At 72.4% G+C, this 57,530-nt stretch carries 49 protein-coding genes and 1 pseudogene (2 of these 50 running past the window's edge); 13 read left to right on the forward strand and 37 right to left on the reverse strand.

The window, feature by feature from the left end; translation table 11 throughout:
- The 3 genes from AB0G56_RS03470 to AB0G56_RS03480 all read right to left on the reverse strand — a co-directional run.
- Positions 1–346: the 5' end (the start) of an ABC transporter permease gene (locus AB0G56_RS03470; RefSeq protein ID WP_360962914.1), read on the reverse strand. 482 nt of this gene lie to the left of the window's left edge; the window shows 346 of its 828 coding nt (coding positions 1–346); the start codon lies at positions 344–346; its stop codon lies off the left edge, out of view.
- A gap of 64 nt (positions 347–410) precedes the next feature.
- Positions 411–1,385 carry an ABC transporter ATP-binding protein gene (locus AB0G56_RS03475; RefSeq protein WP_360963305.1) on the reverse strand — a complete coding sequence of 325 codons (975 nt, stop codon included), beginning with the start codon at positions 1,383–1,385 and terminating at the stop codon, positions 411–413.
- A 128-nt stretch (positions 1,386–1,513) separates the two neighbouring features.
- The gene (locus tag AB0G56_RS03480; RefSeq protein WP_360962917.1) at positions 1,514–2,737 is read right to left on the reverse strand and encodes an NYN domain-containing protein; all 1,224 of its coding nucleotides are present in this window, start codon (positions 2,735–2,737) and stop codon (positions 1,514–1,516) included.
- A gap of 235 nt (positions 2,738–2,972) precedes the next feature.
- Here AB0G56_RS03480 and AB0G56_RS03485 point away from each other — a divergent pair, with 235 nt between their 5' ends.
- Entirely contained in the window at positions 2,973–3,146 is a 174-nt protein-coding gene (locus tag AB0G56_RS03485; protein WP_360962920.1) for a hypothetical protein, read from the forward strand.
- Positions 3,147–3,230: 84 nt separating this feature from the next.
- Here AB0G56_RS03485 and dnaE read toward each other — a convergent pair whose 3' ends face one another.
- Positions 3,231–6,770: a DNA polymerase III subunit alpha gene (gene dnaE / locus AB0G56_RS03490; RefSeq protein ID WP_360962922.1), complete on the reverse strand. Its 3,540-nt coding sequence runs from the start codon at positions 6,768–6,770 to the stop codon at positions 3,231–3,233.
- A gap of 277 nt (positions 6,771–7,047) precedes the next feature.
- On the opposite strand from dnaE, the gene AB0G56_RS03495 reads away from it, so the two are divergent.
- From AB0G56_RS03495 to AB0G56_RS03510, 4 genes and pseudogenes are all read left to right on the forward strand, one after another.
- Complete coding sequence (locus AB0G56_RS03495) at positions 7,048–8,397, forward strand: DUF2252 domain-containing protein (protein ID WP_360962925.1); 1,350 nt, start codon at positions 7,048–7,050, stop codon at positions 8,395–8,397.
- Between the two features lie 69 nt (positions 8,398–8,466).
- Positions 8,467–9,189: a hypothetical protein gene (locus AB0G56_RS03500; RefSeq protein WP_360962928.1), complete on the forward strand. Its 723-nt coding sequence runs from the start codon at positions 8,467–8,469 to the stop codon at positions 9,187–9,189.
- Between the two features lie 90 nt (positions 9,190–9,279).
- Positions 9,280–10,098: a thioredoxin domain-containing protein gene (locus tag AB0G56_RS03505; RefSeq protein ID WP_360962931.1), complete on the forward strand. Its 819-nt coding sequence runs from the start codon at positions 9,280–9,282 to the stop codon at positions 10,096–10,098.
- Positions 10,099–10,457: 359 nt separating this feature from the next.
- Positions 10,458–10,904 (forward strand): annotated as a pseudogene (locus AB0G56_RS03510) (alkaline phosphatase D family protein); the annotation flags it as partial.
- Between the two features lie 25 nt (positions 10,905–10,929).
- Here the strand turns inward: AB0G56_RS03510 and AB0G56_RS03515 are convergent.
- A complete protein-coding gene (locus AB0G56_RS03515) occupies positions 10,930–11,502 on the reverse strand; it encodes a dienelactone hydrolase family protein (protein ID WP_360962934.1) in 573 nt (190 codons plus the stop codon).
- A 164-nt stretch (positions 11,503–11,666) separates the two neighbouring features.
- On the opposite strand from AB0G56_RS03515, the gene AB0G56_RS03520 reads away from it, so the two are divergent.
- Positions 11,667–12,746 carry a mechanosensitive ion channel domain-containing protein gene (locus AB0G56_RS03520; protein WP_360962937.1) on the forward strand — a complete coding sequence of 360 codons (1,080 nt, stop codon included), beginning with the start codon at positions 11,667–11,669 and terminating at the stop codon, positions 12,744–12,746.
- Here the strand turns inward: AB0G56_RS03520 and AB0G56_RS03525 are convergent.
- The 6 genes from AB0G56_RS03525 to AB0G56_RS03550 form a co-directional block, all read right to left on the reverse strand.
- Positions 12,718–13,458: an SDR family oxidoreductase gene (locus AB0G56_RS03525; protein ID WP_360962939.1), complete on the reverse strand. Its 741-nt coding sequence runs from the start codon at positions 13,456–13,458 to the stop codon at positions 12,718–12,720. The genes AB0G56_RS03520 and AB0G56_RS03525 overlap by 29 nt on opposite strands.
- A 37-nt stretch (positions 13,459–13,495) precedes the next feature.
- Positions 13,496–15,082, reverse strand: a complete 1,587-nt coding sequence (locus AB0G56_RS03530; RefSeq protein ID WP_360962942.1) for a Na+/H+ antiporter — start codon at positions 15,080–15,082, stop codon at positions 13,496–13,498.
- 85 nt (positions 15,083–15,167) lie between these two features.
- On the reverse strand, positions 15,168–15,638 hold the full coding sequence (locus AB0G56_RS03535) for a GNAT family N-acetyltransferase (protein WP_360962945.1): 471 nt from the start codon (positions 15,636–15,638) through the stop codon (positions 15,168–15,170).
- Complete coding sequence (locus tag AB0G56_RS03540; RefSeq protein WP_360962948.1) at positions 15,635–16,579, reverse strand: RluA family pseudouridine synthase; 945 nt, start codon at positions 16,577–16,579, stop codon at positions 15,635–15,637. Before AB0G56_RS03540 ends, AB0G56_RS03535 begins: the two co-directional genes overlap by 4 nt.
- Positions 16,580–16,688: 109 nt before the next feature.
- Complete coding sequence (gene lspA, locus AB0G56_RS03545; protein ID WP_360962951.1) at positions 16,689–17,357, reverse strand: signal peptidase II; 669 nt, start codon at positions 17,355–17,357, stop codon at positions 16,689–16,691.
- An 89-nt stretch (positions 17,358–17,446) separates the two neighbouring features.
- Complete coding sequence (locus AB0G56_RS03550) at positions 17,447–18,289, reverse strand: TraR/DksA C4-type zinc finger protein (RefSeq protein WP_360962954.1); 843 nt, start codon at positions 18,287–18,289, stop codon at positions 17,447–17,449.
- A gap of 539 nt (positions 18,290–18,828) precedes the next feature.
- Here AB0G56_RS03550 and ileS point away from each other — a divergent pair.
- Complete coding sequence (ileS, locus tag AB0G56_RS03555; RefSeq protein WP_360962958.1) at positions 18,829–22,026, forward strand: isoleucine--tRNA ligase; 3,198 nt, start codon at positions 18,829–18,831, stop codon at positions 22,024–22,026.
- 226 nt (positions 22,027–22,252) lie between these two features.
- Here the strand turns inward: ileS and AB0G56_RS03560 are convergent, their stop codons facing one another.
- The 16 genes from AB0G56_RS03560 to rsmH form a co-directional block, all read right to left on the reverse strand.
- On the reverse strand, positions 22,253–23,452 hold the full coding sequence (locus AB0G56_RS03560) for a DivIVA domain-containing protein (RefSeq protein ID WP_360962961.1): 1,200 nt from the start codon (positions 23,450–23,452) through the stop codon (positions 22,253–22,255).
- A gap of 52 nt (positions 23,453–23,504) precedes the next feature.
- Positions 23,505–23,795: a YggT family protein gene (locus AB0G56_RS03565; RefSeq protein ID WP_009188102.1), complete on the reverse strand. Its 291-nt coding sequence runs from the start codon at positions 23,793–23,795 to the stop codon at positions 23,505–23,507.
- Between the two features lie 51 nt (positions 23,796–23,846).
- Positions 23,847–24,488 carry a cell division protein SepF gene (gene sepF, locus AB0G56_RS03570; RefSeq protein ID WP_037863360.1) on the reverse strand — a complete coding sequence of 214 codons (642 nt, stop codon included), beginning with the start codon at positions 24,486–24,488 and terminating at the stop codon, positions 23,847–23,849.
- 127 nt (positions 24,489–24,615) lie between these two features.
- Complete coding sequence (locus AB0G56_RS03575) at positions 24,616–25,335, reverse strand: YggS family pyridoxal phosphate-dependent enzyme (RefSeq protein ID WP_360962964.1); 720 nt, start codon at positions 25,333–25,335, stop codon at positions 24,616–24,618.
- Positions 25,336–25,341: 6 nt separating this feature from the next.
- Positions 25,342–26,073, reverse strand: a complete 732-nt coding sequence (gene pgeF, locus AB0G56_RS03580) for a peptidoglycan editing factor PgeF (protein ID WP_360962967.1) — start codon at positions 26,071–26,073, stop codon at positions 25,342–25,344.
- Positions 26,070–27,290, reverse strand: a complete 1,221-nt coding sequence (gene ftsZ, locus AB0G56_RS03585; RefSeq protein WP_360962970.1) for a cell division protein FtsZ — start codon at positions 27,288–27,290, stop codon at positions 26,070–26,072. The genes pgeF and ftsZ overlap by 4 nt, the downstream gene beginning before the upstream one ends.
- Positions 27,291–27,568: 278 nt before the next feature.
- Positions 27,569–28,363 carry an FtsQ-type POTRA domain-containing protein gene (locus AB0G56_RS03590; protein WP_360962973.1) on the reverse strand — a complete coding sequence of 265 codons (795 nt, stop codon included), beginning with the start codon at positions 28,361–28,363 and terminating at the stop codon, positions 27,569–27,571.
- A gap of 28 nt (positions 28,364–28,391) precedes the next feature.
- The gene (gene murG / locus AB0G56_RS03595; protein WP_360962975.1) at positions 28,392–29,480 is read right to left on the reverse strand and encodes an undecaprenyldiphospho-muramoylpentapeptide beta-N-acetylglucosaminyltransferase; all 1,089 of its coding nucleotides are present in this window, start codon (positions 29,478–29,480) and stop codon (positions 28,392–28,394) included.
- Between the two features lie 6 nt (positions 29,481–29,486).
- Complete coding sequence (ftsW, locus tag AB0G56_RS03600; RefSeq protein WP_360962978.1) at positions 29,487–30,965, reverse strand: putative lipid II flippase FtsW; 1,479 nt, start codon at positions 30,963–30,965, stop codon at positions 29,487–29,489.
- Between the two features lie 312 nt (positions 30,966–31,277).
- Entirely contained in the window at positions 31,278–32,708 is a 1,431-nt protein-coding gene (murD, locus tag AB0G56_RS03605) for a UDP-N-acetylmuramoyl-L-alanine--D-glutamate ligase (RefSeq protein WP_360962981.1), read from the reverse strand.
- Positions 32,690–33,763 (reverse strand): phospho-N-acetylmuramoyl-pentapeptide-transferase, encoded by a 1,074-nt coding sequence (gene mraY / locus AB0G56_RS03610; RefSeq protein ID WP_360962984.1) that lies wholly within the window; start codon positions 33,761–33,763, stop codon positions 32,690–32,692. The genes murD and mraY overlap by 19 nt, the downstream gene beginning before the upstream one ends.
- The gene (gene murF / locus AB0G56_RS03615) at positions 33,760–35,175 is read right to left on the reverse strand and encodes a UDP-N-acetylmuramoyl-tripeptide--D-alanyl-D-alanine ligase (RefSeq protein WP_360962987.1); all 1,416 of its coding nucleotides are present in this window, start codon (positions 35,173–35,175) and stop codon (positions 33,760–33,762) included. The genes mraY and murF overlap by 4 nt, the downstream gene beginning before the upstream one ends.
- A 98-nt stretch (positions 35,176–35,273) precedes the next feature.
- Positions 35,274–36,794 carry a UDP-N-acetylmuramoyl-L-alanyl-D-glutamate--2,6-diaminopimelate ligase gene (locus AB0G56_RS03620; protein WP_360962990.1) on the reverse strand — a complete coding sequence of 507 codons (1,521 nt, stop codon included), beginning with the start codon at positions 36,792–36,794 and terminating at the stop codon, positions 35,274–35,276.
- A gap of 220 nt (positions 36,795–37,014) precedes the next feature.
- The gene (locus tag AB0G56_RS03625) at positions 37,015–38,973 is read right to left on the reverse strand and encodes a penicillin-binding protein 2 (protein WP_360962993.1); all 1,959 of its coding nucleotides are present in this window, start codon (positions 38,971–38,973) and stop codon (positions 37,015–37,017) included.
- A gap of 5 nt (positions 38,974–38,978) precedes the next feature.
- Complete coding sequence (locus AB0G56_RS03630) at positions 38,979–39,578, reverse strand: septum formation initiator family protein (protein WP_360962996.1); 600 nt, start codon at positions 39,576–39,578, stop codon at positions 38,979–38,981.
- Positions 39,579–39,591: 13 nt separating this feature from the next.
- Positions 39,592–40,548, reverse strand: coding sequence for a 16S rRNA (cytosine(1402)-N(4))-methyltransferase RsmH (rsmH, locus tag AB0G56_RS03635; RefSeq protein ID WP_360962998.1), 957 nt, complete (start codon positions 40,546–40,548; stop codon positions 39,592–39,594).
- Between the two features lie 421 nt (positions 40,549–40,969).
- Here rsmH and AB0G56_RS03640 point away from each other — a divergent pair, with 421 nt between their 5' ends.
- The 4 genes from AB0G56_RS03640 (at position 40,970) to AB0G56_RS03655 (ending at position 47,160) form a co-directional block, all read left to right on the forward strand.
- Positions 40,970–41,515 carry a carbonic anhydrase gene (locus AB0G56_RS03640; protein WP_360963001.1) on the forward strand — a complete coding sequence of 182 codons (546 nt, stop codon included), beginning with the start codon at positions 40,970–40,972 and terminating at the stop codon, positions 41,513–41,515.
- 386 nt (positions 41,516–41,901) lie between these two features.
- Positions 41,902–42,915: a MoxR family ATPase gene (locus AB0G56_RS03645; protein WP_360963004.1), complete on the forward strand. Its 1,014-nt coding sequence runs from the start codon at positions 41,902–41,904 to the stop codon at positions 42,913–42,915.
- Positions 42,915–44,396 (forward strand): DUF58 domain-containing protein, encoded by a 1,482-nt coding sequence (locus AB0G56_RS03650; protein ID WP_360963007.1) that lies wholly within the window; start codon positions 42,915–42,917, stop codon positions 44,394–44,396. Before AB0G56_RS03645 ends, AB0G56_RS03650 begins: the two co-directional genes overlap by 1 nt.
- Before the next feature lie 379 nt (positions 44,397–44,775).
- Positions 44,776–47,160, forward strand: a complete 2,385-nt coding sequence (locus tag AB0G56_RS03655) for a transglutaminaseTgpA domain-containing protein (RefSeq protein ID WP_360963010.1) — start codon at positions 44,776–44,778, stop codon at positions 47,158–47,160.
- A gap of 96 nt (positions 47,161–47,256) precedes the next feature.
- On the opposite strand, the gene AB0G56_RS03660 is transcribed toward AB0G56_RS03655, so the two are convergent.
- From AB0G56_RS03660 to AB0G56_RS03670, 3 genes are all read right to left on the reverse strand, one after another.
- Positions 47,257–47,646 (reverse strand): DUF3040 domain-containing protein, encoded by a 390-nt coding sequence (locus tag AB0G56_RS03660; RefSeq protein WP_360963012.1) that lies wholly within the window; start codon positions 47,644–47,646, stop codon positions 47,257–47,259.
- Between the two features lie 276 nt (positions 47,647–47,922).
- Complete coding sequence (locus AB0G56_RS03665) at positions 47,923–48,753, reverse strand: methyltransferase (RefSeq protein ID WP_360963015.1); 831 nt, start codon at positions 48,751–48,753, stop codon at positions 47,923–47,925.
- A gap of 206 nt (positions 48,754–48,959) precedes the next feature.
- Positions 48,960–49,640: an SAV_6107 family HEPN domain-containing protein gene (locus AB0G56_RS03670; protein WP_360963018.1), complete on the reverse strand. Its 681-nt coding sequence runs from the start codon at positions 49,638–49,640 to the stop codon at positions 48,960–48,962.
- A 192-nt stretch (positions 49,641–49,832) separates the two neighbouring features.
- Between AB0G56_RS03670 and AB0G56_RS03675 the strand changes: the two genes are divergently transcribed.
- Positions 49,833–50,462, forward strand: a complete 630-nt coding sequence (locus AB0G56_RS03675; protein WP_360963021.1) for a TetR/AcrR family transcriptional regulator — start codon at positions 49,833–49,835, stop codon at positions 50,460–50,462.
- 364 nt (positions 50,463–50,826) lie between these two features.
- Complete coding sequence (locus AB0G56_RS03680) at positions 50,827–52,353, forward strand: NAD(P)/FAD-dependent oxidoreductase (RefSeq protein WP_360963024.1); 1,527 nt, start codon at positions 50,827–50,829, stop codon at positions 52,351–52,353.
- Between the two features lie 47 nt (positions 52,354–52,400).
- Here AB0G56_RS03680 and AB0G56_RS03685 read toward each other — a convergent pair whose 3' ends face one another.
- The 7 genes from AB0G56_RS03685 to AB0G56_RS03715 all read right to left on the reverse strand — a co-directional run.
- On the reverse strand, positions 52,401–53,414 hold the full coding sequence (locus tag AB0G56_RS03685) for a hypothetical protein (protein WP_360963027.1): 1,014 nt from the start codon (positions 53,412–53,414) through the stop codon (positions 52,401–52,403).
- Between the two features lie 56 nt (positions 53,415–53,470).
- Entirely contained in the window at positions 53,471–54,394 is a 924-nt protein-coding gene (gene metF / locus AB0G56_RS03690) for a methylenetetrahydrofolate reductase [NAD(P)H] (protein WP_360963030.1), read from the reverse strand.
- Between the two features lie 187 nt (positions 54,395–54,581).
- Positions 54,582–55,241: a thiamine phosphate synthase gene (gene thiE / locus AB0G56_RS03695; protein ID WP_360963033.1), complete on the reverse strand. Its 660-nt coding sequence runs from the start codon at positions 55,239–55,241 to the stop codon at positions 54,582–54,584.
- Between the two features lie 201 nt (positions 55,242–55,442).
- Positions 55,443–55,808 (reverse strand): Rv2175c family DNA-binding protein, encoded by a 366-nt coding sequence (locus AB0G56_RS03700; RefSeq protein ID WP_360963036.1) that lies wholly within the window; start codon positions 55,806–55,808, stop codon positions 55,443–55,445.
- A gap of 79 nt (positions 55,809–55,887) precedes the next feature.
- Positions 55,888–57,117, reverse strand: a complete 1,230-nt coding sequence (locus AB0G56_RS03705; protein ID WP_360963039.1) for an FAD-dependent oxidoreductase — start codon at positions 57,115–57,117, stop codon at positions 55,888–55,890.
- Positions 57,118–57,149: 32 nt separating this feature from the next.
- On the reverse strand, positions 57,150–57,287 hold the full coding sequence (locus AB0G56_RS03710; protein ID WP_360963042.1) for a hypothetical protein: 138 nt from the start codon (positions 57,285–57,287) through the stop codon (positions 57,150–57,152).
- Positions 57,284–57,530, reverse strand: partial view of a hypothetical protein gene (locus AB0G56_RS03715; protein ID WP_360963045.1) — the 3' portion only. It continues 95 nt past the right edge of the window; the window shows 247 of its 342 coding nt (coding positions 96–342); the start codon falls outside the window, past its right edge; the stop codon is at positions 57,284–57,286. The genes AB0G56_RS03710 and AB0G56_RS03715 overlap by 4 nt, the downstream gene beginning before the upstream one ends.

A 57,530-nucleotide genomic window follows, 5' to 3' on the forward strand; every position in this document is an offset into this window, starting at 1 on the left:
GGTCGAGCCCGCCGCTGGAGCGCAGCTGCCCGAAGTACTGGGCGAGCAGGTTGAGGGCGACGTAGGCGACGACGACGATCGACGCGCCGGCCACCACGGACCGGGCCTCGCCGCCGCCGCTGACCACGCCCCGCATCATGATCATGATGCCGACGGACTGGAAGGTCGCCACGAACAGCAGCGGGATGCGCGCCACCCGCGCGCGGGACAGCTGGGCCCGGTACACGGCCGCGAGCGACGGCCACAGCCGCGCCCGCGGGCCGAGTTCGGCGACCGCCGCCCGGGCGGGACCGGTGTCCTGCGCGGCCGCCCGGCCGGCCAGCACGTCGGCGGGTACGACACTCACGTCGAACTGCTCCTCTGCTTCGCTGCCTGCCCCAGGCCCTGTCCACGACGTAGTCCGGCACCGCTCACGCCTTCACCAGCCCCTGCTGGGCGGCGCCGCCCAGCGCCAGGTACACGTCCTCCAGGCTGGGCGTGGTGAGGGTGAAGTCGTCCAGGGCGGCGAAGGCGGCGCCGCCGGTGACCGTGGCGACCACGGCGCGGGCCTCCTCGGGCGCGAGCCGCAGCGTCCAGCGGCGCCCGGACCGGTCGGCCCGCTCCTGGAGCGCGGCGACCTCCGGGACGTCCAGGGGCGCGCGCTCGCGCCACACCAGTTCGACCCGCACCTCGCCGGAGACCCGCTCCTTGAGGCCGGCCGGGGTGTCGCAGGCGATGACCCGTCCCCGGTCGAGGACGGCGACGCGGTCGAGGACGGTCTCGGCCTCGATGACGTTGTGGGTGACCAGCAGGACGGTGGTGCCGTGCTCGGCGCGGCGCCGGTCCACGGCGGACCACACGGCGCGCCGCGCCACCGGGTCCATGCCGGTGGTGGGCTCGTCGAGCACGAGCAGCGGGCGCTCGCCGACCAGGGCGGCGGCGAAGCAGGCGAGCCGGCGCTGGCCGCCGGAGAGCTTCTTCAGGGGGCGTGCGGCGATCGGCGCGAGGCCCAGTTCGCCGAGGACGGCGTCCCGCTCGGCGCGGGCCCGCCGCACGTCCAGTCCGCGCAGCCGGCCGGTCGTCTCGGCGGCGAGCGAGACGGTCAGCTCGTCCAGGGCGCTGGACTCCTGCCCGAGGTAGGCGAGGAGGCGGGCGGCCCGCTCGGGGTGGGCCACGATGTCGTGGCCGAGGATCTCGACGGTGCCGCGGTCGGGGCGCATCAGCCCGGTGAGCTGACGGACCAGGGTGGACTTCCCGGCGCCGTTCGGGCCGAGCAGTCCGAAGATCTCGCCGCGCCGCACGTCCAGCTCGATCTCGTCGGTGGCCCGTACCTCGGGGGTGCCCGGGGTGCCGCGCCGGCCACGGGCCGCGGGATAGGTCTTGGTCAGTCCGCGCACCGCGCACACGACGTCGCCTGTGTGCCGAAGTCCCGGTGCCGCGCGCGTACTCACAAGGGACGAGAGTACGGGGTCCGCGGGCTTTACTCGTCCTTGGGGCGACCTCTCCCGGTTCCTCCGGGTCCTCGAACCGGGGGTCAGTCGCCCGCCGGGGCGTGCTCGGCGGCCGTGCGGACGTCGATCTCCCGCCAGAACCCGGCCCGGATCGCGTACCGGTCGTGCTCGTCGATCTGGTCGTCCTTGTGCGCGAGCAGCCCGAACCGTGCGGCGTAGCGCAGCAGCTCGCCGTCGATGCGGTGTGGCACCCGCGGGTACATCGACGACAGTTTCTGCAGGTGGGCTTGGTCGCCGAGACGTCCCATCCAACGTCGGGCGAACACCTGTCCGACCTCGTACGGGTCGCCGCCGACGGTCGTGATGTCCTCCTCGCGGTCCGCCCACCGCTGCTCGGCCGTGGTGAGCTGGGCGAGGGTCGGCAGGGACGCGGCGTCGGGCGACTCGCCGGCCACGCCGGGCCGGTCCACCCAGCCCTTGTCGGAGGACCAGCGCAGGGTCGCGGTGGTGGGGTGCCGGTCGGCCTGCGGGGCGCCGGGGGCGCGCAGGGCGGCGAGGTCCTTGGGGGTGGGGACGCCCTTGGCGGTGGCCGGCAGCCGCTCCTCGGTGCCGCCCCGCGCGCCGGCGTCCACCGCGTGGCGCGGCTCCTCTGCGGGGCGCTCGCGGGTGGCGGTCAGGCCGGACTCGGGCAGCGGCGCGGAGAGGATCGCGGCGATCTCGGGGCGGGGGGCGGGCGGCGGTGCGCAGACGCCGCCCAGGTCCTTGGCGCGTACCGCCTTGGTGATCCACGTACGGTCCAGGACGCGGCGCTCGTCGGCCTCGGCGACCAGGTCCTCGGACTGGTTGTAGTCGCCGTCGGCGGCCTGCACGGCCCACAGGTGGACGGCGACGCCGTGCTCCTTGGCGGCCATCATGCCCGGCAGCAGGTCGCCGTCGCCCGTGACGAGGACGACGTCCGAACAGGCGCGGTTGCGCGCCAGTTCGGTCAGCTCGGCGTGCATGGCGGCGTCCACGCCCTTCTGCGCCCACCGCCCGTCGCTGCGGGTCAGCGCGCCGAGCCGGACGGTGACGCGGGGCATCACGCGCAGCCTGCGGTGCTCGGGCTGGGGAACGCGGTCGGGGGCGCCGTCGAACCAGTAGATGCGCAGCAGCGGCCGTTCCGTCTCGGACTCGGCCTGCTCGCGCAGTCCCTGGATGAGGGCGGTGTGGTCGACGGTGATCCGGGACCGCGACGGCTCCCCGGCGAGGAGGCTCGCGGCGGCCCCCAGCAGATACCCGGCGTCCACCAGGACGATGCAGCGGTCCACGCGGTCCACCCTCTTTCCGGGGAGGTTGCTCAGGTAGTGCTTCGGGCTTCTTTCGAGTCTGCCCGACGGCGCCGGGGTTAACGGCCCGAACTCGATCTTCGGCGTGGCGTTTCGGGAGCCCGTGGTCCGATGACCCTTGTTACGTACGGTAATTATCCGACATGCGTTCATTGTCGGCGTATGTGAATCTGGTCGCGGCCCTGGCCCCTAGATCCCCCGCAGGAGGCTGATCACCATGGCCAAGAACCGCAAGCAGGACCGCAGCCGGCAGAAGGCGTCCGTGGCCGCGAACGGCCCGCGCGAGACGGAGCACTCCGTGTCGGAACCGCAGCCCGAGCACCACGCTCCGCAGCTCAGTCCCACGGACGTGGCCCGCAAGGGCCGGCAGAAGCGCTTCGGCCACAACTGAGACCGGCTCGAGGGCCGTTGAGCGGGCCCTGGCATCCGCGAGGGGCGTACCCGATGCGCACGGGGACGCCCCTCGTCGGCGTCGTCAGCCCGCCAGGCAGGAAGGGCCGAGCAGCACCTTGAGATCGCCGAAGAGCGCGGGGTCGGGCTTGACCCGGTGCCGGTCGAGGCGCAGCACCGTCGTCTTCGACGGGCCCTGGAGCTTGATCCGGACCTCGCTGTCGCCCTTGTGGTGGGTGAGGATCTCGCCGAGGCGGCTGACCATGGGCGGGGTGATGCGGGTGGCCGGGATGGTGAGGACCACGGGCGCGTTGGTGCCCGCGTGGGACAGGTCCGGGACCTGGAGTTCCATGGCGACCAGGCGGGGCACGTCCTCGCGCTTGTCGAGGCGGCCCTTGACGAACACCACTGCGTCCTCGACGAGTTGGGTGGACACCAGCTGGTAGGTAGCCGGGAAGAACATGCACTCGATGGAGCCGGCCAGGTCCTCGACGGTGGCGATCGCCCAGGCGTTGCCCTGCTTGGTCATCTTGCGCTGGAGGCCGGAGATGATGCCGCCGATGGTGACGACCGCGCCGTCGGCGTGCTCGCCGCCGGTGAGCTGGGCGATGCCCGCGTCGGCCTTGTCGGAGAGCACGTGCTCCAGGCCGAAGAGGGGGTGGTCGGAGACGTAGAGACCGAGCATCTCGCGCTCCTGGGCGAGCAGGTAGGTCTTGTCCCACTCCTCGGTGGTGAACTCCACGTCCAGGCCGAAGCCGGGCTCGCTGCTGGTCTCCTCGCCCATCCCGCCGAAGAGGTCGAACTGGCCCTCGGCCTCCTTGCGCTTGACCGCGACCACGTTGTCGATCATCGGCTCGTACTGCGCGGTGAGGCCCTTGCGGGTGTGCCCCATCTCGTCGAAGGCGCCGGCCTTGATCAGCGACTCGGTGGTGCGCTTGTTGCAGACCACCGCCTCGACCTTGTCGAGGTAGTCGGGGAAGGAGGAGTACTTCCCCTTGGCCTTGCGGCTCCTGATGATCGACTCGACGACGTTGGTGCCGACGTTGCGGACGGCGGAGAGGCCGAAGAGGATCACGTCGTCGCCCTGGGCGGCGAAGTTCGACTCGGACTCGTTGACGTTGGGCGGGAGCACCTTGATGCCCATGCGGCGGCACTCGTTGAGGTAGACCGCCGACTTGTCCTTGTCGTCCTTGACGGAGGTCAGCAGGGCCGCCATGTACTCGGCGGGGTGGTTGGCCTTCAGGTAGGCCGTCCAGTACGACACCAGGCCGTACGCGGCGGAGTGCGCCTTGTTGAAGGCGTAGCCGGCGAACGGGACCAGGACGTCCCACAGGGCCTGGATGGCCTCGTCGCTGTAGCCGTTCTTCTTGGCGCCCGCCTGGAAGATGGTGAAGTTCTTGGCCAGTTCGTCGGGCTTCTTCTTGCCCATCACGCGGCGCAGGATGTCGGCCTCGCCGAGCGAGTAGCCGGCGATGATCTGGGCGGCCTTCTGCACCTGCTCCTGGTAGACGATCAGGCCGTAGGTGACCGCCAGGACCTCCTCGAGGGGCTCTTCCAGCTCCTTGTGGATCGGGGTGATCTCCTGGAGGCCGTTCTTGCGCAGCGCGTAGTTGGTGTGCGAGTCCATGCCCATGGGGCCCGGGCGGTACAGCGCGGAGACGGCGGAGATGTCCTCGAAGTTGTCGGGCTTCATCAGGCGCAGCAGCGAGCGCATGGGGCCGCCGTCGAACTGGAAGACGCCGAGGGTGTCGCCGCGCTGGAGCAGGTCGAACGTGGTCGGGTCGTCCAGCGGCAGGCTCAGGAGATCGATGTCGAGCCCCTTGTTGGACTTCACCATCTTGACGGCGTCGTCCATGATCGTCAGGTTGCGCAGGCCGAGGAAGTCCATCTTCAGCAGGCCGAGCGACTCGCAGCTCGGATAGTCCCACTGGGTGATGGTCACGCCGTCGGTGTGCCGGACCCAGACGGGGACGTGCTCGGTGATGGTCTCGCTGGACATGATCACGCCGGCGGCGTGCACGCCCATCTGCCGCACCAGGCCCTCGACGCCCTTGGCGGTGTCGATGACCTTCTTCACGTCCGGCTCGTTCTCGTACATCCCGCGGATCTCGCCGGCCTCGCTGTAGCGCGGGTGCGAGGGGTCGGTGATGCCGTTCAGGTCGATGCCCTTGCCGAGGACGTCGGCGGGCATGGCCTTCGTGAGGCGGTCACCCATGGCGTACGGGTAGCCCAGCACGCGCGCGGAGTCCTTGATCGCGTTCTTGGCCTTGATCTTGCCGTAGGTGCCGATCATGGCGACCTTGTCGGCGCCGTACTTCTCCGTGACGTACCGGATCACCTCGACGCGCCTGCGCTCGTCGAAGTCGATGTCGACGTCGGGCATGGAGACGCGCTCGGGGTTGAGGAACCGCTCGAAGATCAGGCCGTGCGGGATCGGGTCGAGGTCGGTGATGCCCATGGCGTAGGCGACGATCGAACCGGCCGCGGAGCCTCGGCCGGGGCCGACCGCGATGCCGTTGTTCTTGGCCCACATGATGAAGTCGGCGACGACGAGGAAGTAGCCCGGGAACCCCATCTGGATGATGACGTCCATCTCGTACTCGACCTGCTTCTGGCGGTCCTCGGGGATGCCGCCCGGGAAGCGGCGCTCCATGCCGCGCCGGACCTCCTCCTTGAACCAGGTGACCTCGGTGTAGCCCTCGGGGATGTCGAACTTGGGCATGAGGTCGCGCTTCTCGAACATGCCCGTGGTGTCGACCATCTCGGCGACCAGGAGCGTGTTGGCGCAGCCCTGCTGCCAGGCGTCCGAGGAGTCGATGGCGTACATCTCGTCCGTGGACTTCAGGTAGTAGCCGGTGCCGTCGAACTTGAAGCGGTCCGGGTCGGAGAGGTTCTTGCCGGTCTGGATGCACAGCAGGGCGTCGTGGGCGCCCGCCTCGTGCGCGTACGTGTAGTGCGAGTCGTTGGTGACCAGCGGGGGGATGCCGAGCTTCCGGCCGATCTCCAGCAGGCCCTCGCGGACCCGGTGCTCGATGTCGATGCCGTGGTCCATCAGCTCCAGGAAGTAGCGGTCCTTGCCGAAGATGTCCTGGTAGTCGGCGGCGGCCTTCAGGGCCTCCTCGTCCTGGCCCAGGCGCAGCCGGGTCTGCACCTCGCCCGAGGGGCAGCCGGTGGAGGCGACGATGCCCTTGGACCACTGGGCGATGGTCTCCTTGTCCATGCGGGGCCACTTCTGCAGCCAGCCCTCGGCATAGGCGTCGGAGGAGAGGCGGAAGAGGTTGTGCAGGCCCTCCCTGTCCACGGCCCACATCGTCTTGTGGGTGTAGCCGCCGGAGCCGGAGACGTCGTCCCGCTTCTGGTGCGGCTGGCCCCAGCGGACCTTGCGCTTGTTGCGCCGGGACTCGGGGGCGACGTACGCCTCGATGCCGATGATCGGGGTGACCCCGGCCTTCTTCGCGGAGTGGAAGAAGTCGTACGCCCCGTGCAGGTTGCCGTGGTCGGACATGGCGATGTGCGTCATGCCCATCTCGTTGCACGCGTCGAACATGTCCTTCAGCCGCGCGGCACCGTCCAGCATCGAGTACTGGGTGTGGACGTGCAGGTGCGTGAACGGCGGCTTCGACACGGTGCGGCCTCCTGGAATACGGATCGGCGACGGGCTGCGGACGGTCTGGGGGTCAGCGTCGAAGTCTATGCCCCGGCACCGACACCCGGCGGCCGGCCGGGCGTGCGTCCGCCGGGATTCCGCCGGGGCGGCCGGGCGCCCGCCCGCGACGCCGGAGGTGACATCGAACGTGACGTCGAACACCAGAACCGGGCACTCCTTCGTGACGTCGAACGTTGGTGGTGGAGGAGATCCGCCCGTCATGTCATGCACCACCCGTACCAGGAGGCACCCCGCGATGTCGGTCACCCAGCTCAGCGACGAGCAGCGCGGCGAGGAGATCCTCTCCGTCTTCGACACCGCCTTCGGCGAGCTGCTGGCCGCCGACCCGGCCGCGTTCCGCGTGAAGTTCCGGAAGATGGCGTCCTCCGCCTTCGCGTTCTACCGCGGCACGGCGTGCCTCTTCTACCACGACCTGGCCGCGGGGAACGCGGGTCCGGACGGCGCGCGCACGGCCGGCGGCCCCTACCTGGACGAGCGCACCTCGCGCGTGTGGATCCACGGCGACCTGCACGCGGAGAACTTCGGCACGTACATGGATTCGAACGGCCGTCTGGTCTTCAACGTCAACGACTTCGACGAGGCCTACGTCGGCCCCTTCACCTGGGACGTCAAGCGCTTCGCCGCCTCCATCGCCCTCGTGGGGTACGCCAAGGCGCTCAGCGACCGGCAGATCACGGAGCTGGTGACCGTCTACGCGAGCGCCTACCGCGAGCGGATCCACGCCCTGGCCACCGGCGCCAAGAGCGACGAGGTGCCGCCCTTCACCCTGGACACCGCCGAGGGCCCGCTCCTGGACGCATTGCGCGTCGCCCGCTCGCTGACCCGGTTCTCCCTGCTGGAGTCGATGACGGAGATCCGCGACTTCGAACGCCGCTTCGCACCCGGCGGCGGCTCCATCGAGCTGGACGCGGCCACCCGCTACAAGGTGCTCGCCGCCTTCGACGGCTACCTGGAGACCCTGCCGGAGTCGTCGCTGGCCCGCCCGGACTCCTACCGCGTCAAGGACGTCGTGGGACGCCGGGGCATCGGGATCGGGTCGGCCGGGCTGCCGTCGTACAACATCCTGCTGGAGGGCAACAGCGACGCCCTGGAGAACGACGTCGTGATCTACATCAAGCAGGCCCAGACCCCGGCCGTCTCCCGGCACGTCACGGACCGGGCGATCCGCGACTACTTCCAGCACGAGGGCCACCGCACGGTGATCTCCCAGCGCGCCCTGCAGGCGCACGCCGACCCGTGGCTGGGCTGGACCGAGCTGGACGGCGCCGGTCAGCTGGTGGCGGAGGTCTCGCCGTACGCCGTCGACCTGGACTGGGACGACATCGACGACCCGGAGGAGATCGCGCAGGTCGTCGCCGACCTGGGGCGGGCCACGGCCACCATGCACGCGGCGGCCGACGACCAGTCCGGCGAGTCCCTGGTGCCGTTCTCCACCGAGCGGGCCATCGACGCGGCGATCGCCGCCGACGAGGAGGGTTTCGCCCCGCTGCTCGTCGACTTCGCGCACGCGTACGGGGCACGCGCGCGCGGGGACCACCGGATCTTCGTCGACCTGTTCCGCAACGGCCGGATTCCAGGTCTGTGACGAGGCGGACGCTCACAGGGACCCTTTAGGGGCCTCTTACCGGCGGACGTGCCACACTCTCCTTCTGCTATGGACATATCCGGGACCCGACTCAGAGCCGTGCGCGCGGCGCTGTTCACGGCAGTGGTCGTGACACTCAGCACCGCGTCGCACGTCCTGCTGTCCCGGGTCCCGCTGCCGCTGAACACGGTGGCCTCGGTCGCGGGCGCCGTGTTCCTGCTCGCCTACGCCCTGGCCGGGCGCGAGCGCGGCTTCGGGCGGATCGCCGCCCTGCTGGTCCCGCTGGAGCTGGCCGCCGACACCGTCTTCACCACCGGCCAGCACGTCTGCTACGGCACCGCGGGCGGCCCGCTCGCCGGCCCGCTGCGCTCGGTCGGCTGGGACGTCCTGTGCGGCAACCGCACGCCCGTCGGCACCCCGCTGGCCCGGATGACCGGCGCCGGCCCCGACCGGCTCGCCGTGCTGCTCGCCCACGCCGACCCGGCGACCGCCTGGCTGCTGCTCGGCGCGCACGTCGGCGTGGGCCTCCTCGCCGCCGGGTGGCTGCGCCGCGGCGAGCGGGCCCTGGCCCAGCTGGTGCGCGCGGTGGCAGCCACCACCTTCCGGCCCCTGCTGATCGCGGTCGCGGCGACCACGGTCCGCCGCCGGCCCACGGTCCACCGGCCGACGCGCCCCGCGCCGCACCGCACCGCCCTGCGCGCCCGCCTCCTCGTGCACTGCCTGGGACGACGCGGACCACCGCGCCCGACCGCCCCGGCCCGCCGCCCCGCCCTCGCGCTCGCCCTCGGCTGAGCGGCGACGGCCGGCCCGGGCCGCCCGGTCCCCCACCACGTCCCACGCATCCCGCGCACGAAGCTGCGCGTCCCACAGGAGAACACCACCATGAGCAAGCGGAACACCCAGTCGGCGAAGACGGCGGCCCGGGAGCGGCTGCGCGTCGAGCGCGAGCGCGAGGCCAAGCGGGCCAAGGCCAAGCGGCAGATCACCGTCGCCGCCTCGGTCGTCGTCGTGCTGGCGGCGGCGGGCGGCATCGGCTACGCCGTGGTCCAGGCGAACAAGCCCGGCCACTGGGACGCGGTGAAGGACGACAAGGTCGTCGCACCCGCCAACACCTCGGGCACCGACGGCACGACGGTGATCCTCGGCAAGTCCACCGCCGCGAAGACCCTCAAGGTCTACGAGGACCCGCGCTGCCCGGTCTGCGCCCAGTTCGAACAGACCGTCGGCTCGACCCTGAAGAAGGACCTCGACGACGGCAAGTTCAAGATGCAGTACATCTCCGGCACCTTCCTCGACGACCACGACCAGGGCGAGGGCTCCAAGAACGCACTGAGCGCCCTGGGCGCCGCGCTCAACGTGAGCCCCGAGGCGTTCCAGGAGTACAAGACCGCGCTCTACTCCGCCAAGTGGCACCCGGACGAGAACGACGACAAGTTCAAGGACGACAGCTACCTGCTCAAGGTCGCGGACACCGTCCCGGCGCTCAAGGGCAACGCCAAGTTCCAGTCGGCCGTGAAGAACGGCACGTACGACGCCTGGGCCATGGCGATGTCGAAGACCTTCGACGACAACAAGGACAAGGTGAGCGGCACCCCGAGCCTGGTCATGGACGGCAAGAAGCTCACCTCCCCCGGCTCGGACAACGCGCCGATGACCGTGGCGGACTTCAACTCGGTGGTCGGCGCGGCGCTGAAGGGCTGATTCAGGCAGCAGACCGGATCCGGTTCGGGCAGCAGGCGCTGATCCGGCCGCCCGTAGCGGCGCGAACCCCCTGTGATCCGCGCCGGTCCGCACCGGCTCACGCCGATCCGCGCTGAAGAGCGGGCGAACTTTCGCCCCTTCGCCCGCTCTTCGCGTGTACTCGTCAGTAATCTGATCGGCCGTGACCAGCCGACACAGATCATCCGGCCCCCTCCCGACGACCCCGGGGCCCTCCGGCCCCCCGCTCATCCCCCGCCGCCGTACGGTCGTCAAGGCCGCCGCGGCCACCGCGGTCCTGGCCGCGCCGCTCGCCGCCGCGCTGCCCGCGCGCGCCGCGAGCGCGGCCCCCGCCTTGGGGCGGTTACACCGACGACCGCCGCGAACTCCTGGGCCACCTGCGCGCGAACGCCATCCGCAACACCGTCTTCCTGACCGGGGACATCCACATGGCGTGGGCCAACGACGTGCCGGTGGACGCCGGGACCTACCCGCTGTGGCCCTCGGCGGCCACCGAGTTCGTGGTCACCTCACTGACCTCGGACAACCTCGACGACATGGCCAAGGTCCCGGAGGGCACCGTCTCCGCGGTGGCCGCCCCGGTGATCCGGGCCGCCAACCGGCACGTCCACTGGGTCGACACCGACCGCCACGGCTACGGCGTCCTGGACATCACCGCCGAGCGCGCGCAGATGGACTACTACGTCGTCTGCGACCGCACCCGCGCGAACGCGACGTCCGCCTGGGCACGTTCGTACCGCACGCGCAGCGGCACGCAGCGGATCGAGCGGACGTACGACCCCGTCTAGGGCTTCGCGGCCGCGCCGCGGCGGCTCAGCCGAGGGTGCCGAGGAAGCCGAGCGCCACCCGCCAGGTGGCCTCGGCGGCCTCGGCGTCGTAGTCCGGCAGGTCGGGGTCGGTGTAGAGGTGGCCGGCCCCGGCGTACCGGTAGATCTCCACGTCGGCGCCGATGCGGCCCATCTGCAGGTACCAGGCGCTCAGCCAGTCGTCGGTCTCGAACGGGTCCGGTTCCGCCACGTGCAACTGGACGGGCAGCTCGTCGGCCCGGACGCCCGGCGCGATGTCGGACGTCCCGTGCAGGAGGAGCAGGCCGCGCGCCTTGTCGTCGCCGAGGGCGAGGGTCTGGGCGATGGAGGCGCCGAGCGAGAACCCGGCGTAGACCAGGCCGCGCTCCGAGTAGGGCGCCGCGGCCAGCACGGCCCGGCGCAGCAGTTCGTCCTTGCCGATGCCGTCCTTGAACGCCATCCCGTCCTCGACCGAGTCGAACGTGCGGCCCTCGAAGAGATCCGGCGTCCACACCTCGTGCCCGGCGCCGCGCAGCCGGTCCGCGGCCTGCCGCACGCCGGGTCCGAGCCCATGGGTCGAGTGGAAGAGCATGATGTTCATGAGGCCATGGTGCCAGCCGGGTACGACGACGTCCGCGCGGACCCGGCCGGATGTGAACGTCCTGCGAGAGTCTGCGAGAGCCTCGCCACACCGGCCCGGCCCTACCCAGGAACCGCGCGAAGACACATGTTCGTGCCCGGCCGCCGCCGGTTACGTTCGCAGGCATGGAGAACGCACTCCGCCCGCTGATCGTGATCGGCGGCTCGGTCGTCCTCACCCTGGTCATCGGATGGGCCACCGACCTGCTGCTGCGCAAGGCCGACGAACGGCACCACGAGACACCGCTGTGGGGCCTGCTGCGCCGTGCCCGCGTCCCCTACCAACTCGTCCTGTGCTCCGCCCTGCTCAGAGGCTCCTACGACCGGGCCGAACTCCTGAAGGAGCACCGGGACGGCGTCGGCCGGGCGCTGACCCTGGTGCTGATCGGGTCGGCCGCCTGGCTCGCCGTCCGGATCGCCGCGGCCGTCGTCGAGACGTCGTACTCGCGCTACGCCAGCGCCCGCGCGCACCGGGACCCGGCCCGGGTGCGGCGGGTGCGCACCCAGGTCGAGCTGATCATGCGGGTGGTCACCGCCGTCGTCATCGTGGTGGCCGCCGCGTCGATGCTGCTGACCTTCCCGGCGATGCGCGCCGCCGGTGCCTCGCTGCTGGCCTCGGCCGGCATCCTCGGCATCGTCGCCGGGGTCGCCGCGCAGTCCACGCTGAGCAACATGTTCGCCGGGCTGCAGATCGCCTTCGGCGACATGGTGCGCATCGGCGACACGGTCGTCGTCGACGGCGAGTGGGGCACCGTCGACGAGATCACGCTGACCTTCCTGACCGTACGCACCTGGGACGAACGCCGGATCACCATGCCGGTCTCGTACTTCACGTCCAACCCGTTCGAGAACTGGTCCCGCGGCACCCCGCAGATGACCGGCACCGTCTTCTGGCACCTCGACCACTCGGCGCCCCTGGACGCGATGCGCGAGAAGCTGCGGGACATCCTGCGCGAGTGCCCGGCCTGGGACGGCCGAGCCTGCAACGTGCAGATCACGGACACCACGCCGAACACCGTCCTGGTGCGGGCGCTGGTGACCGCGAAGGACTCCGACGACATCTGGACGGTGCGGGTCGCGGTGCGCGAGCAGATGATCCGCTGGCTGTGCGAGGAACACCCCTACGCGCTGCCCCGGATCAGCACCGCAAAGGCCGTGCCGCCCCGAGAGGACGGGCTCAGTGGCCGCGCTCCGCGCCACCGTTGACCTGGATGACCTGCGAGGTGACGTGGGCGGCGGCCGGGGAGGCCAGCCAGTGCAGGGTGGCGGCGACGTCGCCCGGCGTGCCCGCCCGCTTGTCGGAGGTCTCCGCGATGCGCCGCGCGCGCTGCTCCTCGTCCATCGCGTCGCCGAAGAAGCCGGTGTCCTCGATGTAGCCGGGCGCGACGACGTTCACCGTGATGCCGTGCGGCCCCAACTGGCGGGCGAGGTCGTGGGCGTAGGGATGCAGGGCCGCCTTGGAGGCGGCGTAGGCACCGCTGCCGGAGCCCCGGTAGGCGGCGATGGAGCTGAGGAACAGCACACGCCCGCCGGGCTCGGCGAGCCGGTGCTTGAGGGCCTCGGTGAGCAGCACGGCGGTCAGCGTGTTGATCCGGAAGTTGAGGGCCCAGTCGTCGGCGACCCGGTCGAGCGGGTCGTCCCGTTCCGTCCGGGGTTCCAGGCGCCCCGACCCGCCGGCGCTGTGGATCAGGACGTCCACGGCGCCCAGCTCGTCGGCCACGAAACGGGCCGCCCCGCGCACGCCGTCCGGGTCACCGAGGTCGGCGGCGTACGTGAGGGCTCCCGGCACCCCGGCCTTGCGCAGTACCTCCTCCCGCCGCCCGAGCAGCACGACCTGGTCCCCGCCGGCCGCGAACACCTGTGCCGTGGCCAGCCCGATCCCGGTACCGCCACCGCTGATCACCACGTTGCGCGTCATGGACCCGAGCCTAGTTCCCGACGCCCGCCCGCGAGGGTCAGCGCAGGCTGCGCACGTCGAGGTGGCGCAGCACCCGGTCGACGATCTCCGGGTCGGCGCCCGGCTCGCTGCGGGCCGCCAGCACCTCGTGCCGTGCCGCGCTCAGCATCTCGCCCTGGATCCGCCGCAGCCGCTTGATGCGGCGCACCCGGTTCTCCTGTGCCTCCCGGCGCTCCTCGTCGCCGATCTGCGGGTTGATGCGCAGCCCGATCTCGAAGGCCCGGCGCAGCATCTGCTCGGAGACCTCGTCCGGCAGGTCCTCGACCGTCTCGATCTCCTTGAGCCGCCGCTTGGCCGCGCGCGCCGCCCGCACCGCCAGTTCCTTCTCGAACTCCTTCTCGCGTTCGGTGTCGGCCCGCACTCCGAGCCGCTTCACCAGCCAGGGCAGGGTGAGCCCCTGCACCACGAGCGTCACCATGATCACCCCGAAGGCGATGAACACGATCTCGTCCCGGTCGGGGAACGGTGCGCCGCTGTCCGTCTTCAGGGGAATGGCGAGCGCCAGCGCCACGGAGGCCACGCCGCGCATCCCCGACCACCACATGACGACGGTCTCCCGCCAGCTGGTGGGGATGTCCTCCTCGTAGTCCCGCCGGGCGTGCAGGCGTTGGGTGAGCCAGGTCGCCGGCAGCAGCCACAGCAGCCGGACGAACACGACCACGCCGACGACCACCCCGGCCCAGCCCAGCAGCTCGCCCCAGCGTCCGGAGGCGGTGCGGATGGCGTTGTGCAGCTCCAGGCCGATCAGTCCGAAGGCGACCCCGGTGACGAGGGTGTCGACGACGTCCCAGACGGTGTGCCCGGCCAGCCGGCTCAGCACGTCGTCGGCGTCGTGGGCGTACTCGGCCAGGAACAGCGCGGTGGTGAGCACGGCCAGGACCCCGGAGCCGTGCAGTTCCTCGGCCAGCACGTAGGAGGCGTAGGGCACGAGCAGCGTCAGGCCGATCTGGAGGGTGGCGTCCCCCAGCAGGTCGAGGAGCTTGTTGGCGCCCCAGCCGAGCACCACGCCCACGACGACGGCGACCACCGCGGAGAGCACCAGGTCGAGTCCGGCGTGCCAGGCCGAGAACTCGCCGCTGACGGCGGCGGCGATCGCGACGTGGTAGAGCACGATGGCGGTGACGTCGTTGAACAGTCCCTCGCCCTCCAGGATGGACACCAGGCGGCGGGGCAGGCCGAGCTGTCCGGCGACGGCGGTGGCCGCGACCGGGTCGGGCGGTGCGACCAGCGCGCCGAGCGCGACCGCCGCGGCCAGCGGCAGCCCCGGCACGATGGTGTGGGCGACGACCGCGACACAGATGGTCGTGACGAACACCAGGGCCACGGCCAGCAGGAAGATCGGCCGTCTGTTCGCCGCGAACTGCCGCCAGGACGTGCGCCGTACGGCGGCATAGAGCAGCGGCGGCAGCAGGGCGGGCAGGATCAGGTCCGGCGGGATGTCCACGTTCGGTACGAAGTTCAGCACCGCGAGCACGATCCCGAGGAGCGTCATGAGCACCGGGGCGGGCAGCCCGAGCCGGTCTCCGACGGGGACGCTGATCACGGCCCCGAGCAGGACGACGAACAACAGGGCCAACTGATCCACGCTCAGCGCTCCGGGAGGTCGGACGTTCACACGGCAGCCTCCAGCGTGCCATGCCGTTTGGGCCGTCGGCCTCTTCGCCGAGTGGCTACAGGGCGCGCCGCATCGCCCGGTGCGCGATGCCGGCGTCCGGGAACTCGGGGCCGTAGGCCGCGTACCCCAGCCGCTCGTAGAAGCCGAGGGCGTGGGTCTGGGCGTGCAGGTCCATCGCCGTCAGGCCGCGCGCGCGGGCCGCGTCCTCCAGGGCGCGCACCAGGGCCACGCCGACGCCCAGCCCGCGGGCCGCGGCGGTGACGGCGAGGCGTCCCAGGGAGCCGACGGCCGCGTCGCCGCCGGTGCGGCCGGCGGCGGCCTCGCCGTGCAGCAGCCGTCCGGTGCCGAGCGGCGTGCCGTCGTCGCGGACCGCGAGCACGTGGAGGGCCACGGCGTCCAGGTCGTCGTACTCGATCTCCTCCGGGACGCCCTGCTCGACGACGAAGACCTCCTTGCGCACCGAGAAGCAGGCCTCGCGGTCGGCGAGGTCCTCCGCCACCCGGGTCCGGTACGGCGCCGGGGTCATGCGTACGTCTCCTCGCGGACCTGGTCCAGGGCTTGCTGGAGGTCGTCCGGGTAGTCGCTGGCGAACTCCACCCACTGCCCGTCCCCGGGGTGCTCGAAGCCGAGCCGCACGGCGTGCAGCCACTGCCGGGTCAGCTTGAGCCGCTTGGCGAGGGTGGGGTCGGCGCCGTAGGTGAGGTCGCCGACGCAGGGGTGGCGGTGGGCGGCCATGTGGACGCGGATCTGGTGGGTGCGCCCGGTCTCCAGCTTCACGTCGAGCAGGGAGGCGGCGCGGAAGGCCTCGACGAGGTCGTAGTGCGTGACGGACGGCTTGCCCTCGGCGGTGACCGCCCACTTGTAGTCGTGGTTCGGGTGGCGGCCGATGGGCGCGTCGATGGTGCCGCTGGTCGGGTCGGGGTGGCCCTGGACCAGCGTGTGGTACCGCTTGTCGACCGTGCGCTCCTTGAACTGGCGCTTGAGCGACGTGTACGCGTACTCGGACTTGGCGACCACCATCAGGCCGGAGGTGCCGACGTCCAGGCGGTGCACGATGCCCTGGCGCTCGGCGGCGCCGGAGGTCGAGATGCGGTACCCGGCGGCGGCGAGTCCGCCGATGACCGTGGGTCCTGTCCAGCCGGGGCTGGGGTGCGCGGCGACACCGACCGGCTTGACGATCACGACGACGTCGTCGTCGTCGTGGACGATCTCCATGCCCTCGACCGGTTCGGCGACGACCTGCACGGGCGCGGGCGCCTGCGGCATCTCGACCTCCAGCCAGGCGCCGCCGCGCACGCGCTCGGACTTGCCGACCGCCGCGCCGTCGACCAGCACCTTGCCCGCGGCGGCCAGCTCGGCCGCCTTGGTGCGGGAGAAGCCGAACATGCGGGAGATGGCGGCGTCGACGCGCTCGCCCTCCAGGCCGTCGGGCACGGGCAGGGTACGGATCTCGGGAAGCGTGCTCACCCGTCGAGTATGCCGGACGGGTCGGACACTCCCGTACGCGCGGCCCGGTCCCTGTGGACGGCCCCGCCCCCAGGGTGGCCGGGGAAGCCCTCGGTCCCCGTGGACAGCCTCAGTCCTTGTGGACGGTGCCGTCCGGGTCCCGGCCGCTGAAGGAGAGCAGCACGATCAGGATGCCGCCGCAGACGATCGCCGAGTCGGCGAGGTTGAAGACGGCGAAGTGCTTCGGGGAGATGAAGTCGACGACCGCGCCCTTGAAGACGCCCGGGGAGCGGAAGATCCGGTCGGTGAGGTTGCCCAGTGCGCCACCGAACAGCAGACCGAGCGCGAACGCCCACGGCAGGCTGTAGAGCTTGCGGGCGAGCCGGACGATCACCACGATCACGGCGGCGGCGATGACCGTGAAGATCACCGTGTACGCCTCGCCGAAGCTGAAGGCGGCTCCCGAGTTGCGGATCATCTGGAGCTGGAGCCAGTCGCCGATGATCTTCACCGGCGCGTGGTGCTCGAGCTTGGCCACGACGACGATCTTGCTGATCAGGTCGAGGGCGTACGCCACCGCGGCCACCGCGAACAGCACCCCGATCCGGCGCCTGCCCCGCGGCTGCCCGTCCGCGCGCAAGGCCGCTTCGGGGCCGTCCTGCGCGTCCGGCGCGTCCGGCGTCGTTCCTGGTGGTGCGGCGGCCGTCTCCGCCGCGGCGTCGGGCCGCCGCTGCTGCCCGGGACGTTCCGCGTCCGGGGTGTCGTCCGGCGTACCGATGATGCGCTCCGCCTCTGCCACGTGAGTCCCTCGACCTAGGTACCTGACTGAGGACGAGACTACGGCACACCCCCCTGGGCCGACGTGCGCAGGAGGGCCCCGGAGTCCGTTCAGTAGCGGCGCTCCTGCTTCTGCTTGCACTCCACGCACAGGGTGGCCCGCGGAAAGGCCTGCATGCGGGCCTTTCCGATCGGGTTGCCGCAGTTCTCGCACAGGCCGTAGGTGCCCGCGTCCAGGCGGTCGAGGGCGCGCTCGGTCTGGGTGAGCGTCTCACGCGCGTTGGCGGCGAGCGCCAGCTCGTGCTCGCGCGTGATGTTCTTGGTGCCGGTGTCCGCCTGGTCGTCGCCCGCGCCGTCCCCGGAGTCCCGCATCAGACCGGCGAGGGCGGCCTCGGACGAGCTGATCTCGGTGCTCAGCCGCTCCATCTCGGACTCCAGCTCCGCGCGGGCTTCGGCGGCCTCCTCCTCGGTCCACGGTTCCTCGCCCGGCCGTACCGCGAGGTCGCCCGGTTCCACCGCCGCGGCGACCCGTGCCTTGGGGACGGCGGTCGTGGCCGCCGCGGCCGTCCCAGGAGTCTTCTTCGCAACCACCGTCGTGGCTCCCGTCTGCTTCGCGGCCTCGGCCGCGCCCGCCTTCTTGCCCGTGCTCTTCCTGCCCACGGCGGCCCCGGTCCCACCCTGCGCGGCGGACTTCGCCCCGGACGGCTTCGAACCGGGCCGCTCCGCCTCGCAGGACTCGGGGCCGGGGGGCTCCAGGCCGGAGGGCTTCGCCTCGGGGGACTTCGGCTGGGCGGTCTTCCTCGCGGGGGTCTTCCTCGCGGAGGCCTTCCGGGCCGGGGCACGCCGGTCCGTGGCGCGCCCGGCACCCGCTTCCCCGCGCGCGGGGTCGGTCGCGGCGCCGGGGTGCCGCGATCCGCCGGACGCCGACTGCTCGGCGGTCTTCTTCGCCACCATGGCCGCGGCCCCTTCACATATTGTGATCTTGCTCGCGAATCGTGCTGGGACGATAAATCGACTCCAGTCCCGCGGCAACGGGGCACGCCGCCCGATTCGCCCGCCTCGCGCGTACCGCGCGGCCGGCATGCATGCGTTGTGCCCAGCTCCCCGCCGGGTAATCCGACGAGCTGCGCGTCCTACGATCCGACCGGCCGCGCCGGAGCCGTTCGGGTCACCGCCGCCCCGCCCGCCCGTGCCCGGCCCGCCCCGAAAACCGGTCGGCCGCTGTCCCCGGGGCGCCGTACACTGGGCGCAGCGAGAAGCGTGGATGGGGACGAGTAGCGGCGTAGGCAGCCCAGAGCGACCCGGGGACGGTGTGAGCCCGGGGGGCGAGCGCGACGTGAAGATCACCCCGGAGCCGCCGGAAGAAAGCCCCCAGGGGCAAGTAGAACCGGCATCGCGAGCCCAATGAGGGGGCTCACCGGAGCGCGGGGCGCGCCGGGGGGCCAAGGAGGGTGGTACCGCGGGAGCGCGCCGCACACGGCGTAGGCAGCACGATGGCTCTCGTCCCTCCGACGGAAGGCAGCACATCCGCCGGAGGAAGCTCGTTGAATACGCAGCCGCAGTACCGCCAGGTGCCCGCCCAGGTCGACCTGCCCGCGCTCGAACACGCGGTGCTCGACTTCTGGCGCGAGCAGAAAGTCTTCGCCAAGAGCCTGGAGCAGTCCGAGGGCCGCCCCGAGTGGGTGTTCTACGAGGGCCCGCCCACCGCCAACGGCATGCCGGGCGCCCACCACATCGAGGCGCGCGTCTTCAAGGACGTCTTCCCCCGCTTCCGCACCATGCGCGGCTACCACGTGGCGCGCAAGGCCGGCTGGGACTGCCACGGCCTGCCCGTGGAGCTGGCGGTCGAGAAGGAGCTGGGCTTCAGCGGCAAGAAGGACATCGAGGCGTACGGCATCGCGGCCTTCAACGACAAGTGCCGCGAGTCCGTGCTGCGGCACACCGACGCCTTCTCCGAGCTGACGACCCGCATGGGCTACTGGGTCGACCTCGACGACGCCTACGTCACGATGGACCCCGAGTACATCGAGTCCGTCTGGTGGTCGCTGAAGGAGATCTTCACCAAGGGCCTGCTGGTCCAGGACCACCGTGTCGCCCCCTGGTGCCCGCGCTGCGGCACCGGCCTGTCCGACCACGAGCTGGCCCAGGGCTACGAGACGGTCGTCGACCCGTCCGTCTACGTCCGCTTCCCGCTCACCTCCGGACCGCTGGCCGGCCAGGCCTCGCTCCTGGTGTGGACGACGACCCCGTGGACCCTGGTCTCCAACACGGCGGTCGCCGCGCACCCCGACGTGACCTACGTCGTCGCGACGAACGGCGAGGAGAAGCTGGTCGTCGCGGAGCCGCTTCTCGCCAAGGCGCTCGGTGAGGGCTGGGAGGCCACCGGCGAGTCGTTCACCGGCGCGCAGATGGAGCGCTGGACCTACCAGCGGCCGTTCGAGCTGGTGGAGTTCCCCGCGCCGGCGCACTTCGTGGTGAACGCCGAGTACGTGACCACCGAGGACGGTACGGGCCTGGTCCACCAGTCCCCCGCCTTCGGTGAGGACGACCTCAAGGTGTGCCGCTCCTACGGTCTGCCGGTCGTCAACCCGGTCCGCCCGGACGGCACCTTCGAGGAGGACGTCCCGCTGGTCGGCGGCGTCTTCTTCAAGAAGGCCGACGAAAAGCTCACCGAGGACCTCCAGCAGCGCGGCCTGCTCTTCAAGCACCTGCCCTACGAGCACAGCTATCCGCACTGCTGGCGCTGCCACACCGCGCTGCTGTACTACGCCCAGCCGTCCTGGTACATCCGCACCACGGCCGTCAAGGACCGGCTGCTGGCGGAGAACGAGAGGACCAACTGGTTCCCGGACACCGTCAAGCACGGCCGGTACGGCGACTGGCTGAACAACAACATCGACTGGGCGCTCTCCCGCAACCGCTACTGGGGCACGCCGCTGCCGATCTGGCGCTGCGAGGAGGGCCACCTCACCTGCGTGGGCTCCCGCGCGGAGCTGACCGAGCTGACCGGCACCGACCAGTCCGGCCTGGACCCGCACCGCCCGTTCATCGACGACGTCACCTTCACCTGCCCGCAGGAGGGCTGCCAGGCGACGGCCACGCGCGTGCCGGAGGTCATCGACGCCTGGTACGACTCGGGTTCGATGCCGTTCGCGCAGTGGGGATACCCGTACAAGAACAAGGAGCTGTTCGAGAGCCGCTACCCGGCGCAGTTCATCTCCGAGGCGATCGACCAGACCCGCGGCTGGTTCTACACGCTGATGGCCATCGGCACGCTGGTGTTCGACAAGTCGTCCTACGAGAACGTCGTGTGCCTGGGTCACATCCTCGCCGAGGACGGCCGCAAGATGTCCAAGCACCTGGGCAACATCCTGCAGCCGATCCCGCTGATGGACCAGCACGGCGCGGACGCGGTGCGCTGGTTCATGGCGGCCGGCGGCTCGCCGTGGGCGGCCCGCCGCGTCGGCCACGGCACCATCCAGGAGGTCGTCCGCAAGACGCTCCTGACGTACTGGAACACGGTCGCCTTCCAGGCGCTGTACGCCCGTACGTCGAACTGGGCACCGAGCGAGGCCGACCCGGCCCCGGCCGACCGCCCGGTCCTGGACCGCTGGCTGCTCAGTGAGCTGCACGCGCTGACCGACCAGGTCACGCAGGCCCTTGAGGCGTACGACACGCAGCGTGCCGGCAAGCTGCTCTCCGCGTTCGTCGACGACCTGTCCAACTGGTACGTCCGCCGCTCGCGCCGCCGCTTCTGGCAGGGCGACAAGGCCGCGCTGCGCACGCTGCACGAGGTCGTCGAGACGGTGACGAAGCTGATGGCCCCGCTGACCCCGTTCATCACCGAGCGGGTCTGGCAGGACCTGGTCGTGCCGGTCACCCCCGGCGCCCCGGAGTCGGTGCACCTCGCCGCCTGGCCCGAGGCCGACCTGGCGGCCATCGACCCGCAACTGTCCCAGCAGATGGTGCTGGTGCGGCGCCTCGTGGAACTGGGCCGGGCCACGCGCGCGGAGTCCGGCGTCAAGACCCGTCAGCCGCTGTCGCGTGCGCTGGTCGCGGTGGCGGGCTTCGACACCCTGGACCGCGAACTGCACGCGCAGATCACGGAGGAGCTGAACGTCTCCTCGCTGGCGTCGCTGAGCGAGGTCGGCGGTTCGCTGGTGGACACCACCGCGAAGGCCAACTTCCGTGCGCTGGGCAAGCGGTTCGGCAAGCGCGTCCAGGACGTGGCGAAGGCGATCGCCGGGGCCGACGCGGCGGCGCTTTCGCTGGCGCTGCGCGAGGGCACGGCGTCGGTGGAGGTCGACGGCGAGACGGTCACGCTCGCTCCGGACGAGGTGATCATCACGGAGACTCCGCGCGAGGGCTGGTCGGTGGCGTCCGACTCGGGTGCGACGGTGGCGCTGGACCTGGAGATCACGGAGGAGCTGCGCCAGGCCGGCCTGGCGCGCGACGCGATCCGGCTGATCCAGGAGGCGCGCAAGAACAGCGGTCTCGACGTCGCGGACCGGATCGCCCTGCGGTGGGTGTCCACGGACCCGGCGGTCATCGCGGCGCTGTCGGAGCACTCCGGGCTCATCGCCGAGGAGGTCCTGGCGACGGACTTCGCGCAGGGCGAGGCGGACGGCACGTACGGTGACGCGTTCGTCGACGAGGGCCTGTCGCTGACGTTCCGCCTGCGCAAGGCGTAGCCCTCACGGGCGGGTGCGGCGGGGGTGGCCTGCAGAGGGTTCTCGCCCCCGCCGCCCTGCCCTTCCCGTCCCTGGGGGCTTCGCCTCCAGACCCCCTTTCGCGCAGTTCCCCGCGCCCCCAAAAAACGCATCCGCGCACGAGAACGGCCCCGGAGGAGATCCTCCGGGGCCGTTCTCTCAGGCTGCCGACGCCTTGCTTCTCTCTCAGGAACCCCTCAGGGGGCCCTCAGTTGTCGTCCTCGTCGATCAGGAAGCCGCGCATCGGGGACGGCGCCTGGCCCATGGGGGACGGGCCCTGCGGACGTACCGGTGCCATCGGCTGGGTCATCGCCGGGGACATCTGCTGCTGGCCGCCGTAGGACGGACCGGACGGGCTGGGCGCGCCGCCCATCGACTGGTTGCCGCCGTAGGACGGGGCGCTCGCGCCGGCCGGGGCCATCGAGGGCGCCGGGGACGGCGGCAGCGACGCGGCCGCGGGGGTGCGCGGCGGGGCCAGCGAGTCGTCGGCCTGGGTCTCCAGCTGGCGCAGCTGCGACTCCAGGTACGACTTCAGTCGCGTGCGGTACTCGCGCTCGAAGCCGCGCAGGTCCTCGACCTTGCGCTCCAGCGTGGCGCGGGCGGACTCCAGCGAGCCCATCGCGACGCGGTGCTTCTCCTGCGCGTCCCGCTCCAGGGCGTCGGCCTTGGCACGGGCGTCACGCTCAAGACCCTCGGCGCGCGAACGGGCCTCGCCGACGATCTTGTTGGCCTCGGAACGGGCCTCGGCGATCGCCTGGTCGGCGGTCTGCTGGGCCAGCGACAGGACGCGCGCGGCGCTGTCGCCACCGGGACCCTGACCCATCGGGCCGGGACCGCCCATGGGGTTCGGGCCGCCCATCGGACCCGGACCCATCTGGCCCTGCATCGGACCGGGGCCCTGACCCATCGGGCCGGGACCCTGACCCATCGGGCCGGGGCCCTGCGGGCCCTGTCCGCCGGGGCCGGCGGGCAGCTGCGGGGCACCGCTCGGCAGCTGGGGCGGGCCACCCATGGGGCCGCCCATCTGCTGCTGCGGCGGGCCCGATATGCCGGCGGGCACCGGAGCGCCGGGACCTCGCATGCCCTGCTGCGGCATGCCGCCCTGCTGGGGCATCCCGCCCTGCTGGGGCATGCCGCCCTGCTGGGGCATGCCGGGGCCGCCGGGACCCTGCTGCGGGTGCTGCTGGTCCTGCTGCTCCGGGGGCTTGCGCATGTTCTGCTGGTTCTGCGCGGCGGCCCGGGTGGCGGCGGCCAGCTTGGCGCGCAGGTCCTCGTTCTCCCGGAGCAGGCGGGTCAGCTCGGCCTCGACCTCGTCGAGGAAGGCATCGACCTCGTCCTCGTCATAGCCTTCTCGGAGGCGGACGGTCGTGAACTGCTTGTTCCGCACGTCCTCGGGGGTCAACGGCATCTCTTCACCTCAACGTAGTCATCGGCAGTCGGCAAGACCGTATCGTCCACATTCACGTCGCGAGGTTCCCCACGATGTAGATCAGGATGTAGACGATGATCATCAGGACGAAGAAGGACAGGTCGAGCGCCACGCCCCCGAGACGCAGCGGCGGGATGAACCGCCGCAGAAGCTTCAACGGTGGATCGGTGACAGTGTAGGTGGCCTCAAGAACGACCACCATCGCCTTGCCGGGTTGCCACGAGCGGGCGAACTGGAACACGTAATCCATGACCAGACGGAAGATCAGCACGATGAGGAACACCATCAGCGCGATGTAGAGAACCTCCATGGCCACGCCCATGATCGGTGCTTCCCTCTCCCCTGTTCCGTGCCTGTTTTCCGGTGGTGCGTCTCAGCTCTGGTTGAAGAACCCGCCCTCTGCGATGCGGGCCTTGTCCTCCGCCGTGACATCGACGTTAGCAGGCGACAACAGAAACACCTTCTGTGTCACCCGCTCGATGCTGCCGTGAAGACCGAACACCAGACCGGCGGCAAAGTCGACAAGTCGCTTCGCGTCGGTGTCGTCCATCTCCGTCAGATTCATGATCACCGGGGTGCCTTCACGGAAGTGTTCCCCGATGGTACGGGCCTCGTTGTAGGTCCGGGGGTGAAGTGTGGTGATCCGGTACGGCTCACGTTCGGACACGACCTTGGGCATGATCACCGGTGCGTTCTTCTCCAGGCTCGCGCGTTCTTGTGTGATGGATGCCACGGGCGCGATGCGCGCCGGACGAGGCGATTCCGCCGGGAGCGAAGCGGAATGGGACACAGGTTCACGTGGCGCCGGAGGCTGCACCACGCGCACCGGTTCATCCCTTTGGGGCTGATGTGTTCCGTGCGGCTGGTGCGACGGTTCGTGCCGTCGGCGGTCCCGCTCGGGCTCCGGGTCGAGTTCGGGTTCGAAGTCGTCATCGGGGTCGAAACCCCGGCCGTCGTACCCATCGTCCTCCACGAGGCCGAGGTAGACCGCCATCTTGCGCATCGCGCCGGCCATGCTCTGAGTCCTCCGCTCTGTGGTGGATCGACTGACGACCGCCAAGTCCCCGCGATCCACGAGGTCGTTGCGCCTTCTTCGGCGGTATTGACCATATTTTCTGCTGTGGTCCGACTTCTTGGCGACGTTACCCGAGCCTGGGGCGGACTCCGAGTACCGCGGTGCCGACGCGCACATGTGTCGCTCCGGCGGCCACGGCCTGCTCGAGGTCCGCGCTCATCCCTGCCGAGACCATGGTGGCAGCCGGATGGGTCCGGCGCAGGTAGGTCGACAAATCCATGAGCCGTTCGAAGGCGGCCTGTTGGCGTCCGGCGTACTCCCCGGTCAGCGGGGCGACGGTCATCAGCCCGTCGAGCCGCAGCCCTTCGGCGTCCGCGATCCGGTCGGCCAACTCCTCGGTCCCGCCCGGGGCCACGCCGCCTCTCTCGCCCCGGCCGCTCTCCCCGGCGTCCAGCGCGACCTGGATGAGGCACCCCAGTTCGCGCTCCGCGCGCACGGCCTCCCTGGAGAGCGCCGTGACCAGCCGGGAGCGGTCCACCGACTGCACGACGTCCGCGTAACCGACGACGGACCGCACCTTGTTGGTCTGAAGTTGACCGACAAAATGCCAACTCAAGGGCAAATCCGAACATTCAGCGGCCTTCGGTGCCGCGTCCTGGTCGCGGTTCTCGGCGACGTGCCGCACTCCGAGGTCGGCCAGCATCCGCACGTCCGCCGCCGGGTAGGTCTTGGTGACCACGATGAGGGTCACCTCTTCGCGCGGGCGTCCCGCGGCGGCGCACGCGGCGGCGATGCGCTCCTGAACCCTCGCCAGGTTCCCGGCCAGTTCGTCCTTACGTTCCGTCATGCCTCATCAGTCCAGCCAGACATAGCCCGCGAGCCGACCGGTGGTGCGGTCGCGGCGGTAGGAGAAGTGGTCGTGCGACTCACGCGTGCACACCGGCGACTGCTCCCGGTCGTGCACGCCCAGGCGTTCGAGTTGCGCGTGCACCCCGGCGCTCACGTCGAGCGCCGGCGTACCCCAACTCGTCTCGGCGTACGCCGCCGGCTCGATGGCGCCCACCTCCGCGCGCATCGCCTCGGGCACTTCGTAGCAGCGGCCGCACACCGCCGGTCCGGTACGGGCGGCGATCCGGGCCGGGTCGGCGCCGAGTTCCACCATGGCCCGCACGGCGGCGGGCACCACCCCGGCCACCATCCCGGGCCGCCCCGCGTGGGCCGCGGCGACGATCCCGGCACCCGGGTCGGCGAGCAGCACCGGCGTGCAGTCGGCGGTGAGGACGGCGAGGGCGATACCCCGCCGGGTGGTGACGAGCGCGTCGACGCAGGGGATGCCGGCCGCGGCGTCCCACGGTCCGTCGACGACCGCCACCTCCGCGCCGTGCACCTGGTTCATCCAGACCACCCGGGCCGGGTCCAGTCCCAGGGACTTGGCGGCCAGTTCGCGGTTGGTCCCCACGGCGGCCGGGTCGTCGCCGACCGCGCCGCCCAGGTTCAGCTCCTCGTACGGAACGGCGCTCACCCCGCCCCACCGGTCGGTGAAGGCGAAGTGCGCGCCGTTCACGGTGTCGCGCTGTCCTATCACTTCAGGAAGTCCGGCACGTCCAGTTCCTCGGCCGCGCTGTCGGTGTAGGTCCGCGGCGCCGGCGGGGCCGGCGGCGGGGTGAGGTCGCTCAGCGGCTCCGGCGCGACCGGCTCCGGCTCCTCCTTCGGCTTCACGCTGCCGAGCGAGCCGAAGGTCGGGCGGTTCTCGGGCTGCCGTACCTGCGCGGAGTCCTCGCGGCGCGCGGAGGACGAGGCGGACGACGAGGACGAGGCCGCCGAACCGAGGACGTTGTCCCGGCGGGCCGGGGGCTGGCCGCCGTCGAAGCCGGCCGCGATAACGGTCACCCGCACCTCGTCGCCGAGGGCGTCGTCGATGACCGCGCCGAAGATGATGTTGGCCTCGGGGTGGGCGGCTTCGCTGACCAGCTGGGCGGCCTCGTTGATCTCGAACAGACCGAGGTCGGAGCCGCCGGAGATGGAGAGCAGCACCCCGCGGGCGCCGTCGATGGAGGCTTCGAGCAGCGGGGAGGAGATCGCCATCTCGGCGGCGGCCACCGCGCGGTCGTCGCCGCGCGCCGAGCCGATGCCCATGAGGGCGGAACCCGCCTCGGACATGACCGACTTGACGTCGGCGAAGTCCAGGTTGATCAGGCCGGGGGTGGTGATCAGGTCGGTGATGCCCTGCACACCGGACAGCAGCACCTGGTCCGCGGACTTGAACGCGTCGAGCACGCTGACCTGGCGGTCCGAGATGGACAGCAGCCGGTCGTTGGGGATGACGATGAGGGTGTCGACCTCTTCGCGGAGTTCGGCGATGCCGTCCTCGGCCTGGTTGGCCCGGCGCCGCCCCTCGAAGGTGAACGGGCGCGTGACCACGCCGATGGTGAGGGCGCCCAGGGAGCGCGCGATGTTGGCCACGACCGGCGCGCCGCCGGTGCCGGTGCCGCCGCCTTCACCGGCCGTCACGAAGACCATGTCGGCCCCCTTGAGGACCTCTTCGATCTCTTCGCGGTGGTCCTCGGCGGCCTTGCGGCCGACGGCCGGGTTGGCGCCGGCGCCAAGTCCGCGGGTCAGTTCGCGGCCGACGTCCAGCTTGACGTCGGCGTCGCTCATCAACAGCGCCTGCGCGTCGGTGTTGATGGCGATGAACTCGACGCCCTTGAGACCGACTTCGATCATCCGGTTGATGGCATTGACACCACCGCCGCCGACACCGATGACCTTGATGACTGCGAGGTAGTTCTGCGGTGCTGCCACGTCGAAGGCCTCTCGCCTCGAATTACGTCGCCGTCGTTGCGCGCTGTCCGCGCCGCGACGGCTGATGCCGAATGGGACGGTCCGTAACGCCGACCCGAACCCTAACCCTGAAGTTTAGGGTTACCAGTGTGCCTGTTCCTTGAAGTCTTCTGAACAGGACACTAAGTCGACAAGTGGCGCCCGTTCAACGAACACGCCGAACCTCCCGTTTTTCTTTTCACCCTATGTGATCAGGCATAGCGGTGCCCAACCAGGGTCATGGCCTGCGCGTATACCCGTCAACTGCCCGATGACGCAGGCGCGATGGGGACGCTGACGTCGAAGTGCCGGGCGCCCGGCGAGGCTTTCATCAGCGCGGTGAGCGCGCGGGCCTTCTCGGCGCCGCCCTCGCCGCTGCCCCACACCACCGTCCGGCCCCCGCTCAACTCCAGCGAGATGTCGTCGTAGGTACGGACCTTGACGGCCCGGGTCTGGTGGGAGACCGCGGCCGGGATGCGCCCGGCGACCGTGACGGCCTCGCGCACCAGGCGGGCCTCGCCGAAGCGCCGCAGGCTCGCGGCCGCGGAGGCCGAGCGGGAAAGGGACAATTCGAGGACGGGCACGCCTTTCGGCGCCTGCGCGACCGTGGCGAACCGGACGCCCCGGGCGTCCACTTCGACGAACTTTCCGCCCTTTTCCTCCACCATGACCGCGGTCCGCTCGACCACTTTCAGCTCGATTCCGTGCGGCCATGAACGAACGACGGCAACCGAGTCAATTCGGGGCAATTGACGGCGCAGCCGGGCCGCGACCGCGGCGGTGTCGACGGAAATGAGCGGATCGCCCACCGGGACGGCCGCGGCCGAGCGCACCTGTGCGGGGGTCAACGCCCGGGTGCCGGAGACGGATACCCGCTCCACCCGGGTCCACGCCGAGCCGTACAGGACCCAGAGGGTCCCGCCGCCGAGCAGGACCACGGCCAGGCCCAGGATGACGATCGTACGAAGAGGGGGCCGCCGCAGCCGACGGATCCGGGGCGGGCCGGACGACTCCTGCTGGCGTTCACCGCGTTCGGCGGTCGTCCGTCCGGCCACGCTCTCAAACCCCTTCGTCCATATGGTCCTAACGGCGCGAGGCGATGGCCTCGTACACCATGCCGACGAGCAGGTCGTCGGCGTCCCGGCGGCCGAACTCACCGGCGGCACGGGACATCTGGTACAGCCGGTGCGGATCGGCGAGCACGGGCAGGACCTGCTGCTGCACCCACTCCGGGGTGAGGTCCGCGTCGTCGACCAGCAGTCCGCCGCCCGCCTTGACCACCGGCTGGGCGTTCAGTCGCTGTTCGCCGTTGCCGATGGGCAGCGGGACATAGGCGGCCGGGAGCCCGACGGCGGAGAGTTCGGCGACGGTCATCGCGCCCGCGCGGCAGAGCATCATGTCGGCCGCGGCGTACGCGAGGTCCATCCGGTCCAGATAACTTACCGGGATGTAGGGGGGCATACCCGGCATCTGGTGCACGCGCGGCAGTTCGTTCTTCGGGCCGACGGCGTGCAGGATCTGGATGCCCGCCTGCTGCAGCCAGGGCGCGACCTGCTGGACCACCTCGTTGAGCCGGCGGGCGCCCTGCGAGCCGCCGGTGACCAGCAGCGTGGGCAGGTTGGGGTCGAGCCCGAACGCAGCGCGGGCCTCGGGACGCACGGCGGCCCGGTCCAGGGTGGCGATCGCCCGGCGCAGCGGGATGCCGATGTAGCGGGCGCCGCGCAGCTTGCTGTCCGGGGTGGAGACGGCGACCTGGGCGGCGTAGCGCGAGCCGATCTTGTTGGCCAGGCCCGGGCGGGCGTTGGCCTCGTGGATCACGATGGGCACACCGCGCCGCTTGGCGGCGAGGTAGCCGGGCAGGGCGACGTAGCCGCCGAAGCCGACCACGGCGTCGGCCTTGGTGCGTTCCAGGATCTGCTCGGCGGCCCTGATCGTGCCGCGCAGCCGGCCCGGGACGGTGATCAGCTCGGGCGTGGGCTTGCGCGGCAGCGGGACCGCCGGGATCAGCGCCAGCTCGTAGCCGCGCTCCGGGACGAGCCGGGTCTCAAGGCCCCGCTCCGTGCCCAGGGCCGTGATCCCCACGGTCGGGTCCTGCCTGCGCAGGGCGTCCGCGAGGGCGAGCGCGGGCTCGATGTGGCCCGCGGTACCTCCGCCGGCGAGTACGACATGCACCGAAATTCACCGCTCTCCGGACGAACGCGCCGCCGAGGCGCGCCGTCGCATCGTGTTCCATCTGCTGGGCCCCTGACCGGACCCCTGCCCCGATCCTGCCCCGGATCGCCGGCCCGAGCCACGGCCGGATCCGCCGGCGGACTCCCGGCCGGGAATCCGGCCGAAGGCCCGATCGGGCTTCCGGCCGGTTCTCCGGCCGGCCGCGGAGCCTGACGCACGCTTTCTACCAAAGCGAGGTTGCCGCATGGCAAGTGCCGCCCGCGCGGCGGGCTCGTCACGCGCGAAGGCGATCAGCAGCCCGATGGCGAACATCGTCGGCAGCAGGGCGGATCCTCCGTAGGAGAACAGCGGGAGCGGGACACCGGCGATCGGCAGCAGGCCGAGCACCGCACCGATGTTGATCACCGCCTGCGCGATGATCCAGGTGGTCACGCCTCCCGCGGCGTACCTCACGAAGGGATCCTCCGTGCGTCCGGCCACGCGGATGCCCGCATAGCCTAGAGCCGCGAACAGGGCGAGCACCGACAGTGTTCCCGCCAGGCCCAGTTCCTCACCGGTCACGGCGAAGATGAAGTCGGTGTGGGCCTCAGGGAGTTGCCCCCATTTTTCCACACTCGCGCCGAGGCCGGAACCGAAGAATCCGCCGGAGGCCAGGGCGTAGATGCCGTGCACGGCCTGCCAGCACTTGGACACGTCACCGGAACCGACGCACGCGAACCGGTCCAGGCGGTTGGGGCTGGTCTTGATGAGGACCAGCCCGATCAGGCCGGCGACCGAGAGCACGCCCACGAAGAGGCGGGTGGGCGCGCCCGCCAGCCACAGCAGGCCGAACAGGATGGCGGTGAGGATGATCGCGGTGCCCATGTCGCCGCCGAGCATGATGAGCCCGAGCAGCATGAAGCCGACCGGGACGAGCGGTACGAGCATGTGCTTCCACTGCGTGAGCAGCCGCTTCTCCTGCTTGCGCGCGATCAGGTCGGCGGCCCAGAGCACCAGCGCCAGCTTGCCGATCTCGCTGGGCTGGATCTGGAAGGAGCCGCCCAGGGAGATCCAGTTCTGGTTGCCGTTGACCGACATCCCTATCCCCGGCACCTGCACCAGCGCCATCAGGAACACCGCGCCCGCCAGGATCGGGTAGGCCAGCGCCCGGTGCAGTTTCACGGGCATGCGCGCGGCGGCGAGCAGGAGTCCGGCGCCGATCACCGCCGCGAGCAGTTGCTTGCGGAAGAAGTACGAGCCGGGCAGCGCCATCTGCAACGCGGTGACCTGGGAGGCCGAGTAGACCATCACCAGGCCGAGCACGGTGATCAGCGAGCTGCCGCCGAGGATCAGGTAGTACGCGGTGAGCGGCCGGTCCCACGCCTTGCGGGCGCGGGTGACGAGGGTGCGGACGGCGTTGTCGCGGCCGGGGCGGGCGGCGGCGGGCCGCTGGGCGGTGCGTCGCACGGGCGGCCGGCCCGCCCGGCCGCCGGGGCTACCGGGCATCTCCGCCTCCGCCGTCCGTCGGCCGCCCAGGTCCTGTCCGGCGGATCACGCCGCAGCTGCGGGGCCTGCCACGCCCTGCCCCGAGCCCTTCGAGCAGGGGGGGTCCCCCAGCGGCGTTGTCGACGGTCGCCGTGGCTCCACCAGGACTTCCTCCTCCGCCGTGCGGCCGCACGCACCGAGCCCCGCTCACGCGGGCTGACACGCACCGTCGCTGAGCTGCGACATGATCCGCCGGACAGACCCTACGTCCGGCTCGGTTCGCGGGTCCCACGCGTCCCTCCCAAGGTCGCCCGGCAGCGGGGGCGGCCGGGGTCAGCGGGCGCCGAGTTCGCGAACGGCCTCCGCGAACGCGTCACCACGCTGGTTGTAGTTGGCGAACATGTCCATGGAGGCGCAGGCCGGGGCGAGCAGCACCGTGTCGCCGGGCCGGGCGAGCCGCCGCGCCTCCTGGACAGCCTGGAGCATCGCCCCAGTGTCGGTCCGGTCGAGGTCGACGACGGGGACCTGGGGCGCGTGTCGCGTCAGGGCGTCACGGATCAGCGCGCGATCGGCGCCGATGAGGACGGCGCCGCGCATCCGCTTCGCCGAACGCGCGACCAGCTCGTCGAACTCCGCACCCTTCGCCAGGCCGCCCGCAATCCATACGATCGACTCATATGCCCCCAACGAGGCTTCGGCCGCGTGGGTGTTGGTGGCCTTGGAGTCGTCCACGTAGGCGACGCCGTCGACGTCGGCCACGTGCGCGATGCGGTGGGCGTCCGGGGTGAAGGCCCGAAGTCCGTCCCGCACGGCCGTCGCGGGCACGCCGTAGGCGCGCGCGAGGGCCGCCGCGGCAAGGGCGTTGGCGATGTTGTGCGGGGCGGGCGGGCGGACGTCGGAGACCTCCGCCAGCTCCTGGGCGTTCTTGTGCCGGTTCTCGACGAAGGCCCGGTCGACCAGGATGCCCTCCACGACGCCGAGTTGGGAGGGTCCGGGCGTGCCGAGCGTGAAGCCGACGGCGCGGCAGCCCTCTTCGACGTCGGCGGCGCGCACCAGGTCCTCGGTGGCCGGGTCGGCGACGTTGTAGACGCAGGCGACGCGGTTGCCCTCGTAGATACGGCCCTTGTCGGCGGCGTAGGCCTCCATGGAGCCGTGCCAGTCGAGGTGGTCCGGGGCGAGGTTGAGGACGGCGGCGGAGTGGGCGCGCAGCGAGGGCGCCCAGTGCAACTGGTAGCTGGACAGCTCGACGGCGAGGACGTCGTAGCGCTCCTCGCCGAGGACGGCGTCCAGCAGGGAGACGCCGATGTTGCCGACCGCCGCCGTGCGCAGGCCCGCCGCCGTGAGGATGGAGGCGAGCATCTGCACGGTGGTGGTCTTGCCGTTGGTGCCGGTGACGGCCAGCCACGGGGCCGGTTCCCGGCCGTCGAGGCCGCGCAGCCGCCAGGCGAGTTCGACGTCCCCCCAGACCGGGACGCCGGCCTTCCCGGCCGCCTGGAACAGCGGCTTGTCCGGCTTCCAGCCGGGCGCGGTGACGATCAGTTCGGTGCCGTCGGGCAGGGTGTCGCCGTCGCCGAGGCGCACGGTGACGCCCAGGGCCGCCAGTTCGGCGGCCTGCGCGCGGGCGCGCTCGTCGTCGCCGTCGTTGACGACGGTGACGTGCGCGCCGAGGCCGTGCAGGACCTTGGCCGCCGGGATCCCGGAGACTCCGAGTCCGGCGACGGTGACGTTCTTCCCCTGCCAGTCGGTCACTTGTCCGCTGCCCATCCCGCGTAGAAGAGGCCGAGTCCGACGATCACACAGATGCCCTGGATGATCCAGAATCGGACCACGACGAGCACTTCGGACCAGCCCTTGAGTTCGAAGTGGTGCTGGAGTGGCGCCATCCGGAAGACGCGCTTCCCGGTGAGCCGGAAGGAGCCGACCTGGATGACCACCGACATGGTGATGAGCACGAACAGGCCGCCCAGCAACGCGAGCAGCAGCTCGGTGCGGGAGCAGATGGCCAGGCCCGCGAGCACGCCGCCGAGCGCGAGCGAACCGGTGTCGCCCATGAAGATCTTGGCCGGTGAGGTGTTCCACCACAGGAAGCCGAGGCAGGCACCCATCAGCGCGGAGGCGACGACCGCGAGGTCGAGCGGATCGCGCACCTCGTAACAGGCGTTGGGGTTGGTCAGGGTCATCGCGTTGGCGCACGACTCCTGGAACTGCCAGACGCCGATGAAGGTGTAGGCACCGAAGACGAGGACGGAGGCGCCGGTGGCCAGGCCGTCCAGGCCGTCGGTGAGGTTCACGCCGTTCGACATCGCGAGGATCATGAACAGCGCCCAGATCACGAACAGCACTGGGCCGATCGTCCAGCCGAAGTCGGTGATGAACGACAGCTTGGTGGAGGCGGGGGTGTTGCCGCGGTTGTCGGAGAACATCAGCGACAGGACCGCGAAGCCGATGCCGACGATCAGCTGGCCGGCCATCTTCGCCTTGGCGCGCAGACCCAGCGAACGGCGCTTGACGATCTTGATGTAGTCGTCGAGGAAGCCGACCATGCCCATGCCGACCATGAGGCCCAGCACCAGCAGACCGGAGTAGGTCGGCGGCTTGCCCGTGATCACCTTGGACAGGAAGTAGGCGGCGACCGTCGCCAGGATGAAGGCGATGCCGCCCATGGTCGGCGTCCCGCGCTTGCTGGCGTGCTCGCGCGGGCCGTCGTCGCGGATGTACTGGCCGTAGCCCTTGCGGGCCAGCAGCTTGATCAGCAGCGGAGTGCCGACCAGCGTCAGGAAGAGGCCGATGACTCCCGCGAACAGGATCTGGTTCATCATCGGGCGGCGACCTCACCCTCGGCACCGGTCTCGACGAGCGCCTGGGCAACGCTCTCCAGACCGACCGAACGGGACGCCTTCACGAGCACGACGTCCCCCGGGCGCAACTCGCTGCGCAACAGGTCGATCGCCGCCTGTGCGTCGGACACGTGCACCGACTCCTCACCCCACGAACCCTCGTTGTATGCGCCCAGTTGCAGCCAGGACGCTTCCCTGCCCCCGACCGCGACGAGCTTGCTGACGTTGAGCCGGACGGCGAGCCGTCCGACCGCGTCGTGCTCGGCGAGCGCCTCGTCCCCGAGCTCGGCCATCTCGCCGAGCACCGCCCAGGTCCGCCGCCCCCGGCCCATCGCCGCGAGCGCGCGCAGGGCGGCCCGCATGGACTCCGGGTTGGCGTTGTAGGCGTCGTTGACGACGGTCACGCCGTCCGGGCGCTCGGTGACCTCCATCCGCCAGCGGGAGAGGGAGCCCGCCTCGGAGAGCGCGGTGGCGATCTCGGTTGCGGACATGCCCAGCTCATGGGCGACGGCGGCCGCGGCGAGCGCGTTCGACACGTGGTGCTCACCGTACAGGCGCATGGTCACATCGCATGCACCGGAGGGTGTGTGAAGGCTGAAGGAAGGCTGTCCGCTGTCCGTGAGTCTCACGTTCTCGGCGCGTACGTCCGCTTCGTCGGACTCTCCGAAAAGGAGCACCTTCGCCTTCGTACGGGAGGCCATGGCCCGGACCAACGGGTCGTCGGCGTTGAGGACCGCCACCCCGCCCTCCGCGGCCGGCGGCAGGCTCTCGACCAGTTCGCCCTTCGCCTGGGCGATCTGCTCCCGGCCGCCGAACTCGCCGATGTGGGCGCTGCCGACGTTGAGCACGAGGCCCACCCTCGGCGGGGTCAGTTCGGTGAGGTACCTGATGTGGCCGATGCCGCGGGCGCCCATCTCCAGCACGAGGAACTTCGTCTCCTCGGTGGCGCTCAGGGCGGTCAGCGGCAGCCCGATCTCGTTGTTGAGCGAGCCGGGCGTGAACACGGTCGGGGCCTTGCGCCGCAGCACCTGGGCGATCAGGTCCTTGGTGCTGGTCTTGCCCGCGGAGCCGGTCAGGGCGACGAGGGTCGCGCCGAGCCGGGTCACGACGTGGCGGGCGAGGGCGGCGAGGGCGGCCTGGACGTCCTCGACCACGATCGCGGGCACGCCGACGGGGCGGGCGGCCAGCACGGCGACCGCGCCGGCCTCGACGACGGCCGCGGCGAAGTCGTGGCCGTCCACGCGCTCGCCGGCGAAGGCGACGAAGAGGCTGCCGGGCACCGCCTCCCGGGAGTCCCGGACCACGGGTCCGGTCACCTGGACGGACGGATCCGGTATGTCGTGCGTCTGCCCGCCGACGACTGCTGCGATCTCGGCGAGGGAGAGGGCGATCACAAGTTCATCCTCTGGGTCTTCTGGATTTTCGATCCCCGGGCCGTTCGGACGGTCGTCCCTGGGTCTTACGGGCGTTCATCCCTGGCTGTCCCGGGCGTTCATCCCTGGGTGTTCCGGATTGCTTCGCGCAGGACCTCACGATCGTCGAAGGGGCGGATCACGCCCGCGATGTCCTGGCCCTGCTCGTGGCCCTTGCCCGCGATCAGGACCGTGTCCCCGGGCCGCGCGCGGCCGACGGCGGCCGAGATCGCGGCGGCCCGGTCCTCGAACAGGAGCACCTCGCCGCGCTCGTGCGCGGGCACCGAGGCGGCGCCCTGGAGCATGGTGGCGAGGATCGCGAGCGGGTCCTCGGAACGCGGGTTGTCGCTGGTCAGGACGGCGGTGTCGGCGAGCCGGGCCACGGCGGCGCCCATCGGGACGCGTTTGGTGGTGTCCCGGTCACCGCCGCAGCCGAGCACCACGTGCAGGTGCCCCTTGGTGACCTTGCGCAGGGCCTTGAGGACCGACTCGACGGCGTCCGTCTTGTGCGCGTAGTCGACGACCGCGAGGTAGGGCTGCCCGGCGTCGACGCGCTCCAGGCGGCCCGGCACGCCCGGGACGGCGGCGATGCCGTCGGCGGCGCTCTGCGCATCGAGGCCCGCGGCGGCCAGCGCGACGATGGCGGCGAGGGTGTTGGCGACGTTGAAGGGGCCCGCGATCGGGGACCTGGCGGCGATCCGCCGGCCCTCGGGGCCGATCACGGTGAACGTGGAGTCCATCGGTCCGACCTGGACGTCCTCGGCGCGCCAGTCGGCGTCCGGGTGGCCCTCGGCGGAGAAGGTGACGACCGGGACGCCGGCCTCCCGCACGAGCCTGCGGCCGTACTCGTCGTCGTGGTTGACCACTCCGAGCCTGCTGCGGGCGGGCGTGAAGAGCTGCGCCTTGGCCTGGAAGTAGTCCTCCATGCCGGAGTGGAACTCCATGTGCTCCGGGCTGAGGTTGGTGAAGACGGCGATGTCGAAGACGCAGCCGTCGACCCGGCCGAGCACCAGGGCGTGGCTGGAGACCTCCATGGCGACCGCCTCGACACCGCGCTCGCGCATGACGGCGAACAGGGCCTGGAGGTCCGTGGCCTCGGGGGTGGTCCGCTCGGACTTGATGCGCTCCTCGCCGATGCGCATCTCCACCGTGCCGATCAGCCCGGTGGACTTCGCGGTCTTCAGGCCGCCCTCGACGAGGTAGGCGGTGGTGGTCTTGCCGGAGGTGCCGGTGATGCCGATCTGGAGCAGGTCGCGGCCGGGCCGGCCGTAGATCGTTGCGGCCAGCTCGCCCATCCGCGCGCGCGGGTCCTCGACGGCCAGGACCGGCAGTCCGGTCGCGGCGGCGCGCTCGGCGCCGGCCGGGTCGGTGAGCACGGCGACGGCGCCCAGGCTCGCCGCCTGGGTGACGAAGTCGGCGCCGTGCGCGCGGGCTCCGGGCAGGGCGGCGTACAGGTCGCCGGGGCGCACGGCGCGCGAGTCGTGGGTGATGCCCGTGACCTCGGCGGTGCTGTCCGGCTGCGCGGTACCCAGCTGACCGGCCAGCTCCGCGAGGGTGACGGCGAAGACCTGGACCGGCCGCGGCGGCCCCGGATATGTCACGGAAGCGCCCTTCTGGGTGGTTTGGGACTGATCAGGGTGTGGCACGGCGGTGAGCGTACCGGGCGTACCCGCCTGCGGGCGAAGCGAGGGCGCGGGCTCCGGGCGGTTCCCGGGTTCCGGGGTGATCGTTGTCACGGGCTGGTTCCTGGTGGTTCTGTTCCGGTGGTACGGGCTCCGGCGGGTGCTGCGGTGCCGGTCGGGGCCGTGGGGGCGCTCGGGGTCAGGGCTTGAAGTCGACGGGCAGGTTGGCGGCCTGCGCACCGGTCGGCGGCACCTGCAGCGTCTTCAGCGCGAACGCCATGACCTGCTTGTAGATCGGACCGCAGATCTGGCCGCCGTAGTAGCTGCCCTTGGTGGCGTTCTGGATCGCGCAGTAGACGGTGACGCGGGGGTTGTCGGCGGGCGCGAACCCGGCGAAGGACGACGTGTAGCCGCGGTATCTGCCGGTGGCCGGATCCACACGGTTGGCCGTACCCGTCTTGCCGGCGACGCGGTAGCCGGGGATGCGCGCCTTCAGGCCGGTGCCCTGCTCGTCGTCGACGACGGACTCCAGCATCTGCGCCAGTTCCTTCGCCGTCTGCGCGCTCACGACCCGGCGCTTGCCGGGCTCGGCGGCGGGGCTGAAACGGCCGTCGGGGCCCTTGGTGCCGCGCACCAGGGACGGCTGGATCCGGACCCCGCCGTTGGCGATCGTCGAGTAGATGGACGCCGCCTGCAAGGCGTTGATGGAGAAGCCCTGGCCGAACGGGATCGTGTACTGCTGCGAAGTGGACCACTTCTCGGGCGGCGCCAGGATGCCCTTCGTCTCGCCGGGGAGACCGGTGCCGGTGTAGCTGCCGATGCCGAACTTGCGCAGGTAGGAGTAGAGGACCTTGTTGGCCTCCGGCTGCGTCGGGCCGAGCCGGCCGGTGGCCAGGATGGTGCCGATGTTGCTGGACTTGGCGAGCACGCCGTTGAGCGTGAGGTACCAGGTGTCGTGGTCGACGTCGTCCTGGAAGAGCCGGTCGCCGCGGTGCAGCCGGTTGGGCACGACGACGTGCGTGAGCGGTGTGGCCGCGTGCTTCTCCAGTACGGCGGCCATCGACATGACCTTGGCGGTGGAGCCGGGCTCGAAGGCGTCCTGGACGGCGGCGTTGCCGAGCGCGGCCGGGTCGGCGTGGGCCAGGTCGCCCGGGTCGAAGCCCGGGGAGTTCGCCATGGCGAGGATCTGGCCGGTCCGGGTGTCCTGCACGATCACGTAACCGCGGTCCGCCTGGGACTTGCGCACCTGCTCGGTGATGGCGTTCTGCGCGGCCCACTGGATGTCGCGGTCGATGGTCAGCTCGACGTCGGTGCCCGGCACGGCCGGCGTCCCGCTGGAGCCCGCGGTGGGCACCTCCCGGCCGCCGGACTGGGTGTAGCGGATCTTGCCGGGCTTGCCGGACAGCTGCTTGTCCAGCTGCCGCTCGATGCCTCCGCCGCCCTTGCCCTCGGCGTCGACCCAGCCGAGGAGCGCGGCGGCGAGGTCGCCGCCCGGGTACACGCGCTGGGTGCTGGTCTGGGAGAGCACTCCGGCGAGGACGTTGACGGTCGACTTGTCCGTCTGCGCCTTCTTGGCGAGCGCGGCCTTCAGGTCCTTGATCTGGGTCCACACCTGCGGTGTCTGACGGCGGGCCAGCAGCACGTACCGCGTGTTCGGCGTCCGCAGCTTCTTCGCGAGACCGGCCTGGTCCTGGCCGAGGATCGGGGCGAGCAGCGCGGCGGCCTGTTCGGGGCCGTCGCCGACCTTCAGGGCCTCGCGGGTGAACAGGGTCGGGTCGGCCGTGATGTCCTCGGCGTCCACGCTGCTGGCGAGGGCCACGCCGTTGCGGTCGGTGATGTCGCCGCGCTCGGCGGCGATGGTGTGGACCACGTAGCGGTTCGCGTCGGCCTTGGCGGCGTAGGCGCTCGCGTCGACGGCCTGCACCTGGAGCAGCCGCACCACGAAGACGAGCATCACCACGGTCAGCGCGAGGGCGACCATGCGCAGCCTGGGGCGCGGGCTGCCCAGGCGCAGGACGCGCACCGGCGGGGGCCGCCAGGTGGAGCTGGGGCGGCGGGCCGGACGGGCGCCGGGGCCGGGGCGGGGCCGGCCGCCGCCGGGGCGGGCGGGCCTGGCGGGTCCGGGCACGCGGCGGCGCGGCGGTTCCCTGTCGGACACTTCCGTCACCTGCCGGGGGTCGGGGTCGTCGCGGGCTGGGGGGCGGTCATGGCGGCCGGGTCGCCCGCGGGGGCGTCGGTGGCCGCGCCGGCGGGGCCCGTGAGGGGCAGGGTCTGCGCGGGGCCGGTCTGCCCCGGGGCCGGGGTGGCGGCGCCGGCGGCGGACGCGGGCAGGTCGGGGTCGCTCGCCGTCAGGGTCTCGGGCGGCCGTACGGACACGGGCAGGTCCTGCACGAAGGCCTGCTCGGCGGCCGAGGGGACGCCCTTGACGGTGCCGTCCGGGTTCAGGAAGGCCGGGTCGCCGCCGGGCACCATGCCCAGTTGGAGGGCGCGGCGCTGGAGGGCGTCCGGGGCGGAGTAGGAGTCGATGTCCCGCTGGAGGCCCTGCTCCTCGTCGGTGAGGTTCTTGGTGTCCTTCTTCAGGTCGTCCATCTGGAACGCGCCCTCGCTGAGCGCCGAGTTCAGCACCAGCAGCCCGATGAGGCCGCCGCCCAGGAGCAGCACGACGAGCAGGACGAAGGGGGCGCGGGCCGCCTGCTGCCCCTTCACCGGCAGGAGCCGCGCCAGCCGGGCGGCACGGCCCCTCGGCTCGGGTTTGCTGCTCACTGGTCCCCCTGGCTCACTCGGCGTCCTCCCGGATGCGCTCGGCCCCGCGCAGCCGGGCCGGTGCCGCCCGCCGGTTCGCGGCGATCTCTTCCTCGCTGGGAAGTTCGGCACCGCGCGTGAGCAGCTTGAGCCGGGGCTGGTAGCGCTCGGGGACGACCGGCAGTCCGGGCGGCGCCGTCGTGGCCGCACCGGCCGCGAAGACCTGCTTGACCAGGCGGTCTTCGAGCGACTGGTACGACAGTACGGCGATCCGTCCGCCGACGTCGAGGGCCTTCACCGCGGCCGGGACCGCCCGCTCCAGGACGGAGAGTTCGCCGTTGACCTCGATGCGCAGCGCCTGGAAGGTGCGTTTGGCCGGGTTGCCGCCGGTGCGCTTGGCAGCCTGGGGCAGGGCGTCGCGGATCAGCTCCACCAGGCGGGCGCTGTTGGTGAAGGGCTCCTTCTCGCGCTCGCGCACCACGGCGGCCACGATCCGCTTGGCCTGCTTCTCCTCGCCGTACGCCCGCAGGATGCGCACGAGTTCACCCGCCGGGTAGGTGTTGAGGACCTCGGCGGCACTGATCCCGGTGGACTGGTCCATGCGCATGTCCAGGGGCGCGTCCTGGGCGTAGGCGAAGCCGCGGTCGGCCTCGTCGAGCTGCATCGAGGAGACACCGAGGTCGAACAGGACGCCCTGGACGCGCGGCAGGCGGAGCCGGGCGAGGACGTCGGGCAGTTCGTCGTAGACGGCGTGCACCAGGGTGGCCCGCTCGCCGAAGGGGGCGAGGCGCTCACCGGACAGGCGCAGCGCCTCCTTGTCGCGGTCGAGGGCGACGAGACGGGCCTCGGGGAAGCGGGCGAGCAGCGCCTCGCTGTGTCCGCCGAGGCCGAGGGTGCAGTCGACGACCACCGCTCCCGGCCGCTCAAGGGCGGGTGCCAGGAGGTCCAGGCACCGCTGGAGCATCACGGGGACGTGTCGGCTGTCGCTCAAGGGGCCCTCTCAGGTCCGGCGCGCCCCGCACGCACCGCCGGGTCCCCGACCGCTCGCGAGACGACGGTGCCCTGCCGGCGCCGGAAGCGTCAGCCGACCGGGAGCGGGAGGGAGCCGAGCCGTACGTACGCGCCGCGCACGTGGGGAGACCGTTCGGGTGTGTGCGAGGTCTCCGGGAATGCAGTACAGCAGGGAGCGCCACGCCTCCCGCTTCGCGTCACTTTAGTCCACCCTGTCGCCCGGTCAATCAACCGGCCTGCGCGTCGCCCGCCGGAGTGCGGGGACACGGGCTCGCGGAAGGATTCACCCGCACGGAGGCGGCTCGCGCTGTGTGTGGATTCGCTCACACGACGCCACTGTGGTGTTCTTTGTCCCCTCCCACGACGCGACCGGAGCGCGCACGCCCAGTAACGTCATGAGTATGACGACTTCCGCATCAGTTCCCGCCAACTCCGAGGACGCCGCCACGGACCGCTCCGTCATCGACCGCCTCGTCGCGGCCAACGGCACCTACGCCGACGCGTTCACCGACCCCGGCATGGACGCCCGGCCCGTGCTCCAGGTCGCGGTCGTGGCCTGCATGGACGCCCGCCTCGACCTGCACGCTGCGCTCGGCCTGCGGCTCGGCGACTGTCACACCCTGCGCAACGCGGGCGGCGTGGTCACCGACGACGTGATCCGCTCGCTGGCCATCAGCCAGCGCGCCCTCGGCACGCGCAGCGTGGTGCTCATCCACCACACGGGTTGCGGCATGCAGACCATCACCGAGGAGTTCCGGCACGACCTGGAGATGGAGGTCGGGCAGCGTCCGTCCTGGGCCGTGGAGGCCTTCAAGGACGCCGACCAGGACGTGCGGCAGTCGATGCAGCGCGTGCGCACCTCGCCGTTCCTGCTGCACACCGACGACGTACGCGGATTCGTGTTCGACGTCAGGACTGGCCGGCTGCGCGAGATCGACCCCGCGTGACCTCCGTGCCCGCCCGCGGTCCGGCTCCCCGGCACCGCCGCCACCTGCACAAGGCCGGTCGTCGGCACTCCGGCGCGGCCCCGAGCGGGCCCTTGGTCGTCCCCGGCGAAAAGTCGTAGAACCCGAATATCGCGGCCAGTTGTCCACAGGCGAGTGACACGAATCGGTAACGGCGGCAAGAATGCGGGGTGTGACATCGCACGGAACCGTTCCGGCGCGGTGTCCGTGTTCGGGGTGGGCCCGGTCCGCGCAGCGGGAGGCCGGCCCGGAAAGTTGGGGAATCCCCCGCTCGGCGACGGGCGCGGGGAAGGGCCGAGGAGGGCCGGGTGACGACCTATGACGAGCGAGCGAGCCATGGGGGCGCCCCCGCGCGAGTGAGATCGAGCGTGGGGGAAGATCTGACCGCCACTGTGGAGCGCGTCCGCAGTTCGGTGGAGGGAGTGATCGAGGGCAAGCCCGAGGTCGTACGGCTCTCGCTGACCGTGCTGCTCGCCGAGGGGCACCTCCTGATCGAGGACGTCCCCGGAGTGGGCAAGACGATGCTCGCCAAGGCGCTGGCGCGGTCCATCGACTGCTCGGTGCGGCGGATCCAGTTCACCCCCGACCTGCTGCCCTCGGACATCACCGGTGTGTCCATCTGGGACCAGCAGCGCCGGGACTTCGAGTTCAAACCGGGCGCCATCTTCGCGCAGATCGTGATCGGCGACGAGATCAACCGCGCCTCGCCGAAGACCCAGTCGGCGCTCCTGGAGTCCATGGAGGAGCGCCAGGTCACCATCGACGGGGAGACCTACGAACTGCCCAGCCCCTTCATGGTGGTGGCCACGCAGAACCCGGTCGAGATGGAGGGCACCTACCCGCTGCCCGAGGCCCAGCGCGACCGCTTCATGGCCCGGGTGTCCATCGGCTACCCCAGCCCGGAGGCCGAGTTGCAGATGCTGGACGTGCACGGCGGGGTCAGCCCGCTGGACGACCTCCAGCCGGTGGCGCACGCGCACGACGTCGTGAAGCTCGTCGAGGCGGTCCGTTCGGTGCACGTCGCCAAGGCGGTGCAGCGGTACGCGGTCGACCTGGTCGCCGCCACCCGGACCCACCCCGACCTCAGACTCGGCGCCTCCCCGCGCGCGACGCTGCACCTGCTGCGCGCGGCGAAGGCCTCCGCCGCCCTGAGCGGGCGGGAGTACGCGCTGCCGGACGACGTGCAGGCGCTCGCCGTCGCGGTCCTGGCCCACCGTCTGCTGCCCACCGCGCAGGCGCAGCTCAACCGGCGGACGGCCGAGCAGGTCGTCGAGGAGATCCTGCAGCACACGCCGGTACCGGCGGCGGCCCAGGCGGGCGGCGGCCTCGGCATGGGCAACACCACGCCGGAGTTCGGCCGGCAGCAGCCGCGGAGGCTGTGATGACGGACGCGGGGGCCACCCGCGCGGAGGACGAGCACGGCGGACGCGGCGGCGTGCGCACCGCGCTGACGGGTCTCACCACCCGCGGGCGCTCCTTCCTGGCCGCCGGAGTGGCGGCGGCCGTCTGCGCGTACATCCTGGGACAGGCCGAACTGCTCCGTGTCGGGCTGCTGCTGGCGGTGCTGCCCCTGGTCTGCGCGGCCGTCCTCCACCGCACGCGCCACCGGGTCACGGGCAGCCGCCGTCTCTCCCCCGCGCGCGTGCCCGCTGGCTCCGAGGCCCGCGTGCACCTGCGGATGGACAACGTCTCCCGCCTGCCCACGGGCCTGCTGATGCTCCAGGACCGGGTGCCCTACGTCCTCGGGCCGCGCCCCCGCTTCGTGCTCGACCGCGTGGAGCCGGGCGGCCGCCGCGAGGTGTCCTACCGGGTCCGCTCCGACCTGCGGGGCCGCTATCCGCTGGGGCCGCTGCAACTGCGGCTGACCGACCCGTTCGGGATGTGCGAACTGACCCGCTCCTTCTCGACGTACGACACCCTCACGGTCGTCCCGCGCGTGGAGCCGCTGCCGCCGGTGCGGCTGGGCGGCGAGGCCAAGGGGTACGGCGACGGACGGCAGCGTTCCCTGACACTGGCCGGCGAGGACGACGTGATCCCGCGCGGGTACCGCCACGGCGACGACCTGCGCCGTGTGCACTGGCGTTCCACCGCGCGCTACGGCGAGCTGATGGTGCGCCGCGAGGAGCAGCCGCAGCGGGCCCGCTGCACGGTGCTCCTGGACACCCGCGCGCTCGCCTACCGGGGCGCGGGCCCCGACTCGGCCTTCGAGTGGGCCGTGTCCGGGGCCGCCTCCGTGCTCGTGCACATGCTGGAGCGCGGCTTCTCGGTACGGCTGCTGACGGACACCGGCAGCTGTGTGCCGGGCGAGGGATCCGACGGGTTCGCGGGCTCCGGCCAGGAGTCGGCGGACGCGGCCGGGCTGCTCATGGACACCCTCGCCGTGATCGACCACTCGGAGGGGGCGGGGCTGTCGCGCGCGTACGACGTGCTGCGCGGTGGCAACGAGGGACTGCTGGTGGCCTTCCTCGGCGACCTCGACGAGGCGCAGGCCACGATGGTCGCCAAGATGCGGCAGCGCAGCGGGGGCGCGGTCGCCTTCGTGCTGGACAGCGAGGCGTGGAACCGGGAAGCGGCCGACGCGCCCGGCGGTCCCGCCGACCGCGCCGAGGAACGGCTGCGGATGCTGCGGGACGCGGGCTGGACCGCCGTGGGCGTGCCGCGGGGCGCCTCGCTGGAAGAGACCTGGCGCCACGCGGACCAGGCACGCACGGGCGCCGGCGTGCCGGGCCGGCCCGGCTTCGCGACGACGTCCGCGCCGGGCCCGGGAGCGAGCGGTACGGGGAGCCACGGCAAGGCCGGCGTGCGCGCGGCGGCCCCGGGCGCGGCGCACCGGGCGGCCCCGGGGGGAGGGCCCCCCGTATGAGCGGGGCAGCCGGCGGAGCGGTTCGGATCGCGGTATCCGGCGGAGCGCTACCGATCACAGCGTTCGGCGGAGCGGTGCCGGTCGAGACGGCCGGCCGAGCGGTCCGGTTCCGGAAGGCGCGGCGCGATGCCGGGGGCTGCCGGCGGCAGGGCGGTCGCCGGGACCGTGTCGAGAGGCCCCGGGCCGCTCCTCGCCGGCCGGGGTTCAGCGGTCCCTGGGCCCGGCGGGGCGGGGGCGCGGCAGGTGACGGTGGGTGCGCGGGGCGCGGGCGGTGCGGGCTGAGTGTTGGCCGGTTCGCGGGGCGGGGGCCGGGACGGGTGGAGTGGAGCGGGGGCACGAGTGGTGTGACGGGCCCGGTGGGCCAGGGGAAGGTGCGGGGATGAGCGGACGGACACGGTTGGCGCTGTGCGCCGCGGCGGCCACGCTGATGGCGGCGTGCGCGTTGCTGCCGCTGGTATCCCCCGCCACGTGGATCGTGCAGGCGTCGCTGATGCTCGCGGTGCAGTCCGGCGTCGGCGTGGCCGCCCGGCGGGTGCCGCTGGCGCGACCGCTCACCGTGGCGGCGCAGGCCCTGGTCACCCTGCTGCTGCTGACTCTGGTCTTCGCACGGGCCCAGGCCCTCGCCGGGCTGCTCCCCGGCCCGGCCGCCTTCCGGCACCTGGCCGACCTGCTGCGCCAGGGCGGCCAGGACGTCGGACGGTACGCGATCCCGGCACCGCTGTCCGACGGCATCCGGCTGATGCTCATCGGCGGTGTCCTGGTGATCGGGCTGATCGTGGACACCCTCGCGGTGACCCTGCGCAGCGCGGCCCCCGCGGGGCTGCCGCTGCTCGCGCTGTACTCCGTGGCCGCGGGACTGTCCGACGGGGGCTCGGCGTGGCTGTGGTTCCTCCTCGCCGCCGCCGGCTACCTGATGCTGCTGCTGGTCGAGGGCCGGGACCGGCTCTCGCAGTGGGGCCGGGTGTTCAGCGGCGCCTCGCGCGCGGGGGCCGGGGAGCCGGGCGCCGCGCTGGCACCGATCCGCACCGGCCGCCGGATCGGCGCGGTGGCGCTGGGCGTCGCCCTGGTGGTGCCGCTCGCCCTGCCCGGCATGCGCGGCGGGCTGCTGGACGCGGCCGGGGCCGGGGCCGGCTCGGGCATCGGGGGCGGCGGCACGATCTCCGCGGTCAACCCGCTGGTGTCGCTGCGCGACAGCCTGAACGTCGACGAGGACCGCACGGTCCTGACCCTGCGCACCAACTCCGCGGACGCCTCCGACCTGTATCTGCGCATCGTGTCCCTGGACGACTTCGACGGCACCACGTGGAAGCCCTCCCAGCGGCACATCGTCGGCGTGCCCGACCCGTTCCCCGCCCCGTCCGGACTGGACGGCGCCGTGCGGCGCACGGAGATCACCACGTCGATCGCGGCGGCCGACTGGTACGCCCAGGACTGGCTGCCGATGCCGTACCCGCCGAGCGGTGTGCGGATCGACGGCAGCTGGCGCTACGAACCCGTGGGCATGACGCTGGTCGGCGACCACGGGCAGAACACGCGTGGCCTGACCTACCAGGTCAAGAGCCTGGAGGTGCAGCCCTCCGCGGAGCAGCTCGCCACCGCCGGAGAGCCTCCGGCGGTCGTGAAGCGCGAGTACACCAAAGTGCCCAAGGCGCTGCCCGGCGTGGTGGCGAACACCGCGCGCGCGGTCACCGCGGGCGCGGCGAACCACTACGAGCAGGCGGTGAAACTCCAGGACTGGTTCGCGTTCGACGGGGGTTTCCAGTACGACACCCAGGTCGAGGCGGGTACCGGCTCCGAGGCGATCTCGCGCTTCCTGAAGGACAAGCGGGGCTTCTGCGTCCACTTCTCCTTCGCGATGGCGGCGATGGCCCGCACGCTCGGCATCCCCGCCCGGGTGGCGGTGGGCTTCGCACCCGGGACCCCGGGGGGCGACGGCACCGTCCTGGTGGGCCTGAAGGACGCGCACGCCTGGCCCGAGCTGTACTTCGAGGGCGTCGGCTGGACCCGCTTCGAGCCGACGCCGACGCGCGGCACGGTCCCGCAGTACACCGAGTCGGACCCTGCGAACACGACGCTGCCGAACCCCGCGGTGCCCTCCCCGCAGGCCAGCTCACGGCCCTCGGCCGCGCCGTCGACGACCACCGACTGCACACCGCAGATGAAGAAGCTGCAGGAATGCCCGAGCCCGTCCGCGCAGGCCGCGCTGCCCACCGGCGGCGACGGTCCGAAGTGGTACGCGGTCGCGGGGTGGGCGCTGGGCGGGCTGGTCGTCGTCGTCCTCCTGCTCTCGCCCTTGCTGTGGCGCACACGCAGGAGAGCGGTCCGGCTCGGTGCGCACGGGCGCGGGGAGGCCGGCGCACCGGCCCACCGGCTCGCCGTCTGGCAGGAAATGACCGACACCGCCTGGGACTTCGGGATCTTCCCGGACGAGTCGCAGACGCCCCGCAAGACGGCGGCGCGGATCGTCCGGCTCGGCCGGCTCGACCCGCCGGCCGCGGCCTCGGCGCACCGGCTGGCCGACGCCCTGGAGCAGGTGCTCTACGCCCCGAGCCCCCGGCCGATGCCGGGGCTAGCCGAGGACGTCCGCCGGGTCGTCGCGGGACTGCGTGGCACCGCGTCGCGGGGCGCCCGGTTGCGGGCCGCGCTCGCGCCCCGCTCGGCCGCCCGGCTGACCTGGGCCTTCTCTGCCCGGTGGGCGGCCCTGCGGTCCCGCGTGACGGGTCTGCGCCCGGTACTGCGCCGGCCGTCGCGGCAGCGGGGCTGAGACCACAGTCATGTGCGAGGGGCCGACCACTTCTCGTGGCCGGCCCCTCGCACATGGTTCAGATGTCGGGAGGTACCGCTGGGCGGATCTCCGCAGCTAGCGCCCCTGTTCGTCGCGGCGGCGCTGCCAGCGCTGTTCGATGCGGTCCATCATGGAGCGCTTGGCGCCGACCTGACGGCGGGCGGGCGGGCCACCGGCGGGCTGCTCACCCGGCTTGGGGGCCTTGCGCCACCCGGTCACGGCCAGCAGCGCGCATCCCAGCATCACCAGGAAGCCGACCACACTCACCCACGGGTACTGGGCGATCACACCTGCCATGAGAAGCGCGATACCTACGAGGAAGCCCGCGACCGCCTGGTAGACCCGCCGCCGGGTGTACGTACGCAGCCCGCTTCCCTCGAGCGCCGACGCGAACTTGGGATCTTCGGCGTACAGCGCTCGCTCCATCTGCTCGAGCATGCGCTGCTCGTGCTCAGAGAGCGGCACGGAGTCCTCCTCATCGTGCAGTCGCCGGGGCGACCTGGGGGGTCCCTTCAGGATAGGCAGGGAATCGCCCCCGTGAAACCCGCCCCTCTGCGCCAATTGGCCAACCGGATCCGCCACGGCGAAGCCGACTCGCTGAGGCTTCCATTCCCCGGCGGCCGACCCGTCATGCCGGATGGTCTCCCTCGATCATACGGCGCCCGGACCTGGATCGGGGGGCCTGTGGCACACTCCATGCGCCGCCAGGACACCGGTCGGTGGCCTGCCCCAGGGGCCCGCTCAGGCCTCCGCGGCACCCCGGGTCTCGCCGAGCACGTGCAGCTGCGTGGCCACGGAGTGGAACGCCGGCAGTTCGGCCGCCGCCGCCTCCAGCTGGAGCAGCGCGTCCAGCGCCCCCGGCTCGGTGTCCACCAGCACCCCCGGCACGAGGTCCGCGAAGACCCGTACGCCGTGCACCGCGCCGACCGTCAGGCCCGCCTGCCCGACGAGGGCGGTGAGCTGCTCGGCGGTGAAGCGGCGCGGCACGGGGTCGCTCGCGCCCCAGCGCCCGTCCGGGTCGCCGAGGGCCTGCCGGGCCTCCTTGAAGTGGCCGGCCAGCGCCCGTGCGAGCACGGCACCGCCGAGACCGGCGGCGAGCAGGCTGAACACCCCCTCGGCGCGCAGCGCGGCGGCGGCGTTGCGCACGCCCTCGGCCGGGTCGTCGACGTACTCCAGGACGCCGTGGCAGAGCACCGCGTCGTAGCCGCCGCGCTCGACCACGTCGAAGAGGCCGTGCACATCGCCCTGCACGCCGCGCACCCGGTCGGCCGCCCCGGCCTCGGCGGCGCGGCGCTCCAGCGCGAAGAGCGCGTTGGGGCTGGGGTCGACAACGGTGACGCGGTGGCCGAGGCGGGCGAGGGGCACGGCGAAGTTGCCGCTGCCGCCGCCGGTGTCGAGGACGTCCAGTGCCGCGCGGCCCGTCGCCTTGGCCCGCCGGTCCAGGGCGTCCTGCAGGACCTCCCAGACCACGGCGGTCCGCAGCGAGGCGCGGGAACGCGAGGGGTCGGAGCGCAGCGACGACGTCGGTCGGGAGTGGTGGTGGGAGACGGGCGGGCGCATCGGGTCCGACACGGTAGTTGACTCCTCGCGGCGGCACCGCCTCAGACATGGCGGAGCGATCGGGCTGCCTTCCCGGCCACCCGGAAGACGGGAGGTGGGAAGGCTTCAGGCGGGTTCCACCCTATTGCCTGTACCGCCCGCTCCGCCCCTCGCCTCCGCGGCGCCGCACGGCGGGCCGCGACGGGCGCGGGGCGCCGCACGGGGCGTGGGGGCGCGGCTCAGCCCGCGTCCGGCATGCCGTCGTGGTCCGCCCTGCCTCCGGCCGGGGTGCCACCGCCGGGGTTGCCACCGCCAGGTGTGCCGCCGGCTATGCCGCCGGGTATGCCATCGCCACGTATGCCACCGCCACGTGTTCCGTCGGCCCGTGGCCGTGGGCCCCGCTCCGTGTCTGCGGGGCGGGGCGGCGGCAGGACCGGCTGGAGGACCAGCATCCGCTCGACGAGGCGGAGGAACATCGCCACGTCCCGCATCAGGTCGTCGGCGTCCCGGCGGCCGGCGGCACCTTGGATTCCGGCCTCGGCCAGGGCGCGGCGGCGGGCACCCGAGGCGAACAGCGCGCTCCACTCGGTCAGTTCGGGAGCGATCTCCGGGAGCACCTCCCAGGCGCTGCGTATCCGCGCGCGCCGCCGGGGGTTCGTCTCCGGGCGGCCCCGGGCGGCGAGGACGGCGGCCGCGGTGCGCAGGGCGGCGAGGTGGGCCGTCGCGTAGCGCTCGTTCGGCGTGGGGAGGACGGCGGCCTCTTCGAGCCCGGCGCGGGCCTGGGCGAGCAGGTCGAGGGCGGCCGGCGGGGCCGTGGCCCGGCGGAGCACGGGGTGCACGTCGCTCGCCGGGCCGGTCAGTGAGGGGGCAGGGCCGGTGGCGCGGCGCCGACGGGCGGCGGCTGCGGACGAGTTGGCCATGACGAACCTCCTGTCGTCTGGGTCACGGCACGGGTGCCGTATGTGCCCATCGTGAGGTATGCCACTGACAATCCGTTCTGACCTGGTCTTTTGCCCCGCTCGTCCAGACGGCCGCGGCCGTGACGCGGTCCGCGTCCGCCGCGGCCGGTGGCGCCGCTCGCCGGGCGGACCGCTCCTGTGACAATCGGGGCCATGGAAAGCAGCAGCGCCACGCCGGGCGGCCGTACCCGCCGCGAGGCCACCCGCCAAAGGCTCTACGAGGCGGCCGTCACGCTCATCGCCGAGCAGGGCTTCTCCGCCACCACGGTGGACGAGATCGCCGAGCGGGCCGGAGTCGCCAAGGGCACGGTCTACTACAACTTCGCGAGCAAGTCGGTCCTCTTCGAGGAGTTGCTGCGGCACGGCGTGGGGCTGCTCACCGCCTCCCTCCGCGAGGCGGCCGAGGGCGCGGCACGGGAGGGCGGCGGCCGGGTCGACGCGCTGGACGCCATGATCCGCGCCGGGCTCGTCTTCATCGACCGGTATCCCGCCTTCACGCAGCTGTACGTCGCCGAGCTGTGGCGCACCAACCGGGCCTGGCAGTCCACGCTCATGGTGGTCCGGCAGCAGGCGGTCGCGGTCGTCGAGGGCGTCCTGCGCGAGGGGGTGACGAGCGGCGAGTTCAGCGAGGAGATCGACGTGCCGCTGACCGCCGCCGCACTGGTGGGCATGGTGCTGGTGGCCGCCCTGGACTGGAAGGCGTTCCAGCCGCAACGGTCGCTGGACGACGTCCACTCCGCGCTGTCCCGGCTCCTGCAGGGCAGGGTGAGCGGCCCGCGCTGAGGCCCGCACGCGAGCGCCGGGAGCGGCGGAAGCGCCGGTGCGGAACGGCCACGTCCCCCGTGGGCCGTCCCGCACCGGCGCTCTGCCGTACTCCCCCGTCCCCCGCGCCCCGGTCCAGGGCGGCGCCGTTCCGCCGCCCCGTGTCGGCGGTACCGGCGCCGTGCCCCTTCCCGTGGCTCCACTCTCTCGTCCGCGCGGGGCACGCCCCATCCGCGTACGTACTCATCTCGCCGCCTAGGTACAGGTACTCAGCCCTGCGTACACGTTCCTGGTCACCCGCCCGCCGTCACCGCGAGGCAGCGGAAAGCCGCTGGTCACGGCCCCGCGGCGGGGATTGTCAGTGGTGGTCGATAAAGTCGCGGGCATGGCAGGGATTGCGGTGATCGGCGCCGGGATGGGCGCGCTGGCGGCGGCTGCCCGGCTGGCCGTCGCGGGCCACCGGGTGACGGTGTACGAGCGGACGGAGACGTACGGCGGAGCGGTGCGCCGCTTCGAACGGGACGGCTTCGCCTTCGACACCGGCCCCGGCCTGCTCCCGCTGCCCGCGGTCTACCGAGATCTGTTCGTGAAGACCGGCAAGGAGCCCCTGGAGAACCGCGTCGAGCTGGTCCAGGTCGATCCCGCCGCACGGCACGTCTTCGCGGACGGCACCGAGGTCTCGCTGCCGAACGCCTCACGCGCGGGTGTCGTCGCGGCCCTGGACGAGGCGCTCGGCGCGGGCGCCGGGCAGCGCTGGGGCGACTTCCTGGTGCGGGCGCGCGAGGCCTGGGACCGCACCCGCCGGCCGCTCCTCGAAGAACCGCTGTGGCCCAACTGGCCCGTGCTCGCCGAGCGGGAGCCCTATCCGGCGCTCCCGCACAAGCGTCTGCTGCGCACCCGGCGGGCCGGCACGCTCGCCGAGATCGGCGCCTGGGAGCTGCGCGATCCGCGTCTCGCCGCCCTCCTGGAGAGCCACGCGCTCGCGTACGGCCTCGATCCCAGGACCGCTCCGGCGAGCGCCGCGGTGCTGCCGTACATGGAGCACGCCTTCGGCGTCTGGTACGTCCGCGGCGGTCTGCGGGAACTGGCGCGGGCGGTGTACGAGCGGTGCGTGGCCCGCAGGGTCGAGTTCGTCTTCGGCACCGAGGTCGCGGGGATCGTCGAGAAGGACGGCCGCGTGGCGGGCGTGGAGTTCGCCGGCGGGGGCACGGCTGACGCGGAGTACGTGGTGGCCGGTGCGGCGCCCGGGACGCCGAGCGGTTTCGACGCCGGGGCGGTGCCGCGGGGCGAGGGGGCGGTGCCGCCGCGGCGGGACATGCCGAGCCGGCTGACCGTGCTCCTGGCGCTGCGCGGCGGCCGCCCGGAGGGGACGGCCCACCGGACCGTGGTGCACGCGCTGGACCGCGAGGCCGAGTGGGACGGCCTGTTCGGCACGGCCTCGGGGCCGGCCGCGACGGCCCCTACCGTCACGGTGCTGCGTCCCGGAGACCCGAGCCTCGTCCCCGACTCCGCCCACGAGACGGTCACGCTCACGGCCACCGTCCCGGCGGGCAGAACGGCAGGCGGATCGGCGGCTGCCGGCCAGGAGTCCGCGGAAGCGCTGGCCGAGCGGATGATCACCGCTGCCGCCCGCGCCGTGCCGGGACTGCGCGACCGGCTGCTGTGGCACGAGGTGCGCACCCCCGCCGACATCGAGCGGGAGACCGGCGCCAAGGGCGGAGCCGTGCCCGCACCCGCGCTGGCCTCGGCAGGCGGACGGCTGCTGCACCCGGCGAACTCGACCCGGACCGAGGGCCTTTACACCGTGGGCGGCTGGTCGCACCCCGGGGGCGGGCTGCCGCACGCCGGGATGTCGGGTGCGCTGGTGGCCGGACTCGTCGTGGAGGGACCGGAGTTCCGCGGCTCGCAGTGAGCCCGCCGCGAAAACGGTGAGCCGGGTTCAGAATGGGTGAGCCGGGTTCAGAAACGGTACTGCTCGTCGAAGCCCGCGCCGTGCTGCGCCTGGCCGTGCCCCTGGGCGTTCCCGCCCTGCCCGTTGGCGCCCTGCCCGCTGCCCTGGTACGGGTACGTCTGCTCCCCGGGGAGTTCACCGCCGTAGGCGGGATCGTCGCTGCGCTGCTGCGGTACCCACACACCGCCGGCCGGGGTCTCACCGCCGTAACCGCCCGTCGCGTACGGGTCCTGGGTGCCGTAGTCCTGCTGGCCGTAGCCGCCGGTGTAGGCGGCGCCGTCATAGGTCTGGGTCCCGATGTACGGGTCCGAGTAGGCGGCGTACTGCTGCTGGCCCGTGCCGTCGTAGCCGTAACCCTGCTGTCCGTACCCGGAGTAGTCGTACCCGTAGCCCGCGTCGGAGCCCTGGGCGGCGGTCGCGTACGGGTCCGGGGCGGTCCCGTCGGACTGGCCGGGCCGGCCGGGCTCGCCGCCGAAGTCACCGTAGACGCCGTAGGAGCCGGTGTCGTCCGGCAGGGGCTGCGGCGCGTACACGGCGGTGGACTCGGCGGCCGTGGGCTCCAGGGGGCGGACGGGAGTGAAGACGTCGTCCGGTTCGTCGTCATCGCGTCCGAAGGCCAGGTCCTCGGGTGCGGGACGACCGGGCGCGCCGTCCGGGCCGGCCGCTTCGGCGGGCGCGTCGTCGGCGGCTTCGGGACCGGTGGCGTCGGAGCCCGGGGCCTTGCGGCCGGGCCTGCCGCGGCGGCGCTTGGTGCCTTCGGCGGCACTCGGCTGCCTGACCGCCCAGCCCGCGACGAAGCCGCGGCGGAAGGAGAGCGTCACGTAGGTCTGCCCGACCGCGAAGGTGATCGCGCCCAGCGCGATCACCAGAACGGACGGCATGAGGACACCGAGCACCACGCAGAGGAAACCGCCGAAGGCGAGCAGCCGCCAGCGCAGGCGCGCCTTGTACTGCAACAGCACTTCGCCGAGCAACCACAACGCGACGATGCCGAACGCGATGTAGAGGACCGCCCAGCCCATGTACGCCCCTCTCCCAGTGGTCGCTCCGCAGTGTGTCGTACAGGGGAGCGACCGGTCTAGGCCCGCGGTGGGTGGTGCAGGCCCAGGTTCTCGTAGATTTCCAGCGTCGCCGTGGAGTTGTTGAGCGTGATGAAGTGCAGCCCGGGCACTCCTTCGGCCAGCAGCCGCGCGCAGAACTCGGTGGCGAACTCGATGCCAATGGAGCGTACAGCGGCCGGATCGTCCTTCGCTGCGAGGATCCGGTCTTTGAGGGCGTCCGGGAAGGCCGCGTTGGTGAGCGACGGGATCCGTGCGAGCGTCTTGGCGCCGGCGATCGGCATGACCTCGGGGATGATGGGTGTCTCGCAGCCCGCGGCGGCGACCCGGTCGCGCAGCCGCAGGTAGTCCTCCGGGTGGAAGAACATCTGTGTGATGGCGTAGTCGGCGCCCGCGCGGCACTTGTCGACGAAGTGACGGACGTCGGCGTCCCAGTCGGCGGAGCGCGGGTGCATCGCGGGGAAGGCCGCGACGCCGACGCAGAAGTCACCGGAGGTCTTGATCAGTTCGACGAGTTCGGCGGCGTACCGCAGACCGCGGGGGTGCGGCACCCACTCGCCCATCGGGTCGCCGGGCGGATCGCCGCGCAGGGCCAGCATGTTGCGGATCCCGGCGTCGGCGTACTGCCCGATGATGTTGCGCAGGTCGGCCACGGAGTGGTCGACGGCGGTGAGGTGCGCGATCGGGGTGAGGGTGGTGTCCGACGCGATGGCCTCCGTCGCCTTGACGGTGCCGGCGCGGGTGGAGCCGCCCGCGCCGTAGGTCACGGAGACGAAGTCGGGCGCCACGGCCTCGACCCGGCGCAGCGCGTTCCACAGGTTCCGCTCGCCCTTCGGAGTCTTGGGGGCGTAGAACTCGAACGAATACGTCGTCTTGCCGGTCGCGAGCATGTCGCGGACGGTAGGGGCGTGGTCCGACCTGGTGGATGCGGTGCCGAGGGCCATACCCGCAGGTTAGCCAGGGTGTGGCGGTCCCCCAACCGGATGTCGGTGTTTTGCCCGATTTGCCGACTTGTTGTCCACTCCTTGGACACTTCGGCCCATCGGCTCGCCGGACGGCCCCTACCGCCGGGAGGGCCTGACACGGCTCCCCGCCGAACGGCGGCCCTGGGTTCCCGTACCGCCGGGCCGGTCACGCCTGCCGCAGACGCTTCGCGAACTCCGCCGCCGCCGCGCCGGGGTCGCCGGCCTCGGTGATCGCCCGGACCACGACGACGCGTCGGGCGCCGGCCTCCAGCACCTGGTCCAGGTTGCCGAGGTCGATGCCGCCGATGGCGAACCAGGGCCGGTCGGTGCCGAGGGCGGCGGTGTGCCGGACCAGGTCGAGACCCGGCGCGTGGCGGCCGGGCTTGGTCGGGGTGGGCCAGCAGGGGCCCGTGCAGAAGTAGTCGACGCCGTCCTGCTCGGCGGCAGCGGCGGCCTCGGACTCGGCATGGGTGGAGCGGCCGATCAGGACGTCGTCGCCGAGTATCGCGCGCGCCGCGGGGACGGGCAGGTCGCCCTGGCCCAGGTGCAGCACGTCCGCGCGGGCGGCGTGGGCGACGTCCGCGCGGTCGTTGACCGCGAGCAGTCTGCCGTGGCGGGCGCAGGCGTCGGCGAACACCTCCAGGTGCTCCAGCTCCTCCCCGGCCTCCATGCCCTTGTCGCGCAGTTGCACGATGTCGACGCCGCCCGCGAGGACCGCGTCGAGGAACTCGGGCAGGTCGCCCCGGTCCCTGCGGGCGTCCGTGCACAGGTACAGGCGCGCGTCGGCCAGGCGGGCGCGGGCGGCGGCTGCGGCGGTGTCGGACATACGGGGTCCCCCTGGGATCGGTTGCGGTGTGTCGAAGGCGTACGGGCCACGGCTTCGGAGCGCCTGGGCCGGTCTCGGCCGGTCTGCGCCTGCCTCGGCCTGCCTCGGCCGGGAACGACCGCGGCCCGTACGCCGGACGGATGGTTCAGTCCGGGCAGCGGGCGGCCCGGACAGCGGGCCGCCCTGTCAGTGCGCCCGGGGTCAGACGGCGAGCGCCTGGGCGCGGCGCTTCACCTCCGTGCCGCGATTCTCGCTCAGGGCCTGGGCCGGGGTGCCGGGCAGGGTCGGGTCGGGGGTGAAGAGCCACTCGATCATCTCTTCGACCGTGAAGCCGTCGTCCCGCAGGAGCGTCAGGGTCCCGGACAGGCCCTTGACGACCTTGTCCTCGTCGATGAAGGCGGCGGGGACGTGCAGCGCGCGGTTCTCACCACGGCGTACGGCGATGAGCTGGCCCTCCTTGACCAGCTGCCGCACACGCGTCACCTCGACGCCGAGCTTCTCGGCGATGTCGGGCAGGGTCAGCCAGGCGGGGACGAGCGCATCGGTCTTCGCGTCAATCTCGGTCACGGAACCAAGCGTGCCATCTGCCACTGACACTCGGAAGCCGACCCCGCCCACCTGGGCGGAGGCCGTTCGGTGCGCTTCGCTAGGCGGTGGCCGCCTTCAGCGGCCGTGACGGGTCGGCCAGCAGCGCGGGATCCATCGCCGCGCCCGCCTCGATGAGCCGTCTGCCCTGCGCGAGATCCCGCGGCCGGCCTACCGCCAACAGGGCGACCAGGCGGCTGCCGCGCAGCCAGCAGACCGTCCAGGCGGGGCCGGAGGGGTCGCCGCGCCAGACGGTGGTGTCGGCCGAGGTGTGGTGTCCGGCGTACTGCACGAAGCGGCCGAACTGCTCGGACCAGAAGTACGGCACCGGGTCGTAGACGGCCGGGGTCAGGCCGATCACGTTGGCGGCGACCGTACGCGGGCCCTGGAGCGCGTTGTCCCAGTGGTGGACCAGCAGGCGCTCGCCGTACCGGCCCGACGGGAAGGAGGCGCAGTCGCCGACCGCGTACACGTCCGCCGCGCCGGCGCGCAGGTGGTCGTCGGCGAGCACCTCTCCGCGCTCGCCCAGCTCGATGCCGGAGCCCGCCAGCCAGGCGGTCGCGGGGCGGGCGCCGATGCCGACGACGACGGCGCCCGCGGGCAGCCGTGCCCCGTCGTCGAGCACGACCGCGCCGGGCTCGACGCGCGCCACGCGCGCGTGGGTGCGCAGCTCGGTACCGCTGTCGGCGTACCAGGCGGTCATCGGGGCGGCCACCTCGGCGGGCAGGACGCCCGCCAGCGGCCGGTCGGCGGCCTCCACGACCGTCACGGCGCAGCCCGCCTCGCGGGCGGCCGTGGCGAACTCGGCGCCGATCCAGCCCGCGCCGACCACGACGACGTCGTGCTGCTCGGCGAGGACCGGCCGCAGCCGTTCGGCGTCGTCCAGGGTGCGCAGCAGGTGCACGCCCGGGACGTCCTCGGCGCCGGGCAGCCGCATCGGCTCCGCGCCCGTGGCGAGGACCAGCACGTCGTACGGGACGGGTCCCTCGGAGGTGTCGAGCACATGGGCTTCGAGGCGCACGGCCAGGGCCTCGCAGCCGAGCCGCAGCTCCAGGCCGAGCGCCTCGAAGTCGACGTCGAAGGCGGACCCCTCGGCCTTGCCGAGCAGGACGGCCTTGGACAGCGGCGGCCGGTCGTAGGGCTGGTGGGGTTCGGCGCCGATCAGGACGACGGTGCCGGTGAAGCCCTGCTCGCGCAGGGCGACCGCGGTCTGCACTCCGGCCATGCCCGCGCCGACGACGACCACGCGCCGCGGCTGGGCCGTGCCCTGTTCCTGCGTCTGCTCGCTCACCTGATCACCATAGTCACCTGACGTTTTGTCAGTCAGGGGGCGTGCGGAGTGACGTGCTCCACAACGCCCGCCGACGCCTCGTCCGCCGACGCCCCGTCCCCCGGGGCCACGCCCGTGAACGCCACGGCCGCCGACGCCACCACCGCCGACGCCATGCCCGCGGACGTCACCCGCCCACCTGTTCCACCACGCTCGTGCCGCTCCCGGCCTGCGACTCCCACTCCCACGTCTCCTCCAACCGCACCCGTCCGTCGGGGAGTTCGACGACCGTCGAGACGCAGTGCCCCGAGGAGGTGGTGCCGTCGTGCTTGAGCTGGACGTACCGGAAGTCGAGCCGGTCGCCCGCCCGGGTGCCCACCAGATGACCGCGGACGACGTCACCGCCCGCGTACTCGGCCCAGATCTCACCGCCC

Origin of the sequence: Streptomyces sp. NPDC021356 (assembly GCF_040641015.1) — a bacterium.
Classification (GTDB): Bacteria; Actinomycetota; Actinomycetes; order Streptomycetales; family Streptomycetaceae; genus Streptomyces.

Excerpts from the sequence above, each read along its gene's own strand:
- AB0G56_RS03565 (WP_009188102.1), bottom strand. The coding sequence starts at position 23,795 with ATGGGCGTGGCCATGGAGGTTCTCTACATCGCGCTGATGGTGTTCCTC.
- metF (WP_360963030.1), bottom strand. The coding sequence starts at position 54,394 with ATGGCCCTCGGCACCGCATCCACCAGGTCGGACCACGCCCCTACCGTC.
- AB0G56_RS03500 (WP_360962928.1), top strand. The coding sequence starts at position 8,467 with ATGGACATATCCGGGACCCGACTCAGAGCCGTGCGCGCGGCGCTGTTC.
- sepF (WP_037863360.1), bottom strand. The coding sequence starts at position 24,488 with ATGGCCGGCGCGATGCGCAAGATGGCGGTCTACCTCGGCCTCGTGGAG.
- AB0G56_RS03560 (WP_360962961.1), bottom strand. The coding sequence starts at position 23,452 with ATGCCGTTGACCCCCGAGGACGTGCGGAACAAGCAGTTCACGACCGTC.
- AB0G56_RS03670 (WP_360963018.1), bottom strand. The coding sequence starts at position 49,640 with ATGGCCAACTCGTCCGCAGCCGCCGCCCGTCGGCGCCGCGCCACCGGC.
- AB0G56_RS03550 (WP_360962954.1), bottom strand. The coding sequence starts at position 18,289 with ATGGTGGCGAAGAAGACCGCCGAGCAGTCGGCGTCCGGCGGATCGCGG.
- AB0G56_RS03505 (WP_360962931.1), top strand. The coding sequence starts at position 9,280 with ATGAGCAAGCGGAACACCCAGTCGGCGAAGACGGCGGCCCGGGAGCGG.
- AB0G56_RS03525 (WP_360962939.1), bottom strand. The coding sequence starts at position 13,458 with ATGACGCGCAACGTGGTGATCAGCGGTGGCGGTACCGGGATCGGGCTG.
- AB0G56_RS03495 (WP_360962925.1), top strand. The coding sequence starts at position 7,048 with ATGTCGGTCACCCAGCTCAGCGACGAGCAGCGCGGCGAGGAGATCCTC.
- AB0G56_RS03655 (WP_360963010.1), top strand. The coding sequence starts at position 44,776 with ATGAGCGGACGGACACGGTTGGCGCTGTGCGCCGCGGCGGCCACGCTG.
- AB0G56_RS03535 (WP_360962945.1), bottom strand. The coding sequence starts at position 15,638 with ATGACCCCGGCGCCGTACCGGACCCGGGTGGCGGAGGACCTCGCCGAC.
- thiE (WP_360963033.1), bottom strand. The coding sequence starts at position 55,241 with ATGTCCGACACCGCCGCAGCCGCCGCCCGCGCCCGCCTGGCCGACGCG.
- AB0G56_RS03675 (WP_360963021.1), top strand. The coding sequence starts at position 49,833 with ATGGAAAGCAGCAGCGCCACGCCGGGCGGCCGTACCCGCCGCGAGGCC.
- murD (WP_360962981.1), bottom strand. The coding sequence starts at position 32,708 with ATGGGCAGCGGACAAGTGACCGACTGGCAGGGGAAGAACGTCACCGTC.
- mraY (WP_360962984.1), bottom strand. The coding sequence starts at position 33,763 with ATGATGAACCAGATCCTGTTCGCGGGAGTCATCGGCCTCTTCCTGACG.
- AB0G56_RS03515 (WP_360962934.1), bottom strand. The coding sequence starts at position 11,502 with ATGAACATCATGCTCTTCCACTCGACCCATGGGCTCGGACCCGGCGTG.
- ftsW (WP_360962978.1), bottom strand. The coding sequence starts at position 30,965 with ATGCCCGGTAGCCCCGGCGGCCGGGCGGGCCGGCCGCCCGTGCGACGC.
- AB0G56_RS03485 (WP_360962920.1), top strand. The coding sequence starts at position 2,973 with ATGGCCAAGAACCGCAAGCAGGACCGCAGCCGGCAGAAGGCGTCCGTG.
- ileS (WP_360962958.1), top strand. The coding sequence starts at position 18,829 with ATGGCTCTCGTCCCTCCGACGGAAGGCAGCACATCCGCCGGAGGAAGC.
- AB0G56_RS03650 (WP_360963007.1), top strand. The coding sequence starts at position 42,915 with ATGACGGACGCGGGGGCCACCCGCGCGGAGGACGAGCACGGCGGACGC.
- AB0G56_RS03520 (WP_360962937.1), top strand. The coding sequence starts at position 11,667 with ATGGAGAACGCACTCCGCCCGCTGATCGTGATCGGCGGCTCGGTCGTC.
- AB0G56_RS03575 (WP_360962964.1), bottom strand. The coding sequence starts at position 25,335 with ATGACGGAACGTAAGGACGAACTGGCCGGGAACCTGGCGAGGGTTCAG.
- AB0G56_RS03680 (WP_360963024.1), top strand. The coding sequence starts at position 50,827 with ATGGCAGGGATTGCGGTGATCGGCGCCGGGATGGGCGCGCTGGCGGCG.
- AB0G56_RS03685 (WP_360963027.1), bottom strand. The coding sequence starts at position 53,414 with ATGGGCTGGGCGGTCCTCTACATCGCGTTCGGCATCGTCGCGTTGTGG.
- AB0G56_RS03640 (WP_360963001.1), top strand. The coding sequence starts at position 40,970 with ATGACGACTTCCGCATCAGTTCCCGCCAACTCCGAGGACGCCGCCACG.